The sequence below is a fragment of the Loktanella sp. S4079 genome, from assembly GCF_000967725.1.
In the GTDB taxonomy this organism is placed as follows: Bacteria; Pseudomonadota; Alphaproteobacteria; order Rhodobacterales; family Rhodobacteraceae; genus Yoonia.
The window spans coordinates 170111-225141 of record NZ_JXYE01000002.1 but is presented as its reverse complement, the minus strand read 5'-3'; the positions used below and the strand labels follow the sequence as shown (position 1 = coordinate 225141).

Annotated in this window: 64 protein-coding genes and 1 other RNA gene (1 of these 65 cut by a window edge); 30 read left to right on the top strand and 35 right to left on the bottom strand. The window is 55.5% G+C overall.

Features of this window, described 5'->3' with window-relative positions; translation table 11 throughout:
* Window positions 1-32 precede the first annotated feature (32 nt).
* Together TW80_RS02185 and TW80_RS02180 are read left to right on the top strand one after the other, a co-directional pair.
* Complete coding sequence (locus TW80_RS02185) at window positions 33-1433, top strand: helix-turn-helix domain-containing protein (RefSeq protein WP_045995728.1); 1401 nt, start codon at window positions 33-35, stop codon at window positions 1431-1433.
* 26 nt (window positions 1434-1459) lie between these two features.
* On the top strand, window positions 1460-1921 hold the full coding sequence (locus TW80_RS02180) for a CoxG family protein (RefSeq protein ID WP_045995727.1): 462 nt from the start codon (window positions 1460-1462) through the stop codon (window positions 1919-1921).
* 4 nt (window positions 1922-1925) lie between these two features.
* Here the strand turns inward: TW80_RS02180 and TW80_RS02175 are convergent, their stop codons facing one another.
* From TW80_RS02175 to betI, 5 genes are read right to left on the bottom strand one after another with little or no spacing between them, the layout of a single operon-like run.
* Window positions 1926-2573 (bottom strand): thermonuclease family protein, encoded by a 648-nt coding sequence (locus tag TW80_RS02175; protein WP_045996949.1) that lies wholly within the window; start codon window positions 2571-2573, stop codon window positions 1926-1928.
* A gap of 55 nt (window positions 2574-2628) precedes the next feature.
* Window positions 2629-4287 (bottom strand): choline dehydrogenase, encoded by a 1659-nt coding sequence (betA, locus tag TW80_RS02170; RefSeq protein WP_045995726.1) that lies wholly within the window; start codon window positions 4285-4287, stop codon window positions 2629-2631.
* Window positions 4287-5738 (bottom strand): betaine-aldehyde dehydrogenase, encoded by a 1452-nt coding sequence (gene betB / locus TW80_RS02165; RefSeq protein ID WP_045995725.1) that lies wholly within the window; start codon window positions 5736-5738, stop codon window positions 4287-4289. Before betB ends, betA begins: the two co-directional genes overlap by 1 nt.
* A gap of 42 nt (window positions 5739-5780) precedes the next feature.
* Window positions 5781-7289 carry a choline-sulfatase gene (gene betC / locus TW80_RS02160; protein WP_045995724.1) on the bottom strand — a complete coding sequence of 503 codons (1509 nt, stop codon included), beginning with the start codon at window positions 7287-7289 and terminating at the stop codon, window positions 5781-5783.
* A complete protein-coding gene (gene betI, locus TW80_RS02155; protein WP_045995723.1) occupies window positions 7286-7867 on the bottom strand; it encodes a choline-binding transcriptional repressor BetI in 582 nt (193 codons plus the stop codon). Before betI ends, betC begins: the two co-directional genes overlap by 4 nt.
* Before the next feature lie 91 nt (window positions 7868-7958).
* On the opposite strand from betI, the gene choX reads away from it, so the two are divergent.
* Genes choX through choV form a run of 3 tightly spaced genes read left to right on the top strand, consistent with a single transcriptional unit; the run spans window position 7959 to window position 10787 of the window.
* On the top strand, window positions 7959-8882 hold the full coding sequence (gene choX, locus TW80_RS02150; protein WP_045995722.1) for a choline ABC transporter substrate-binding protein: 924 nt from the start codon (window positions 7959-7961) through the stop codon (window positions 8880-8882).
* A 58-nt stretch (window positions 8883-8940) separates the two neighbouring features.
* Entirely contained in the window at window positions 8941-9771 is an 831-nt protein-coding gene (choW, locus tag TW80_RS02145; RefSeq protein ID WP_045995721.1) for a choline ABC transporter permease subunit, read from the top strand.
* Window positions 9768-10787 (top strand): choline ABC transporter ATP-binding protein, encoded by a 1020-nt coding sequence (gene choV, locus TW80_RS02140; RefSeq protein WP_045995720.1) that lies wholly within the window; start codon window positions 9768-9770, stop codon window positions 10785-10787. The genes choW and choV overlap by 4 nt, the downstream gene beginning before the upstream one ends.
* 15 nt (window positions 10788-10802) lie before the next feature.
* On the opposite strand, the gene TW80_RS02135 is transcribed toward choV, so the two are convergent.
* A complete protein-coding gene (locus tag TW80_RS02135) occupies window positions 10803-11705 on the bottom strand; it encodes a DMT family transporter (RefSeq protein WP_045995719.1) in 903 nt (300 codons plus the stop codon).
* A gap of 106 nt (window positions 11706-11811) precedes the next feature.
* Here TW80_RS02135 and TW80_RS02130 point away from each other — a divergent pair, with 106 nt between their 5' ends.
* From TW80_RS02130 to TW80_RS02120, 3 genes are all read left to right on the top strand, one after another.
* Window positions 11812-12627: a TIGR00282 family metallophosphoesterase gene (locus TW80_RS02130; protein WP_045995718.1), complete on the top strand. Its 816-nt coding sequence runs from the start codon at window positions 11812-11814 to the stop codon at window positions 12625-12627.
* A 48-nt stretch (window positions 12628-12675) separates the two neighbouring features.
* Window positions 12676-14457: an SLC13 family permease gene (locus TW80_RS02125; RefSeq protein WP_045995717.1), complete on the top strand. Its 1782-nt coding sequence runs from the start codon at window positions 12676-12678 to the stop codon at window positions 14455-14457.
* A 71-nt stretch (window positions 14458-14528) separates the two neighbouring features.
* On the top strand, window positions 14529-15281 hold the full coding sequence (locus tag TW80_RS02120; RefSeq protein WP_045995716.1) for a YebC/PmpR family DNA-binding transcriptional regulator: 753 nt from the start codon (window positions 14529-14531) through the stop codon (window positions 15279-15281).
* Window positions 15282-15396: 115 nt separating this feature from the next.
* Here the strand turns inward: TW80_RS02120 and TW80_RS02115 are convergent, their stop codons facing one another.
* Together TW80_RS02115 and mgtE are read right to left on the bottom strand one after the other, a co-directional pair.
* Window positions 15397-15936, bottom strand: coding sequence for a 5-formyltetrahydrofolate cyclo-ligase (locus tag TW80_RS02115; RefSeq protein WP_045995715.1), 540 nt, complete (start codon window positions 15934-15936; stop codon window positions 15397-15399).
* Window positions 15936-17309: a magnesium transporter gene (gene mgtE, locus TW80_RS02110; protein WP_045995714.1), complete on the bottom strand. Its 1374-nt coding sequence runs from the start codon at window positions 17307-17309 to the stop codon at window positions 15936-15938. Before mgtE ends, TW80_RS02115 begins: the two co-directional genes overlap by 1 nt.
* Window positions 17310-17408: 99 nt before the next feature.
* Here mgtE and guaD point away from each other — a divergent pair, with 99 nt between their 5' ends.
* Window positions 17409-18701, top strand: coding sequence for a guanine deaminase (guaD, locus tag TW80_RS02105; protein ID WP_045996948.1), 1293 nt, complete (start codon window positions 17409-17411; stop codon window positions 18699-18701).
* On the opposite strand, the gene TW80_RS02100 is transcribed toward guaD, so the two are convergent.
* From TW80_RS02100 to TW80_RS02090, 3 genes are all read right to left on the bottom strand, one after another.
* Entirely contained in the window at window positions 18698-20032 is a 1335-nt protein-coding gene (locus TW80_RS02100) for an 8-oxoguanine deaminase (RefSeq protein WP_045995713.1), read from the bottom strand. The two genes, guaD and TW80_RS02100, sit on opposite strands and share 4 nt — an antisense overlap.
* On the bottom strand, window positions 20025-20834 hold the full coding sequence (locus tag TW80_RS02095; protein ID WP_045995712.1) for an inositol monophosphatase family protein: 810 nt from the start codon (window positions 20832-20834) through the stop codon (window positions 20025-20027). The genes TW80_RS02100 and TW80_RS02095 overlap by 8 nt, the downstream gene beginning before the upstream one ends.
* A gap of 68 nt (window positions 20835-20902) precedes the next feature.
* Complete coding sequence (locus TW80_RS02090; RefSeq protein ID WP_045995711.1) at window positions 20903-21274, bottom strand: helix-turn-helix domain-containing protein; 372 nt, start codon at window positions 21272-21274, stop codon at window positions 20903-20905.
* Between the two features lie 277 nt (window positions 21275-21551).
* Between TW80_RS02090 and TW80_RS02085 the strand changes: the two genes are divergently transcribed.
* The gene (locus tag TW80_RS02085; RefSeq protein ID WP_045995710.1) at window positions 21552-22511 is read left to right on the top strand and encodes an NADPH:quinone oxidoreductase family protein; all 960 of its coding nucleotides are present in this window, start codon (window positions 21552-21554) and stop codon (window positions 22509-22511) included.
* Here the strand turns inward: TW80_RS02085 and TW80_RS02080 are convergent.
* The gene (locus tag TW80_RS02080) at window positions 22501-23373 is read right to left on the bottom strand and encodes a LysR family transcriptional regulator (protein ID WP_045995709.1); all 873 of its coding nucleotides are present in this window, start codon (window positions 23371-23373) and stop codon (window positions 22501-22503) included. The two genes, TW80_RS02085 and TW80_RS02080, sit on opposite strands and share 11 nt — an antisense overlap.
* 114 nt (window positions 23374-23487) lie before the next feature.
* On the opposite strand from TW80_RS02080, the gene TW80_RS02075 reads away from it, so the two are divergent.
* From TW80_RS02075 to TW80_RS02065, 3 genes are all read left to right on the top strand, one after another.
* Window positions 23488-23703: a DUF1127 domain-containing protein gene (locus TW80_RS02075; RefSeq protein ID WP_045995708.1), complete on the top strand. Its 216-nt coding sequence runs from the start codon at window positions 23488-23490 to the stop codon at window positions 23701-23703.
* 123 nt (window positions 23704-23826) lie between these two features.
* On the top strand, window positions 23827-24603 hold the full coding sequence (locus TW80_RS02070) for a Bax inhibitor-1/YccA family protein (protein WP_045995707.1): 777 nt from the start codon (window positions 23827-23829) through the stop codon (window positions 24601-24603).
* Between the two features lie 73 nt (window positions 24604-24676).
* Complete coding sequence (locus tag TW80_RS02065; RefSeq protein WP_045995706.1) at window positions 24677-25138, top strand: cupin domain-containing protein; 462 nt, start codon at window positions 24677-24679, stop codon at window positions 25136-25138.
* Window positions 25139-25217: 79 nt separating this feature from the next.
* Here the strand turns inward: TW80_RS02065 and rpmG are convergent, their stop codons facing one another.
* The 6 genes from rpmG to gatC all read right to left on the bottom strand — a co-directional run bounded on the left by rpmG (window position 25218) and on the right by gatC (window position 29202).
* Window positions 25218-25385: a 50S ribosomal protein L33 gene (gene rpmG, locus TW80_RS02060; RefSeq protein WP_045995705.1), complete on the bottom strand. Its 168-nt coding sequence runs from the start codon at window positions 25383-25385 to the stop codon at window positions 25218-25220.
* Window positions 25386-25570: 185 nt separating this feature from the next.
* Window positions 25571-25964: RNase P RNA component class A (rnpB, locus tag TW80_RS17650), an RNA gene on the bottom strand.
* 11 nt (window positions 25965-25975) lie between these two features.
* Entirely contained in the window at window positions 25976-26653 is a 678-nt protein-coding gene (locus TW80_RS02055; RefSeq protein ID WP_342585895.1) for an N-acetylmuramoyl-L-alanine amidase, read from the bottom strand.
* 2 nt (window positions 26654-26655) lie between these two features.
* Window positions 26656-27393 (bottom strand): hypothetical protein, encoded by a 738-nt coding sequence (locus tag TW80_RS02050; protein WP_045995703.1) that lies wholly within the window; start codon window positions 27391-27393, stop codon window positions 26656-26658.
* A 40-nt stretch (window positions 27394-27433) separates the two neighbouring features.
* A complete protein-coding gene (gene gatA / locus TW80_RS02045) occupies window positions 27434-28915 on the bottom strand; it encodes an Asp-tRNA(Asn)/Glu-tRNA(Gln) amidotransferase subunit GatA (protein ID WP_045995702.1) in 1482 nt (493 codons plus the stop codon).
* Complete coding sequence (gatC, locus tag TW80_RS02040; protein ID WP_045995701.1) at window positions 28915-29202, bottom strand: Asp-tRNA(Asn)/Glu-tRNA(Gln) amidotransferase subunit GatC; 288 nt, start codon at window positions 29200-29202, stop codon at window positions 28915-28917. Before gatC ends, gatA begins: the two co-directional genes overlap by 1 nt.
* Window positions 29203-29346: 144 nt before the next feature.
* On the opposite strand from gatC, the gene TW80_RS02035 reads away from it, so the two are divergent.
* On the top strand, window positions 29347-30042 hold the full coding sequence (locus tag TW80_RS02035) for a metal-dependent hydrolase (RefSeq protein ID WP_045995700.1): 696 nt from the start codon (window positions 29347-29349) through the stop codon (window positions 30040-30042).
* On the opposite strand, the gene TW80_RS02030 is transcribed toward TW80_RS02035, so the two are convergent.
* On the bottom strand, window positions 30031-30678 hold the full coding sequence (locus tag TW80_RS02030) for a ceramidase domain-containing protein (RefSeq protein WP_045996947.1): 648 nt from the start codon (window positions 30676-30678) through the stop codon (window positions 30031-30033). The genes TW80_RS02035 and TW80_RS02030 overlap by 12 nt on opposite strands.
* Window positions 30671-31132, bottom strand: a complete 462-nt coding sequence (locus TW80_RS02025) for a nucleoside deaminase (RefSeq protein WP_045995699.1) — start codon at window positions 31130-31132, stop codon at window positions 30671-30673. The genes TW80_RS02030 and TW80_RS02025 overlap by 8 nt, the downstream gene beginning before the upstream one ends.
* A gap of 55 nt (window positions 31133-31187) precedes the next feature.
* Between TW80_RS02025 and TW80_RS02020 the strand changes: the two genes are divergently transcribed.
* Window positions 31188-31937 (top strand): class I SAM-dependent methyltransferase, encoded by a 750-nt coding sequence (locus tag TW80_RS02020; protein WP_045995698.1) that lies wholly within the window; start codon window positions 31188-31190, stop codon window positions 31935-31937.
* Window positions 31938-31946: 9 nt separating this feature from the next.
* Entirely contained in the window at window positions 31947-32726 is a 780-nt protein-coding gene (locus TW80_RS02015; RefSeq protein WP_045995697.1) for a pseudouridine synthase, read from the top strand.
* 3 nt (window positions 32727-32729) lie between these two features.
* On the opposite strand, the gene TW80_RS02010 is transcribed toward TW80_RS02015, so the two are convergent.
* Window positions 32730-33704 (bottom strand): helix-turn-helix transcriptional regulator, encoded by a 975-nt coding sequence (locus tag TW80_RS02010; protein WP_045995696.1) that lies wholly within the window; start codon window positions 33702-33704, stop codon window positions 32730-32732.
* Window positions 33705-34062: 358 nt separating this feature from the next.
* Here TW80_RS02010 and TW80_RS02005 point away from each other — a divergent pair, with 358 nt between their 5' ends.
* The 9 genes from TW80_RS02005 to dtd are packed head-to-tail and all read left to right on the top strand — an operon-like array spanning window position 34063 to window position 41813.
* Entirely contained in the window at window positions 34063-34881 is an 819-nt protein-coding gene (locus tag TW80_RS02005; RefSeq protein WP_045995695.1) for a TerC family protein, read from the top strand.
* A 13-nt stretch (window positions 34882-34894) separates the two neighbouring features.
* Window positions 34895-35098 carry a hypothetical protein gene (locus TW80_RS02000; RefSeq protein WP_045995694.1) on the top strand — a complete coding sequence of 68 codons (204 nt, stop codon included), beginning with the start codon at window positions 34895-34897 and terminating at the stop codon, window positions 35096-35098.
* Window positions 35098-35994 (top strand): 5-bromo-4-chloroindolyl phosphate hydrolysis family protein, encoded by an 897-nt coding sequence (locus TW80_RS01995; protein ID WP_045995693.1) that lies wholly within the window; start codon window positions 35098-35100, stop codon window positions 35992-35994. Before TW80_RS02000 ends, TW80_RS01995 begins: the two co-directional genes overlap by 1 nt.
* Window positions 35991-37181, top strand: coding sequence for a toxic anion resistance protein (locus TW80_RS01990; protein WP_045995692.1), 1191 nt, complete (start codon window positions 35991-35993; stop codon window positions 37179-37181). Before TW80_RS01995 ends, TW80_RS01990 begins: the two co-directional genes overlap by 4 nt.
* Window positions 37182-37184: 3 nt before the next feature.
* Complete coding sequence (locus tag TW80_RS01985; protein ID WP_084625701.1) at window positions 37185-38156, top strand: DUF2927 domain-containing protein; 972 nt, start codon at window positions 37185-37187, stop codon at window positions 38154-38156.
* 25 nt (window positions 38157-38181) lie between these two features.
* A complete protein-coding gene (locus TW80_RS01980; RefSeq protein ID WP_045995691.1) occupies window positions 38182-39291 on the top strand; it encodes an SPFH domain-containing protein in 1110 nt (369 codons plus the stop codon).
* 60 nt (window positions 39292-39351) lie between these two features.
* Window positions 39352-40455 carry a TFIIB-type zinc finger domain-containing protein gene (locus tag TW80_RS01975; RefSeq protein WP_045995690.1) on the top strand — a complete coding sequence of 368 codons (1104 nt, stop codon included), beginning with the start codon at window positions 39352-39354 and terminating at the stop codon, window positions 40453-40455.
* An 18-nt stretch (window positions 40456-40473) separates the two neighbouring features.
* Complete coding sequence (locus TW80_RS01970; protein ID WP_045995689.1) at window positions 40474-41379, top strand: carbohydrate kinase family protein; 906 nt, start codon at window positions 40474-40476, stop codon at window positions 41377-41379.
* On the top strand, window positions 41376-41813 hold the full coding sequence (gene dtd, locus TW80_RS01965; protein ID WP_045995688.1) for a D-aminoacyl-tRNA deacylase: 438 nt from the start codon (window positions 41376-41378) through the stop codon (window positions 41811-41813). The genes TW80_RS01970 and dtd overlap by 4 nt, the downstream gene beginning before the upstream one ends.
* On the opposite strand, the gene TW80_RS01960 is transcribed toward dtd, so the two are convergent.
* Genes TW80_RS01960 through TW80_RS01950 form a run of 3 tightly spaced genes read right to left on the bottom strand, consistent with a single transcriptional unit; the run spans window position 41810 to window position 43827 of the window.
* Window positions 41810-42598: a metal ABC transporter permease gene (locus TW80_RS01960; RefSeq protein ID WP_045995687.1), complete on the bottom strand. Its 789-nt coding sequence runs from the start codon at window positions 42596-42598 to the stop codon at window positions 41810-41812. The genes dtd and TW80_RS01960 overlap by 4 nt on opposite strands.
* Window positions 42599-43345, bottom strand: a complete 747-nt coding sequence (locus TW80_RS01955) for an ATP-binding cassette domain-containing protein (RefSeq protein WP_045995686.1) — start codon at window positions 43343-43345, stop codon at window positions 42599-42601. It abuts the gene before it with no gap.
* Complete coding sequence (locus tag TW80_RS01950; RefSeq protein ID WP_045995685.1) at window positions 43342-43827, bottom strand: transcriptional repressor; 486 nt, start codon at window positions 43825-43827, stop codon at window positions 43342-43344. The genes TW80_RS01955 and TW80_RS01950 overlap by 4 nt, the downstream gene beginning before the upstream one ends.
* 70 nt (window positions 43828-43897) lie before the next feature.
* Between TW80_RS01950 and TW80_RS01945 the strand changes: the two genes are divergently transcribed.
* Window positions 43898-44815 carry a zinc ABC transporter substrate-binding protein gene (locus tag TW80_RS01945; RefSeq protein WP_045995684.1) on the top strand — a complete coding sequence of 306 codons (918 nt, stop codon included), beginning with the start codon at window positions 43898-43900 and terminating at the stop codon, window positions 44813-44815.
* Here the strand turns inward: TW80_RS01945 and TW80_RS01940 are convergent.
* Both TW80_RS01940 and TW80_RS01935 read right to left on the bottom strand, forming a co-directional pair.
* A complete protein-coding gene (locus tag TW80_RS01940) occupies window positions 44812-45516 on the bottom strand; it encodes an HAD family hydrolase (RefSeq protein WP_045995683.1) in 705 nt (234 codons plus the stop codon). The two genes, TW80_RS01945 and TW80_RS01940, sit on opposite strands and share 4 nt — an antisense overlap.
* A 70-nt stretch (window positions 45517-45586) precedes the next feature.
* On the bottom strand, window positions 45587-45865 hold the full coding sequence (locus tag TW80_RS01935; protein ID WP_045995682.1) for a DUF3572 domain-containing protein: 279 nt from the start codon (window positions 45863-45865) through the stop codon (window positions 45587-45589).
* A gap of 92 nt (window positions 45866-45957) precedes the next feature.
* Here TW80_RS01935 and TW80_RS01930 point away from each other — a divergent pair, with 92 nt between their 5' ends.
* Complete coding sequence (locus tag TW80_RS01930; protein ID WP_045995681.1) at window positions 45958-47349, top strand: diguanylate cyclase; 1392 nt, start codon at window positions 45958-45960, stop codon at window positions 47347-47349.
* Here the strand turns inward: TW80_RS01930 and TW80_RS01925 are convergent.
* The 4 genes from TW80_RS01925 to TW80_RS01910 all read right to left on the bottom strand — a co-directional run bounded on the left by TW80_RS01925 (window position 47338) and on the right by TW80_RS01910 (window position 49317).
* A complete protein-coding gene (locus tag TW80_RS01925) occupies window positions 47338-47820 on the bottom strand; it encodes a periplasmic heavy metal sensor (protein ID WP_045995680.1) in 483 nt (160 codons plus the stop codon). The two genes, TW80_RS01930 and TW80_RS01925, sit on opposite strands and share 12 nt — an antisense overlap.
* Window positions 47813-48166, bottom strand: coding sequence for a hypothetical protein (locus TW80_RS01920; RefSeq protein ID WP_045996945.1), 354 nt, complete (start codon window positions 48164-48166; stop codon window positions 47813-47815). The genes TW80_RS01925 and TW80_RS01920 overlap by 8 nt, the downstream gene beginning before the upstream one ends.
* Window positions 48159-48746, bottom strand: a complete 588-nt coding sequence (locus TW80_RS01915) for an RNA polymerase sigma factor (RefSeq protein ID WP_045995679.1) — start codon at window positions 48744-48746, stop codon at window positions 48159-48161. Before TW80_RS01915 ends, TW80_RS01920 begins: the two co-directional genes overlap by 8 nt.
* A gap of 73 nt (window positions 48747-48819) precedes the next feature.
* Window positions 48820-49317 carry an EF-hand domain-containing protein gene (locus TW80_RS01910; protein ID WP_045995678.1) on the bottom strand — a complete coding sequence of 166 codons (498 nt, stop codon included), beginning with the start codon at window positions 49315-49317 and terminating at the stop codon, window positions 48820-48822.
* A 198-nt stretch (window positions 49318-49515) separates the two neighbouring features.
* Between TW80_RS01910 and TW80_RS01905 the strand changes: the two genes are divergently transcribed.
* Together TW80_RS01905 and TW80_RS01900 are read left to right on the top strand one after the other, a co-directional pair.
* Complete coding sequence (locus TW80_RS01905) at window positions 49516-49908, top strand: DUF983 domain-containing protein (RefSeq protein WP_045995677.1); 393 nt, start codon at window positions 49516-49518, stop codon at window positions 49906-49908.
* Between the two features lie 21 nt (window positions 49909-49929).
* Entirely contained in the window at window positions 49930-50607 is a 678-nt protein-coding gene (locus TW80_RS01900) for an NUDIX hydrolase (RefSeq protein WP_045995676.1), read from the top strand.
* Here the strand turns inward: TW80_RS01900 and TW80_RS01895 are convergent.
* From TW80_RS01895 to TW80_RS01875, 5 genes are read right to left on the bottom strand one after another with little or no spacing between them, the layout of a single operon-like run.
* Window positions 50604-51506, bottom strand: coding sequence for a DMT family transporter (locus tag TW80_RS01895; protein ID WP_045995675.1), 903 nt, complete (start codon window positions 51504-51506; stop codon window positions 50604-50606). The two genes, TW80_RS01900 and TW80_RS01895, sit on opposite strands and share 4 nt — an antisense overlap.
* A gap of 5 nt (window positions 51507-51511) precedes the next feature.
* Window positions 51512-52969: a carnitine 3-dehydrogenase gene (locus TW80_RS01890; RefSeq protein ID WP_045995674.1), complete on the bottom strand. Its 1458-nt coding sequence runs from the start codon at window positions 52967-52969 to the stop codon at window positions 51512-51514.
* 12 nt (window positions 52970-52981) lie between these two features.
* Window positions 52982-53221, bottom strand: a complete 240-nt coding sequence (locus tag TW80_RS01885) for a hypothetical protein (protein ID WP_157033188.1) — start codon at window positions 53219-53221, stop codon at window positions 52982-52984.
* A complete protein-coding gene (locus tag TW80_RS01880; RefSeq protein WP_045995672.1) occupies window positions 53218-53733 on the bottom strand; it encodes a lipocalin family protein in 516 nt (171 codons plus the stop codon). The genes TW80_RS01885 and TW80_RS01880 overlap by 4 nt, the downstream gene beginning before the upstream one ends.
* Window positions 53730-54644 carry a 3-keto-5-aminohexanoate cleavage protein gene (locus TW80_RS01875; protein ID WP_045995671.1) on the bottom strand — a complete coding sequence of 305 codons (915 nt, stop codon included), beginning with the start codon at window positions 54642-54644 and terminating at the stop codon, window positions 53730-53732. The genes TW80_RS01880 and TW80_RS01875 overlap by 4 nt, the downstream gene beginning before the upstream one ends.
* 240 nt (window positions 54645-54884) lie before the next feature.
* Here TW80_RS01875 and TW80_RS17550 point away from each other — a divergent pair, with 240 nt between their 5' ends.
* Window positions 54885-55031, top strand: the beginning of a protein-coding gene (locus TW80_RS17550) for a GNAT family N-acetyltransferase (protein ID WP_052700863.1). 303 nt of this gene lie beyond the right edge of the window; only the first 147 of its 450 coding nucleotides appear in the window; it begins with the start codon at window positions 54885-54887; its stop codon lies off the right edge, out of view.

Here is a 55031-nt window from a genome sequence, read left to right as displayed (position 1 = left end):
ATTTAGGTTAGCAAACTTGCAAAGGTAGCCAGATGGCCGTTCAAAAGCTCTATGCGGGCGCAAAGCTGCGCGAACTACGTGGTCGGCTATCGCTCACCCAAAAGGATTTCGCGCAGAAACTAGGCGTATCCCTGCCCTATCTAAACCAGATGGAGAATAACAATCGGCCGGTTTCGACAGCCGTGGTGTTGGGATTAGCGCAAGAGTTTGGGTTTGACGTGACCGAACTACAGGCGGGCGACGAAGCGCGCCTTGTAAGCGATATGCGCGAAGCAATGGCGGACCCTGTTCTGACAGGTGCTGCGCCCGCATTGGCAGATCTGCGCCTCGTCGCGGCCAATGCCCCGGCGATTGCACGTGCGTTTCTTGACCTGCACACTGCCTATCGGCAAACGCATGAAAGACTTGCCTCTCTGGACGAGGCATTGGGCCGCGAAGATGCCCGTCTTCAGCCCAGCTCATGGGAAGAGGTCCGAGATTTCTTTCATTATTGTGACAACTACATTGATGCCGTTGACCGCAGCGCGGAACGACTGGCAGGACAGCGCCGACCAGACGAAACAGTGCAACAAGCCTTGCATCGCGCGTTTCAGGCACAGGATGTGCGTGTGGTATTTGTCGATACCCCGACAATTCGCCACTATGACGCGGCCCAAAAGACCCTGACGATTTCGCGTGATGCGCATCCGGCAACGCAGAATTTCCAGATGCTTTTGCAACTTGCGCTACTGACCCAAGGAAAGTTGCTGGATGCGACGCTTGACCTCGCCCGGTTTCAATCGCCAGAGGCGCGGAACATCGCCCGGATTGGGTTGGCGAACTATTTCGCTGGAGCGGCATTGATGCCCTATGAACAATTTCTTGAAACCGCGCAACGAGAGCGCCACGATCTTGAGGTACTTGCAACCAAATTCGGCGCGTCGATTGAACAGGTGGCGCATCGGCTATCGACACTACAGCGCCCGGGCGCAAAGGGCATTCCGTTCTTTTTCGTGCGTGTTGATCAGGCGGGAACGATCACCAAGCGCCACTCCGCGACGACCCTACAGTTTGCACGTTTTGGCGGAGCCTGCCCGCTGTGGAACATGCATCAGGCGTTTGAAACACCCGGCCAATTTTTGCGCCAACTAGCCGAAACGCCGGACGGCGCCCGGTATTTCTGTCTCGCCCGCGATGTGAGTAAATCAGGCGGTTCATACCACGCACCCACACGACGCTATGCGATTGGATTGGGCTGTGAAGTCCGCCATGCGCCCGCATTAGTATATGCCGATCATATGGATATCGCTGCGGCTGATGCTTACGCGCCAATTGGTATCTCGTGTCGTATTTGCGAACGCCGCAACTGCCACCAAAGGTCGGTTCCGCCCCTAGAGCGCCAATTGCGTGTGGACCCTGACACGCGCGGCGTTTTACCTTATCAGCTTGATTAAGCATCACCCTCAGACATGGACACGACATGGAACTTACTGGCACGCGCATGATCACGGCCGACCCACAGACGGTTTGGAACCACCTTAACAATGCCGAGACTTTGCAGGCCTGCATTCCCGGCTGCCAAGAACTGAGCGGGACCGCTGAAGAAGGCTTCGCCGCTACAGTCAAACAAAAGGTCGGCCCTGTGTCGGCGACCTTTAAGGGGGAAGTTAAGCTCGAAAATCTGAATGCGCCGCACAGCTATTCGCTTGTCGGTGAAGGAAAAGGCGGCGTTGCAGGGTTTGCCAAGGGGCGCGCGGATGTGACCCTGACCGAAGTGCCCGAAGGAACAGAACTATCCTATTCCGTTGACGCCAAAGTTGGCGGTAAGCTCGCACAGCTTGGTAATCGTTTCATCGGCGGCTTCGCGAAAAAGATGACTGACCAGTTCTTTGAGAACTTTCAAAACATCGTCGAAGATAATTCGAGCGAAAGCCAGTCGTAACGGGCTAGCGCCGTGCGGCGCGCCAGCCTGCAGCTTCGGCCTCGGCACGTGTGCAGAACCATCGCTCGCCATTGCGGGTGTTAATGCTGGTGCGATCATAGTGTTCGTTTCCCGGCACGTGATAGATGCGCCCTGACGACGAAATGTTACCCTTGATCACGCATGTACCCGCTGGGGCATTACGTGCGGCAGTCTGTTCCGCGCGGTAGTCATCGGGGCGCTGCACCTCGACCGCCCACAACCCGCGCCGTGCGATGGCAGCAGATTTTTCCTGCAAATCATAGTCGGATGAATAGGTCCGAAACGCCCATGCTAAACCGGATTCGACAATCTGCCCGCCCATGTCAGTACCATCCACGGAGCAAACCGCGACAACCCGATCATAGCGATCGCGGTCGATCTGCCTGCAATCCGCGTGGCGACCTTCAAAGTACGTCGCGACGGCATCACGCGCCCAAGCACCACAATCCCAAGTCGTCTGACTGCGCGAGCACGGTTGACCCATTTCAGGCGCGTCGATTCCGAATAGACGCACCCGAACCCCGCCCACATCAATCGTGTCCGCGTCGATCACGCGGATCGCACCACTGGGTGCCGCAACTGCCGGCGCAGCGCAAAGAGCAAGAATAAGAAGAAACCAATACCGGAGCATGCCGGCTAAGTAATTGTTAACATCGCCCCCAATCAAGGGACGATGTTAATAAAGGTTAACGCTGTGACGTTTCCCAGTTTGGGTTGATCCACGGCTCATCATTCACGGGCGGCAACGGATTGCGTTGCAGAATGTGATCCGACACTTTTTCGCCGACCATGATCGACGGAGCGTTTAGATTGCCGTTGGTAATCCGCGGGAAGATCGAGCTATCAGCAAGCCGCAGACCTTCGACCCCGATCACGCGGGCCTCTGGATCAACGACAGCCATTGGATCATCGACCGCGCCCATTTTGCATGTCCCGCATGGGTGATAGGCGCTCTCGGCGTGTTCACGGATAAAGTTGTCCAGTTCTTCGTCAGACTGCGCGGCTTCACCCGGCTGGATTTCATGACCGCGATATTCGTCGAATGCGGCCTGACCGAAAATTTCGCGGGTCAGGCGGATGCACTTGCGGAAATCTTCCCAATCGGAAGGGTCGGACATATAGTTGAACTCAATCTTCGGATTATCGTTCGGATCGCTAGAGCGCAGCGTGACCTGCCCACGTGATTTTGATCGCATCGGGCCAACATGCGCCTGAAATCCGTGCCCTTCTGGTGCGACTTTACCATCGTAACTGACAGCAATCGGCAAGAAGTGGAACTGGATATCAGGGTAATCAACGCCCTTGTCAGAGCGAATAAACCCAGCGCTTTCAAACTGGTTGGATGATCCCAGACCGGTTTTCCAAAGCAACCATTCCAGCCCGATCTTGGCCTTGCCGCGTAAGTTCCAATAGGAAAACAGCGTGACAGGTTTGGTCGCGGCTTGTTGGATGTAAAGTTCAAGGTGGTCTTGCAAGTTTTGCCCCACACCGGGGCGATCTGCGACGACTTCGATACCATGTTCAGCCAGGTGATCAGCCGGGCCAATGCCCGACAGCATCAACAGCTTTGGCGAATTCAGAGAAGAGGCGGCCACGATGACTTCGACATTTGCCTTGATCACTTCGATCTTACTGCCGCGACTAATTTCAACACCGATCGCGCGTCCGTTTTCGATGACGATACGCCGGGCAAAGGCACGGGTGATATTGCAGTTGGGGCGCTTTAGCGCGGGGCGCAAATATGCGCTCGCGGCGGACCAACGGTGCCCTTTATAGATGGTCGCGTCAAAGGGGCCAAAGCCCTCTTGTTGCTGACCGTTATAGTCGCCAGTGACAGGGTAACCCGCCTGCTCGCCCGCTTTGACAAACGCGCGGGTCAGCGGGTTTTTGCGTGGCCCACGTGTAACGTGAAGCGGGCCATCGTTGCCGCGCCATGCAGGATCACCACCATGACCACCATCGTGCCAATGCTCCATTCGTTTGAAATAGGGCAGTACATCGGCATACGACCAACCCTGCGCGCCGCTCTCGGCCCAGTGGTCAAAGTCGCGCGCGTGACCGCGTACATAGATCATCCCGTTGATCGAAGACGATCCACCGATCACCTTGCCACGCGGCGTCACCAGAACACGACCACCCAAATGTGGTTCAGGTTCGGTTTTCAGCCCCCAATCGTACATTTTCATATTCATCGGATAGGAAAGCGCGGCAGGCATCTGAATAAACGGCCCGCGATCCGACCCGCCGTGTTCGATGACCAGCACCTGTTTGCCCGCCTCGGCCAGACGATAGGCCATTGCACATCCAGCCGAACCGGCCCCAACGATTACATAATCTGCTTGCATTAGAACGGTGCCTCGACTTCGCCCATGGCCACGTAAACGCCCTTGATTTGGCTATAATGTTCAATCGCAGCTTTTGAGTTTTCGCGCCCTACGCCCGACATTTTAGAGCCGCCAAACGGTGCTTCGACCGGGGCAAGGTTATAGGTGTTGATGTAGCATGTGCCTGCCTCGAACCCGGCAGCCATGCGGTGCGCACGTGTCAGATCGGCGGTGAACACACCAGCAGCCAGACCGAATTCGGTGTCGTTGGCGCGGGCCAGCACTTCTGCCTCGTCATCAAAATCAAGCACGGCCATGACCGGGCCGAAAATCTCTTCGCGAGCGATTGTCATATTGTCGGTCACATCAGCAAAGACGGTTGCCTCGATGAAATAGCCGTCACCCTCAACGCGTTTGCCACCGGTTACCAGTGTGGCACCTTCGTCGATACCTTTGGCGATGTAACCTTCGACGATATCACGCTGGCGCTCTGACACCATGGGGCCAAAGTTCACCTCTGGGTCTTGGGGGTCGCCGATTCTAATCCCCGCAAGCCGTTCGGTCAGGCGTTTCAAAAACGCATCCTTGATACCTTTTTGCACGAACACGCGCGTCCCGTTGGAACAGACCTGACCTGTGGAATAGAAATTTCCAAGGATCGCCCCTGACACCGCCTTTTCCAGATCGGCATCATCAAAGATAACCAACGGAGATTTGCCGCCCAATTCCATCGTCACGTGGCGCATGCCCTCGGCAGCGGCGGCGTAAACCTTGCGTCCTGTAGGAACTGAACCAGTCAGAGATACCTTATCAACGCGCGGATCGCTGATAAGCGAAGCGCCCACTGCGCCGTAACCTTGGATCACGTTGAAGACGCCAGCAGGCGCACCTGCCTCGACCAGAATTTCCGCGACTTTCAACGCGCAAAGCGGGGTCATCTCTGAGGGTTTGAATACCATCGCATTGCCGCATGCCAGCGCAGGTGCGGCCTTCCAACAGGCGATTTGTGTGGGGTAGTTCCACGCACCGATCCCAACGCAAACACCCAAAGGTTCACGACGGGTATAGACGAAATCCTCGCCCATCTGAATATGCTCGCCTGTGATGCTGGCCGCCAGACCACCGAAATACTCTAGCGCGTCGGCACCTGATGTGGCGTCGGCGACGGATGTTTCTTGATAGGGTTTACCTGTGTCATAGGTTTCGAGCACTGAAAGTTCATGGTTGCGCTCGCGCATGATGTCAGCAGCCTTGCGCAAAACGCGGCCACGTTCAGTCGCCGTCCAGCCCGCCCATTCTTTTTGGGCGCGTTTCGCAGATGCCAAGGCCTTTTCCACGATGGCGGGCGTTGCGGCATAGAGCGTTGCAATCTTCTTGCCCGTAGCGGGATAGATCACATCGATCTTTTCGCCTGTGGTGTCTTCGATATAGGCGCCATCGACAAAATGGCTGGCGGTGGGTTGTGTGGTCATGGCAGGTGCCTCCGGCGGGAGTATTTCAAACAAAGCGAGGGATTATTCACCACGCGGGAAGCGTTGGTTTTCCTCAAGAACATTTAGATCCATGTGGTTACGCATGTAGCGCTCGGATGCTTTTTGCAGCGGCTGGTAGTCCCATGGATAATAGCCGCCTTCGCGCAGGGCCTCGTAAACGACCCAGCGGCAGGCTTGGGAGTGGCGCACATCGGCGTCGAATTTAGCCAAATCCCAACGTGCTTCGGATTTGGCGCGCAGTTGAGTAAGTGTGCCTTGGTGTGCGGGGGTATCAGCAAGGTTGGTTAGCTCGTGCGGGTCGGCATCCATATCAAAGAGCTGATCAGGGTCGAGCGCACAGCGATTATATTTCCACTTGCCATAGCGCAGTGAAACGAGCGGCGCGTATGATCCTTCGGCGGCGTATTCGATAGCAACAGGTGTATCGCGTTCGCCCCCCTGCCCCAAATGCACGAGGCTTTCACCTGAGGTCCACGGCATGACTTCGGACATATCAACGCCCGCTAGCTCACAAAGTGTTGGGGTCACGTCAATGGTGCTGACAGGGGTTTCGACCAATCCCGGCTGCATATCTGGGCTGGCGATCATCAGTGGAACACGGGCAGAGCCGTCAAAGAACGACATCTTGAACCACATGCCGCGTTCACCCAGCATATCGCCGTGATCCGAGACAAACATGATCGTCGCTTCTTGGCGCGTATCCGTGAGCGTTTGCAGGATTTCCCCGATCTTATCGTCGAGATAGCTGATGTTCGCAAAGTAAGCCTGACGCGCACGCCGAATGTGTTCTGGCGTGATCTCAAAATTCTTAGCATCCATCGCATCATAGAGCCGTTGTGAATGCGGATCGAGGTCATCATACGGGATTTCGGGCACGACCGGATCAAGGTGTTCGCAGTCGTTATAGAGATCCCAGTATTTTTTACGCGCGACATAAGGATCATGTGGATGCGTAAAGCTAACCGTCAGACACCAAGGGCGCGCATCATGCCCGCGTGACAAGTCATAGAGCTTGCGGGTGGCGTTGTAGGCAACCTCGTCATCATATTCCATCTGGTTGCTGATTTCAGCAACACCCGCACCGGTGACTGACCCCATGTTGTGATACCACCAGTCAATGCGTTCACCGGGTTTGCGGTAATCAGGCGTCCAGCCGAAATCAGCCGGATAGATGTCGGTTGTCAGGCGCTCTTCGAAGCCGTGGAGCTGGTCGGGGCCAACAAAGTGCATCTTGCCCGAAAGACAGGTTTGATAGCCCGCCCGACGCAAGTGGTGCGCATAGGTTGGAATGCTTGACGTAAATTCTGCTGCGTTGTCATAGACACCATTTCGGCTGGGCAATTGCCCAGACATAAACGCAGCACGCGCCGGCGCACAAAGGGGCGACCCGGTGTAGCTATTCTTAAAGCGCGTTGAGCGCGCCGCCAAAGCCTTGAGATTGGGGGCGTGTAGCCAGTCTGCCGGACCATCCTGAAACAGTATGCCGTTCAACTGGTCGACCATAAGGATCAAAATATTGGGTTTGCTCATGTATGCCCCTCTAGTTCGGCGTCAAGCAGCGCGAAAACATGTTCGGTTGCAGAGGTGCCGTCACCCCCGCTTTGGTTCAGCCCACGATGCAGATAGAGCCCATCGATCAAACCGGCGATTCGTTGCGCCGCACCGTCAGCGGCATCGCCGACCAACGGACGCAAATCGTGAACGAGGTTACTATGTAGGCGCTTATGGTAAATTGTGAGCAAGCGCCGCGCCGCATCGCTGGATTGGGCCAATACGTAAAAGTTCAACCACGCCGCAATCACCTCACGTCGAAAGTTCGACGTGGTAAAGCCTGCGCGGATAATTGCCTGCAATCGCGACTTATGACCGTCCGCCATCGCAAGTGCACCACGCACCTCTGCGCCGTAAAGTGTTAAGATATGGCGCATTGCCGCCAAGAATATCTGATCCTTGCCACCAAAATAGTGATGCGCCAAAGCAGACGACATGCCCGCACGCTTAGCGATACGGCTAACTGTCACATCTAATGTGCCCGCAGCACCGATTTCATCAATCGTTGCTTTCACCAGCGCCGCGCGCCGGATAGGTTCCATCCCAAGCTTTGGCATCTAATTCTCACTGTGAGGTTGCCAAAGCAGACTAGATTGTTCTTTATTGACTCGTCAATCAAGAAAAAGATCCAAAACTGGGAGCTATGAAATGAAACTCAAATCCACTTTGTCCGTACTGGCGATTTGCGCCGCGGCCCCTGCACTGGCGGATTGCGACACTGTGCGTTTCTCCGACGTCGGTTGGACCGATATCACAGCAACGACTGCTGCGACCTCTATCGTTCTCGAAGCATTGGGCTATGAGACAACAACAGACATCCTGTCTGTTCCTGTCACTTACGCGTCAATGGCCGGAGGCGACATCGATGTGTTCTTGGGCAACTGGATGCCAACAATGGAAGGCGACATCGCGACATACCGCGAAGCTGGTACAGTCGACACAGTGCGCACAAACCTTGAAGGCGCGAAATACACGCTGGCGACAAACGCAGCTGGTGTTGCGGCTGGCATCACTGATTTCGCATCTATCGCCCAAGCCAAAGACGCGCTGGACGGCAACATCTACGGCATCGAAGCCGGTAACGACGGTAACCGTCTGATCATGGACATGATCGACGCGAACGCATTTGGCCTTGAAGGTTTCGAAGTTGTCGAAAGCTCTGAGCAAGGCATGTTGGCACAGGTTGAGCGCGCAAACGACCGCGACGAGCCTGTTGTATTCTTGGGCTGGGAACCACACCCAATGAACGCCAACTATGAAATGACTTACCTGCCTGGTGGCGATGATTACTTTGGCCCCGACCTTGGCGGTGCAATCGTAGCGACCAACACACGTGCTGGCTACGTCACAGAGTGTCCAAACACAGGTAAGCTGCTGGAAAACCTCGTTTTCACACTCGCTATGGAAAACGAAATCATGGGCGCGATCCTGAACGACAACGTTGACCCAGAAGATGCAGCCAAAGCGTGGCTGGCTGGTAACGCCGACACATGGACACCATGGTTGGACGGCGTAACCACCAAAGACGGTGGCGACGCAGTTGCCGCAGTAACAGCTGCACTGGCTGAATAAGAACAGATCAGGGGGTCGCGAACTGTGGCCCCCTTTTCATGACGGCAAAGGGACAATGATGGACTGGCTCACAGAACATAAAATACCAGTCGGAGACTGGGCTGAGACGATCGTGGATTGGCTCAAGACCTACGGGCGCGCATTCTTTGATACACTCAGCGACGGGTTAGACTGGATGATCGACGGGATTGTCTGGTGCCTACAAACACCGCCGATGTTCGTGATCATCGCCTTGTTTATCGCGCTGACATGGGTGCTTCAGCGTTCGTGGAAGATTTGCGTACTTGTGTTTTTGTGCCTGCTTTTCGTCGTCAACCAAGGCTATTGGGAAGAAACCACTGACAGCCTCGCGCTGGTGTTGTCGTCTTGCGTAGTGTGTATGGGCTTGGGCGTGCCATTGGGCATTTTCTTTGCGCATCGGCCAAAGCTATATCAAACATTTAGCCCGATCCTGGACCTGATGCAGACATTGCCCGCATTTGTATATCTGATCCCGGCCATCGTATTTTTCGGACTTGGGATGGTGCCGGGCCTATTTGCGACGGTGATCTTTGTGCTGCCGGCCCCTATTCGCCTGACTTACCTAGGCGTTTCGAATACGCCCACGCAGTTGCTTGAAGCCGCTGAATCTTTTGGTGCGACACCATCGCAGCGCTTGTGGAAGGTGGAACTGCCATATGCATTTCCGCAAATCATGGCAGGCCTCAATCAGGTCATCATGCTGTCGCTATCAATGGTCGTGATCTCGGCCTATGTCGGCGCAAACGGATTGGGTAAACCCGTCGTTCAAGCGCTTGGTCGCAACGACCCGAGCCTTGGATTTGAATCTGGTTTCGTCATTGTGGCCGTTGCGATCATGTTGGACCGCATGTTGAGAGTAAGCAAATGAGCGCTGTAGAATTTGATAACGTTTCAATCGTCTTTGGGAATAAACCTCTTTCGGCGTTGCCATTGATGGACAAGGGGCAAGAGCGCGAAGAAATCCGCGCCGCGACCGATCAAATCCTTGGCGTGCACAACTGTTCATTGACCGTAGAAGAAGGTGAAATCCTTGTGCTGATGGGCCTGTCTGGCTCTGGCAAATCGACGCTACTCAGGTCGGTTAATGGATTGAACCCGGTCGTGCGCGGGGATGTACGGATCAAGACGAAAAACGGAATGGCTTCGGTAACCAATGCCGACAAAAAGACATTGCGCGATTTGCGTTTGCACGACGTCGCGATGGTCTTTCAACAGTTCGGGTTACTGCCGTGGCGCAGTGTACGTGACAATGTTGGGCTCGGGTTAGAACTGGCAGGGATGGACAAAACCGCCCGCAACGCCCGCGTCATCGAAGAACTGGAACTTGTCGGTCTTGCCGACCGTGCGGATGCGCTGGTTGGCGAGCTATCCGGTGGGATGCAGCAGCGTGTTGGCTTGGCACGGGCCTTTGCCACTGATGCGCCGATTTTGCTAATGGATGAACCGTTTTCAGCGCTTGACCCGTTGATCAGAACCAAACTGCAAGACGAGCTTTTGGATCTGCAAGCGAAACGCAACCGCACCATTATTTTCGTCAGCCATGACTTGGACGAAGCGTTCAAGATCGGCAATCGTATCGCAATCATGGAAGGCGGCCGGATCGTGCAGTGCGGTACGCCGCGCGATATCTTTACCAACCCGGTAAACGACTATGTCGCAGAGTTTGTGGCTCATATGAACCCGCTAGGTGTGCTGACTGCTCGCGATGTAATGACTGACGGTGAGTGTGACGGCCCCGCCATCGACGTTGAAACTCCGGTCAGCGAAATCATTGCGCAGATCGAAACGTCCACATGGCAAGTCACCCAAGATGGGGCACCTGTTGGTCAGGTCACCCAAGCCTCGCTTTTGTCGCGCCTCGCACCAAACGCAACGCAAGCTTAATCAAGCTACCGCCAGTCACACTTTCGTCGCTGTGACTGGCGGAGTAATTTCGCGGCGCGCCACCGCCTCGCGCCAGGTGATAAAGCTGACAGACGCCATAATCACCATGCCGCCGAAAATCACCCAAGCATCGACGCCCTCACCAAAAACCACTGCCCCCAAGAGCACTGCCCAAACGAGCTGCAAAAAGGTCACCGGCTGCGTTACGGTCAGCGGCGCCGCGGCAAAGGCCAGCGTCATGGTGTAATGTCCAGCCGTTGCAAAACAAGCGACCAGAAACAGCCAACCCAATTGCGGTAGCGTTGGTGTGACCCATACGGCCAAAGCCGCTGGCGCAAGCCCGATTGTCACCGTCACCGACAACATCCCCACGACGACTGGTGCAGATACCTCACCCGACAGCTGTTTCGCAATCAGATACCCGATGGCAAAACAAATCGCGGTGCCCAGCATTGCAAGGTGCCCCAACTCAACGGCTTTGACACCGGGGCGCAAAATGATCAGCGCACCGATCAACGCAATTCCGACGGCAGCCAAACGGCGCGGTGGGAGTTTCTCGCCCAAAAACAACGCGGCCCCAATCGAAACGTAGATCGGGGACAGATAATTCATTGCGGTGACTTCGGCGATGGGGATACGCGCCATTGCGAAGAACCACAAAATCACTGCGACCGTGTGTACCACCCCGCGCACAGCAAAGAGCCCGACCTGCCGCTTGGTCAGATGCGCATCCCAGATCGGTTTGATCATTGGGATCAGAAAAACAACACCCAACAAATAGCGCAAGAACGCCGCCTGCGCCGCCGGAACCCCATTGCCTACATGTTTGACGACTGCGGTGACCCCAACAAACATCAAGCCTGTCACGACCATCCATCCAACGCCCACAATCGGGCGCGATTGATTTTGATTTGCCATGGGCAAGTGGTGGCAGCCCAATCACAGATTGGCAATACGGGGCAGCGATGATTTTTAGCTAAAAATCATCTGGTAGAACCCGCAAATGCAGCATAACAACAGTTCCATGAAAATAATGTTTCTTGGCGATGTCATGGGCCGTGCAGGCCGCACCGCAATCATCAATCAGCTTCCGCGCCTGCGCACGGAATGGAAGCTGGATTTTGTTGTCGTGAATGGCGAAAATTCCACATCAGGTATGGGGCTATCGGGCGATCACGCCAAGCTGTTGCTTGATGCTGGCGCTGATGTGGTGACCCTTGGTGATCACGCGTTTGATCAAAAGGATATGCTCACCTTTATCGAGAGCGAGCCACGCGTCATCCGCCCTATGAATTTCTCAAAATCCGCCCCGGGTGTTGGCGCACGGATTTTTAATGCGCCCGGTGGGCGTAAGGTGCTGGTCGCGCAGGTGCTGGGACAGGTCTTTATGAAGCGGCCATTTGACGATCCGTTTTCCGCCCTAGACGGGTTACTGCGGCAATACCCAATGGGCGGCCAAGTCCACGCGAGCCTGATTGATGTCCATTGCGAGGCAACTTCAGAGAAAATGGCAATGGGGCATTTTTGCGATGGCCGCGCGAGCATAGTGGTCGGAACGCACACCCATGTTCCCACAGGGGATGCCATGATCTTGCCCGGTGGCACGGCCTATCTAACAGACGCAGGCATGTGCGGTGATTACAATTCGGTCATTGGCATGGACAAGGTCGAACCCCTGCGTCGCTTCATCACCGGCATGCCCAAAGCACGCTTTACCCCAGCCAACGAAGAAGCAACATTATCAGGAATTTACGTCGAAACAGACGACCGCACGGGCAAAGCAACACGCATAGAAATGGTGCGCCAAGGTGGGCGACTGTCCCAGTCTGGCCCAGCCTAACTGTGCAAATGCTTGCCCTTTTGCGCGCGCTCCGCATAACTGTAGATCATGGATCAATTCTTTAATCTGACGCAGACTCAATCCGCCCTTCTGACAATGTGTGTTGTCGTCGGGATGTTCCTGATGTTCCTACGCGAAGCCTATCCAACCGAGGTTGTCGCGCTTATCGGGGTGTCTGTTTTATTGGTCTCTGGTGTGTTGCCATACGAAGACGCTGTGGCGGTCTTGGCGAACCCTGCCCCGTGGACCATTGCGGCCATGTTCATCATTGTTGGCGCACTGGTGCGGACAGGCGCGCTGAATGCGATGACACAAGTCGTGGAGAAACAGGCCAAGATTAGCCCTGCTCGCGCGATTGGGGGCAGTCTGCTCTTCGTGGCAATTGCCAGCGCGATTATGAATAACACGCCGCTTGTTGTCGTCATGATCCCTGTGTTTGTACAATTATCAAGGACCCTTGGGACCTCTGCGTCCAAGCTCTTGATCCCGCTGAGTTATGCCGCAATTGTCGGCGGTACGATGACCTTGCTCGGGACTTCGACCAACCTTTTGGTGGATGGTGTCGCGCGTTCTTCGGGAATGCAACCATTTGGAATTATAGAAATTCTGCCTGTCGGCGTGATTGTTGTCAGCTGGACATTTGCCTATCTCTATTTTGTTGGGCCGCGGCTTTTGCCCGACCGGACAAGCATGGCGAATATGTTGTCTGACCGCTCCAAGATGCGCTTTTTCTCAGAGGCCGTTATCCCCCCGGACAGCAACCTAATCGGGCGCGATGTGACTGGCGTGCAGCTATTCAAGCGCGAGGGAGTGCGCTTGATCGATGTGATCCGTGGTGATGAATCGTTGCGACGCAAGCTCAAGGACGTGCAGCTGCAAGTCGGTGACCGCGTGGTTCTACGGACAGCCATGACCGAGTTGCTGTCGCTACAGGCGACCAAGGATCTGCGTCGTGTTGATCAAGTTTCCGCCGTTGAAACCACCACGGTCGAGGTTCTCATCACGCCGAACTGTCGGATGGTTGGGCGCAGGCTGGGCTCAATGCGCCTGCGCCGCCGCTATGCGGTCTATACGCTGGCGGTTCACCGCCGGGACACGAACCTGAGCCAGCAGATGGAAGATATGGTCGTTCGGGTTGGTGATACCCTCTTGCTCGAGGGCGCGCCTGCCGACATTCAACGACTTGCCGAAGATATGAACCTTGGCGATGTGTCAAAGCCATCCCAACGCGCATATCGCCGGGCGCATGCCCCGCTGGCGATCGGCGTATTGCTTGCGGTGGTCATCCTTGCGGCGATGGGTGTCGCGCCTATTTTGCTCTTGGCCATGCTCGGGGTGACTGCAGTGCTCGCCACGGGGTGCATTGATGCGGAAGAGGCCTTTGCCTCGATTGATGGACGACTACTTGCGCTGATTTTCGCAATGCTTGGCGTCGGTTCTGCTCTCGAATCTTCGGGTGCCGTTTCATTGATCGCCGATACGCTGTCGCCGGTTATGCTGGTCTTGCCACCATTTTTTGTTGTGCTTGCCGTCTATGCGCTGTCGTCGACCCTGACCGAATTGGTGTCCAACAATGCTGTTGCAGTTGTTATGACGCCAATCGCGATTGGATTGGCAAGCGCGCTTGGCGTCGATCCACGTCCTTTGGTTGTGGCCGTCATGATTGCCGCCAGCGCCAGCTTTGCCACGCCTATTGGTTATCAGACGAATACGTTGGTCTATGGTCCGGGCGGTTATAAATTCGCCGACTTCCTTAAATTCGGCATCCCGCTGAATCTTACTCTGGCGCCGATCGTTTCGTTCGCCATTCCGTATTTCTGGCCCTTGTAAGCAAGGGTTGCGGGCTCCCCGAAGGATGCCGTATAGAGACGCAAATTACATCTTTACACACGAGGTTTCCGATGGCTGGCCACTCCAAATGGGCGAATATTCAGCACCGCAAAGGGCGTCAGGATAAACTGCGTTCAAAACTGTTTTCCAAGCTCGCCAAAGAAATCACCGTTGCCGCAAAAATGGGTGATCCAGACCCAGAGAAAAATCCCCGCTTGCGCCTTGCGGTAAAGGAAGCAAAGTCGAGCTCCGTCCCCAAAGACGTGATCGAGCGCGCGATCAAGAAATCACAAGGCGGCGATGCGGAAAACTATGACGAAATCCGCTATGAGGGTTACGGCCCCGGCGGCGTTGCAGTCATTGTTGAGACCATGACCGATAACCGGAACCGGACTGCGTCGACAGTGCGTTCAACATTCTCAAAGAATGGCGGCAACCTAGGTGAAACTGGGTCAGTTGGGTTTATGTTCGACCGTATGGGCGAGGTGATCTACCCTGCTGCTGTCGGCGATGCGGACACCGTGATGATGGCAGCCATCGAAGCAGGTGCAGATGATGTGCAAAGCGACGATGAGAACCACGTTATCTACTGCGCTGATACCGATCTGAACGAGGTTTCAACCGCGCTCGAGGCAGAATTGGGTGAATCAGAATCTACGAAATTGATCTGGAAACCCAATATGACGACAGATGTTGATCTAGACGGTTTGACCAAGCTGATGAAGCTACTGGACACGCTAGAAGAAGACGATGACGTGCAGCGCGTCACCGCTAACTTTGAGGCCTCTGACGAAGTGATGGCTGCATTTTCTGAAGCAGGCTAGCCGTCAGTCCCGTGAAGAATTTCGCATCCTCGCGATGGGGCGAACAAATTTAGCTAAATTTGTTCTGACCGTTGCGGGGATGCTTTCGTTTCACCAGTGGTCATCGTCCGGTGGTCTAGGGTTCGATGATCCCCTGTTCGGTGACAATCATATCTAAGGGCTGATCTGTTGCTTCCAGTGGCAAATCATCATCCTCTTGGACAGAATAGGCAAATCCAATCGCCAGCGTCGGTTTCATGGTACGCAGCTGCTCGAGAGTACGATCATAAAAGCCGCCACCATAGCCAAGCCTTCCGCCGCGCCGATCAAATGCAACAAGCGGCACGATCACGATCTCGGGGGTCATCCATGCACCGTTAGATGGGATCAAGGCTCCAAAGGCTCCCTCCTCCATTATACAGTCGGGTTCCCATTCCCGAAATTTCAGAGGCGTGGCATCTCCCATGATCACAGGCATTCCGACAGGGCCGTGGGCGGCGGCCTCTGACAATGCAGGCAGCGGGTTTATTTCGGTACGCATCGGGCTGTAACCAGCGATCGGCACGCCGCGGTATCCTGCGAGCACTTCGCTCAGGTACCCCGAAGCGGCAGTAATCGTGCCATGCACTGCCTTGCGCCGCGCAAACGCGGCTTTGCGCGCAGAGGACTTATCCATCACAGCAACCACATTGCAGCTAGCCCCAAGAAAGCAAAGAATCCAACGACATCGGTCACCGTCGTCACAAAGGCACCCGATGCAAGTGCCGGATCCACGCCGATCCTTTCGAGCGTGACCGGGATGACCGTACCCGCCAGCCCTGCGATCACCAAGTTGATCACCATCGCGACCGCAATAACGACCCCAAGCATCGGAGAGCCAAACCACGCCATACCAACGAGCCCCATCACTACGGCAAAGATTAGGCCATTGATCAAACCAACAAGGACTTCACGTTTGATAACCCGCCAGAGGTTCGCAGCCGTCAAATCGCGCGTCGCAATGGCGCGCACGGCGACCGTCAGCGACTGTGTTCCTGCGTTACCACCCATCGACGCCACAATGGGCATGAGCACCGCAAGTGCGACCAGACCAGCAATGGTTTCCTCAAAGAGAGAAATCACCAACGACGCCAAAATAGCCGTAACGAGATTCACCGCGAGCCACGGGAAACGCCGCTTGGTCGTGTCGATCACGCGATCCGACAACGCGCCCTCACCAACACCGGCGAGGCGCAGCATGTCTTCGTTTGCCTCTTCTTCAAGAAAGGCCATCGCGTCATCAATGGTGATCACCCCGACGACCCGACCGTCGTCATCGACAACCGGGGCGGTGATCATGTGATAGTGGTTGATCGCTTGGGCGACTTCTTCGACGTCTTGGGTGACGTGAAAGGTCCGAAATGTGTCTTCGGTCAGATCGGACAGCGGCGTGGTCCGCGGATTGCTAAGGATTCGCCCCAGCGTCACATAGCCCACCGCCTTGAGCCGTGGATCAACAAGGAGCACATGGTAAAACTGTTCGGGCAGGACGACATCGGAACGCAAGTAATCAATTGCATCCCCTACGGTCCAGTGTTCCGGTGCGCGGACCAGCTCTGACTGCATATGCCGCCCGGCGGATTCTTCGGGGTAGGATAACGCCTGTTCGACCACCACACGGTCGCCAGCGTCTAGGGCACCCAGAACAGCCTCTTGCTGATCATCATCGAGGTATTCGACCAGATCAACGACATCATCGCTTTCGAGGTCGCGCACCGCCACCGCCAGATCGGCGGGCTCAAGCTGTTCGATGACCTCTTCACGCAGGCTTTCGTTCAGCTCTGACAGGGTGTCCCCGTCCATACCCCCCTTCCAGATGGTTAAGAGGTCACGGCGCTGCTTGCCGTCAATCTGTTCAATAAGATGCGCGATGTCAGCAGGATGAAGCGGGTCAAGCAACGCATTTACGGTTTCGGTTTCACCCGAATCGACGGCTTCGAGGACCTCAGCGACCAACCGGTCGGTGATGCCAAATGCTTCTTCTTCGTTGATTTCTAGTGGCTCTGCCATGACCTGCCCTCGCTGCCCTCTGCAACATAGCCAATCACGACCCACTGGCAACGCCATTCGGTGATTTACCCTATCGTGACCGACACATATGATTGTCGCATGACAAAGCAACTTCTTCTTGGCCAAACGATTGGCTTTTCGGGAAATCCGCTGTTGCAGGATTGGTCCGACACCGTGAATTTTGATAGCGCTGGCGCGGTATTGATCGAGCGCGAACGCATCCAAGCTATTGGCCCTGCCGACCGCTTGCGGACAGCGCACCCAGACGCAAAGGTGACAGATTATGGCAATGCCGTAATTAGCGCCGGGTTTGTCGACGCGCATATGCATTACCCGCAAACCGGCATCATCGCGAGCTGGGGAAAGCAGCTCATTGATTGGCTGAACACCTATACCTTTCCCGAGGAATCGCGTTTTGAAAACGCTGACTATGCTGCCGATGTTGCCGAACGGACGCTCGATTTAGCCTTGGCAAATGGCACAACCACGCTCACCAGTTTCTGCACGATCCATCCGGCAAGCGTTGACGCCTTTTTCACCGCCGCATCCGCACGGGACATGGCCGTGGTCGCAGGCAAAACCTGCATGGACCGCAATGCGCCTGATAATCTGCGCGACACGGTACAATCGGCCTATGATGATAGCAAAGCCCTGCTTAACAAATGGCATAAAGCGGGCCGCGCTAACTATGCGATTACGCCGCGGTTTTCGCCAACCTCGACCCCAGAACAACTAGAGGCGCTTGGTGCGCTCTGGGCCGAGCACCCTGATTGTCTCATGCAAACCCATCTGAGCGAACAGCTCCCTGAAATTGCTTGGGTCCAAGAGTTATTCCCAGACGCCCGCGACTATCTGGATACTTACGAAGCCTTCGGACTATTGGGCGAAAAAGGGCTATACGGGCATGCAATTCACCTGACACCGCGCGAGATTGATCGGTTGAAAGAAACGGGCGCGGCCGTGGTGCACTGTCCCACATCAAACACGTTTATCGGGTCCGGTTTGTTTGACCTTATGGGGCTGGCCAAGGCGGGGCTATCCATTGGTCTTGCCACGGATACTGGTGGCGGATCGTCATTTTCAATGCTGCGCACAATGGCAGCGGCCTATGAAATTGGTCAACTCAAAGGCACAGCAATCCACCCTGCGCAGTTGCTCTGGTTGGCGACCGAAGGGTCCGCGCAGGCCCTACATATGTCGGGCGAAATCGGTCACCTTGGCGTTGGGGCAATGGCAGATCTAACGATCATTGATTTGGCCTCGACACCTGCTATTGCTCAAAGAACGGACCGCGCCAACGACATTTGGGAGGCCGTCTTTGCCACGATTATGATGGGGGACGATCGCGCGATCAAAGACGTCTGGGTCGCCGGAAAATCAAGGACCGCCTAATTCGTGAGCCGCTGTGCGAGCGTGTTTTGGCGCGCGATGACTGCGCTCAGGTCGATTGTGGTCATCCGCCCGTTTGCGACGACCTGACGCCCTTCGACGATCAGGTCACGCACGCGCTGCGGCCCCGCGAGAACAAGAGCTGCCGGGTCCCATGAGCCCGCATTTTCAACGGCATTTCCATCCCAAATGGCGATGTCAGCCCGTTTGCCTACAGCGATCTGACCGCAATCGTCACGGCCCAGCACTTGGGCCCCGCCACGGGTCGCAATTTCAAGCGCCTCGCGCGCAGACATTGCATCAGCGCCGTTGACAACCCGTTGCAACAGCATCGTTTGACGCGCTTCACCAATGAGATTGCCAATATCGTTGCTCGCAGAGCCATCAACACCGAGCCCAACAGGCACGCCCGCGTCCCGCATCGCCCGAACGGGCGCGATGCCCGATCCCAAACGACAGTTTGAACATGGGCAATGTGCGACACCGGTGCGCGAGCGCGCGAACAAGTCGATCTCTTGCCCATCAAGTTTGACACAGTGGGCATGCCAAACGTCACCGCCAGTCCAACCAAGATCTTCGGCGTATTGACCCGGTCGGCAGCCGAACTTTTCCAGCGAATAGGATATGTCTTCGTCATTTTCGGCCAGATGCGTGTGCATCATCACCCCTTTATCTCGGGCGAGGATCGCCGCATCGCGCATCAAATCACGCGAGACCGAGAAGGGGCTGCATGGCGCGACACCAACGCGCACCATTGCACCGGGGTTTGGGTCATGAAAGGCGTCGATCACTCGAATGCAGTCTTCAAGTATCGCTTTTTCATCTTCAACGAGTGAATCTGGTGGCAGCCCGCCGTCACTCTCGCCGATGCTCATCGCGCCACGGGTCGCGTGGAACCGTAGGCCAACATCTTGGGCAGCGGCGATGGTATCATCCAATCGGGCACCGTTGGGATAAAGGTACAAATGATCCGAGGTCATCGTGCAGCCGGATAGCGCCAGCTCTGCCAGCCCCACCTGCGTTGAGATAAACATCTCTTCCGGGCCAAAACGCGCCCAAATCGGATAGAGCCGCTGGAGCCAACCAAATAGCAAAGCGTCTTGTGCGCCCGGCACGGCGCGTGTCAAAGTTTGATAAAGATGATGATGCGTATTGACCAAGCCTGGCGTGACAATACACCCGGATGCATCGATCTTTGATCCATGGCTTTGCAACCCGTCACCGACCGCTGCAATGACGCCATCCCGCACGAGGATATCGGCACCAGCCAGTTCGGTACGGGCGTCATCCATTGTCAGCAGGACCGCCGCGTTTTGGATTAGCAGTTCAGGCATCAAGGCTCTCTTGTAGGATTGCCATCGCTTCTGCATGAATTTCACGGTTCGCCGCAGCGAGCGCCCGCCCACCGTGATGTGCCGGGCCACCATGCCAATCGGTCACGATCCCGCCTGCGGCCTCAATGACGGCAATCGGCGCTTGGATATCATAGGCGTTCAATCCGGCCTCAATCACCAAATCAACCTGACCCGCAGCCAAAAGCGCATAGCCATAGCAATCCATGCCATAGCGCGTAAGCTTAGCCCGCTGCGCCACTGCATGAAACGCGGTTTGCTCCTGCTCCGTGCCAACCTCTGGAAAGGTCGTCAAAACCGTCGCCTCGGCAAGGCTGCTTTTCTCAATTGTTTTTAGAGGGGCCGTACCTTGTGGGCCGACCACGTCCGAGCGACCAAGCCCGCCGGTAAATCGTTCGCCGATGTATGGTTGGTCAATGATTCCAAACAATGGTCCCGTTTCGTCGGCAACAGAAATCAAGACACCCCAAGTAGGTGTGCCGCTGATATATCCTCGGGTTCCGTCAATGGGGTCCAACACCCAAGTCAATCCAGAGGTGCCAGACTGTGCGCCATATTCTTCGCCTAAAATCGCGTCATTGGGACGTTCTTTGGAAAGGATCGTACGCATTGCTTTCTCGGCTGCACGATCCGCAATCGTCACCGGATCAAAGCCGTTTTCACCTTTGTCGTCTGCAACCAAGGCGAATGTACGGAAGTGTGCTAGCGTTTCTGGACGCGCCACATCCGCAAGTAGATTTGCCACACGGATTAAATCCGCCTGAAGGGTATTTTCCAATGGCATAAAGTATCCCCGACTACCGCTACGTTACCTCTGCGGTAACGTGCGGAAGTCGTGGTGGTCAAGGCTACTTAAGCAGCTTCGCTCAGGACGCGCGCCAGATCGAACAGGCGGCGGCGCTGGTTTTCTGGAATTGCGTAGTAAGAACGCAGAAGCTCAAGTGCTTCTTTATCTGTAAGGATGTCACCAGGCATGTGGCTATTCGCTGTGACTGCTTGCGACTGCTCGTCCAGACCTTCGAAAAAGAAGGAAACAGGGACATCGAGAACTTTGGCAATATCCCAAAGACGGGATGCGCTGACACGGTTCATTCCGGTTTCATATTTTTGGATTTGCTGGAACTTGATCCCAACATTTTCAGCCAGCTGTTGCTGGGTGGTGCCGTTCATCCAACGGCGGTGGCGAATGCGTTTGCCCACATGTACATCGACAGGGTGTTTCATTTAACGTTTCCTCAGTTCAATTTGTTTGCGGCCCAATCTGTCCCGCTTCCCGATAGGCAACGCACGTATAGCCAGAGTTAAGCCACATCCGCTGCCGTGGCAATGGAATGCACCCAACAGGAAGAACACGCAACGGTTGCAGTGCCCTACCTTACCTTAAGGACAGGTTACCACGCCCTGATTGTCGATCAAACGGTAAAAAAACGAGCAATTTGTAAAGATCTACAAGTTTTCGCATAACAATGAGCGATACTTTTCTCATACGATTCGGGGACACATGCGCGCTTATCAGGTCAGTTCACACACTCAACCTCCATCAATCACGACTATTGATTCCCCTTTACCCGGTTCAGGCGAGGTCCTTTTGGACATCGCAGCCTGCGGTTTGAACTTTGCTGACCTGCTCATGTCCAAGGGCACCTACCAAGATACACCACAAGTTCCCTTTACCCTTGGCATGGAGGTCTGCGGCACGGTAGTCGCCCATGGCGAGGGCGTGAATTGGCCGCCAGTCGGTGCGCGTGTCGCTGTTTTTGGCGGGCAAGGCGGGTTGGCGGATCAGGGCGTATTCCCGGCAGATCGCTGTACGATCGTCCCTGATCAAATGCCCTCAGAAGCTGCGGCTGGATTTATGGTGGCTTACGGCACGTCCCATCTGGCGCTGACACGGCGCGCGCAATTGCAACCTGGCGAAACGCTATTGGTATTGGGCGCCGCCGGAGGTGTTGGATTAACTGCTGTCGAAGTCGGCAAAGCCATGGGCGCCCGTGTAATTGCTGTCGCCCGTGGTGCAGATAAGCTCGCCGTCGCAAAGGAAGCAGGTGCAGACCACCTAATCAATTCCGAAACCGATGACCTCAAGCAAATCGTCAAATCACTGGGCGGCGCTGATGTTGTTTATGATGCCGTCGGCGGTGAACTGTTTACGGCGGCTTTGGGTGCATGCAATCGCGAAGCACGGATTCTCGCGATTGGCTTTGCCAGTGGTGACGTGCCCCCGGTGCCCGCCAACATCCTATTGGTCAAAAACGTCAGCGTGATCGGGTTTTATTGGGGTGGATATCTAAAATTTAACCCAAAAGCATTGACCGACAGCCTGTCGGAACTCATGGACTGGTATGTCAAAGGGCGGCTGCGCCCGCACGTTAGCCATGTTCTACCATTGGATAACGCGGACGAAGCACTGGAGCTTTTGCGTAGTAGCAAATCAACGGGCAAAGTTGTGGTTACGCCATGACTGGCGATTTCAGCGTATAAAACCCATCGCGCACAAATTTCGCCAAGTCTTTTACAACTGGTCCCTGATCGAGCTGCGCCTGATAGAGGTTGATGTTCATCTCGCGCAACCGAGGCAAATGCCCGCCATGGTCGATCCGTTCCAAGTGGCGTGGCTCTGTTCCCTCAAGCATGGTGTGCACCGCTAGATCGGCGCTCACTGTTGCCTCAATAGTGCGGCTGAAATTGCTTTCAACGGCCATTTCCCATGGGATACCGACCTCATCCAAGCGGCGCTGAACAAATTGTCGAAAGATGCAGCTTTCTTCGTAGGCAAGCCGCAGTGGGCGTTTTTTCCACGCCTGCCCGTTCGGTGCGCCGACCCAAATCAGAGGTACTTTCATCAGCGTTTCACCACCTTCACCAACAGAATCTTCGGTTGTGAGGATGATATCAATGGCACCGCGCCTGAAATCCTCGACCAAGCCGCGCGTGAATGACGACACCAATTGCACCCGGACACGTGGGTATGCTGCGGCAAAACGCTGCAAAACGATGGGAATCACCGGGTAAACAATATCATGTGGCACGCCTAGCGTAACTTCGCCCTCGTAATCCGGTGCAGTGAGTTTTCCATATGCTTCGTCATTTAATTCTAACATTCGGCGGGCATAGCTTAGCAGTAATTCTCCTTGCGAGGTCAGGCTAATGCTACGCGCAGAACGATCAAACAGCCCAACACCCAGTGATTCCTCAAGCCGTTTTAACTGCATGGAAACGGCCGACTGCGTGAGATTGAGCAATCCAGCGGCACGTGTCACGCCCCCGGTATCGGCCACGGCCACAAATGAACGCAACGCCGTCGTATCCAGATTTCGCGCCATATCAATTTCCTTGATGTATCAAAACTCAAACATTCATTTTCATTATGGTGCAACCACAGCTATTCATCAAGCATTGAAATGCAAACCACTCAACACATCACGAAAGGACATGTCATGACAAATGCTGTACACCATTTAGCCGCGTGCAAACCATCATATCGCCTGCGCCCCATGACGCGCTTGCGTGACTATCTCGCGCTCGCCCGTCAGCGCCGCCAACTTTTGCGCCTTGATGCGCAGCAGCTCGCTGATATCGGACTATCGCAAACCCAAGCAATCGCAGAGGCAGAGCGCGCACCGTGGGATGTTCCTGAACACTGGAAAGGCTAGGCCCACAGATATTGCGAATATTCGCGCGCCGGGTGCTCTATGACCTTGAAAATTTAGCAATTGCTGCCAATATTATCAGCAAGGGCCCTCCTCCGAGGGCCACGCTATTAACTGGAGGGCAACATGCCACAATATGATTGGGCAAATACCGGCGCTGTATCTAGCGCAAGCGCTATTGATGAGGGTCTGCGCGCCCACATGAACAAAGTCTACGGCACGATGTCCGTTGGCATGATCATTACTGCTGCTGCCGCTTGGGCAATCGCTGGGCTGGCAACAACCACTGATCCTTCTGCTGCTGTAGCTGCTATGCGTAACGGCACGATGATCACCGAGTTCGGCTCGCTGATCTACAGCTCACCGCTGCGCTATGTCATCATGTTCGCTCCTTTGGCTTTTGTTTTCGGCCTTGGCGCAATGATCAACCGGATGTCCTCTGCAACTGCGCAGCTTGTGTTTTACGCCTTCGCGGCCGTCATGGGTCTTTCGCTTAGCTCGATCTTCCTTGTGTACACAGGTGTTTCAATTGTTCAGATCTTCCTGATCACCGCCATCGCATTCGCGAGCCTTTCACTGTGGGGTTACACCACAAAGAAAGACATCTCTGGCTGGGGTTCATTCCTGATCATGGGCGTTGTTGGTCTGGTCGTGGCGATGATCGTCAACATCTTCCTGCAGTCCGAAGCAATCATGTTCGCGATTTCAGGGATTGGTGTTCTGATCTTTGCAGGTCTTACAGCCTATGACACACAAAAGATCAAAACTGACTATATCGCGCATGCTGCACATGGCGACAGCGAATGGTTGGCGAAATCGGCGATTATGGGTGCGTTGAACCTGTATCTCGACTTTATCAACATGTTCATCTTCTTGCTGCAGCTGTTCGGCAACCGCGAATAACAGGTTTGCAGACAAGCATGCTAAGGGTCGGCCATGTGCCGGCCCTTTTCTTTTTCGAGAATGGAATTCTGAAATGACCATAATTCGCGCCGCAAGCGTTAAATGCGAAAGCAATACTCCGGCTGCACTGGGACAGTATACTGCCAAGCTATTCAGCGACACCGGCGGGCTCACGCAGTTTGGGGCCTTTGTCGAAACGCTTGCGCCCGGGGCGCGCTCATCCTTTCGCCACTGGCACCAAAACGAAGATGAAATGATCTATATGCTAAACGGAACTGTAACCGCGCATGAGGGTGCGATTAGCACGGCGCTACGCCCCGGCGACGCGGCCACCTACCGCGCCGGAGACCCAATAGGTCATTACCTTGAGAATACCAGTACAGAGGACGCCAGCTATTTGGTGATCGGAACACGCGCCCGGTCTGATATCATCACCTATCCCGACCATGACCGCGTTCTTCACTTTGATCGTGAAACAACTGCGCGCAAGTATTTCACCACAGATGGCGAACCTGCTGATCCACCCAAAGACTAAGCGACTTAAACGCCGCGGCCAAAAAACGAAAAAGCCACGCTGATGCGTGGCTTTGTCCGTTTCCAAATCAGGCAATCAATTACTTGATTTTGCCTTCTTTGTAATCCACGTGCTTACGTGCAACGGGATCGTATTTTTTGATGACCATTTTTTCAGTCATTGTACGTGCGTTTTTCTTCGTCACGTAAAAGTGCCCGGTCCCCGCTGTGGAGTTCAGGCGGATCTTGATGGTGGTAGGCTTCGCCATATCTCATCTCTCCTGATTGCGGGCCGCAAGCGGCACTGCGCATGAATGTGATTGAAGCTGCCTTTTAAACGCGCCATGCCCCGAGTCAACCGCAATCGCGACGATAACCAGCAGATTCTTAATTAACCCAACACATTCTGAATTGTTGCATCATCTGCTTCGTTTGGATCAGCAAGAAAGTCGGTAAGCGCGGACGGCCTATAAGCCGGATTTTGTCCTTCGGGTTGCCCCGAATGGATGATCATTCATCTTGAGCACCTGTTACCAGATGCCCTCTAGCTGCCAACCCGGACCTCCTTGGGCTCAAGCCGCCCAGCCGCGAACGGCGCGGGGTCCCTATTTGGCATTGCTCCCGGTGGGGCTTGCCGTGCCGGTCCGGTTGCCCGTCCCGCGGTGGGCTCTTACTCCACCGTTTCACCTTTTCCTTGGCTTTGACGAATGCGCACCGTCGGTGCGACCAAGGTAGTCTGTTTTCTGTGGCGCTTTCCCTAGGGTTACCCCCGCCGGGCGTTACCCGGCACCGTGCTTTTTGGAGTCCGGACTTTCCTCGGGTTACCCCGCGACCATCCAGCCATCCGCGCGCAGCAGGCTTAGGCCCAAGCGGCGTTTACGTCAACAGGGTAAAGCTGGGCGAGATGCGCAGCAATCCCGGCATCGACCGCATCAACGGGGCCTGTTGCCCACGGACGAAAACGCAGACGAAATACGGAAAGCAGAAGATCGGGGTCATCCGTCGCCGTATACCCAAAAGTGCGCGCATGAACCGCAAACTCGCTCGGGTCACCCTGCCCCGCCGCTGCGGGCCACACAGACAGGCCCGTCATCGCCAACCGACGCCAATCGAATCGTCCACCTGGGTCAATCTTGCGCCCCGGCGCCATATCAGAGTGACCAATCACGCGTTCTGGCCGGATCGCCCAGCGTGCGCGAATACCATCCAATACCTCTTCGAGCGCATTCATCTGCGCCGCGGCAAATGGGCTATAGCCGTCATTCGCGATCTCGATCCCGATAGAGCGGCTATTTACATCGGTCTCTGTCCCCCAGCGCCCTGCGCCTGCGTGCCATGCTCTCATGGCCTCTGGGACGAGCGACAGGACCTCACCATCTTCGGCAATCAGATAATGTGCTGAAACTTCGTTTGCGGGATTACAAAGCGTCGCCAAAGCAGCGCTGGCAGATTTCATCGCCGTGTAGTGCAGCACCACCATATCTGGGCGCGCGCCGTCACGTCGCGGCCCAAAGTTGGGCGAACTATGTGTTGTCAGTCTCAGTTGCCAAACGCCGCACGGAAAGGCGCGGGATCCCAACCACAAGCAAACCCATCCCCGTCAGGGTCTATTCCGCGACGGTCGCGTTCAGGTCCACCACGAGCAAGGAAATCGCGCTGCGCATCATCCGCTGTCGCGTAATCCGCGCAGTTGCGCTGATAGCGCCCCTGTGTGGTCAACAGTGAACGACTATACCATTCTTGGCCTTTAACGTTGGGCGCATTGATTGCGTATTCAACGATATTTGGACCAGTATTCGACGGGCGAGTTGGCACAGCAGTTACTTGGACCTGCTCACGAGCAGCAGCCTGTGCAGCGCGGCGCGCGGCATCGCTTTCGATGGTTTCACGACCGGTGACGGCATCAAAGCTCTGCTCATCAGAGATGCCTGTATTGCTCGTCGGAATTGCTGGTGTAACCGGTGCTGGCACCTCGGCAACTGGGGCCGCAGCAGGTGGCTGCGACTGCCCAATCCCAGCCTGCGCAAGTTCGGAGGAAGAAATTGACGCATTCGGCGTTGCGACAGGCGCAACAGGATCGTTCCGTACAATCGTGTTCACCTGCGCAGGTGGCACAATTGATGACTGTCCCGTCGTGAGCGCAGCCTCACGGCGTGCGCGCTCAAGCTCATAGTTGGCGTAATCATCAAACCCGACACCGCGCGGACGCACGTTGTCAGCTGTCTGGCACGCGCTTAACGCAAATACGCTTAGCGCAATTCCTATGCCCAATTTCATCGATAATTACCTGCCATTGCCTGTCATCGTTACCTGACAATTACCACCACTTGCTTGGTTTGGCTACAAAACCAGCTGATTGCTCTAGGCTATAGGCCACATTCAGCAGATCGCCTTCTTCCCACGGACGGCCGATCAGCTGCAAACCAAGCGGGAGCCCAGCTTCGGTTGTACCAGTCGGCACCGAAATACCAGGAAGCCCAGCCAAGTTCACCGTCACGGTAAACACGTCGTTCAGATACATCTGAACTGGGTCCGCGTTCTTCATCTCGCCCAAACCAAAGGCTGGGGATGGCGTCGCAGGTGTCAAAATCGCGTCAACACCGTCAGCAAACACGTTATCAAAATCGCGCTTGATCAACGCACGCACGCGGCGGGCGCGGTTGTAGTAGGCGTCATAGAAACCAGCGGACAGCACATAGGTACCAACCATAACACGGCGCTGAACCTCTGAGCCGAAACCTTCGGCGCGGGTCTTTTCGTACATCTCGGTGATGCCGTCCCCGGCGGCCAGCGCGGCGCGGTGACCGAAACGCACCCCATCGTAACGCGCAAGGTTCGAAGACGCCTCTGCTGGTGCAATCACGTAATATGCTGGCAAAGCGTATTTTGTGTGCGGCAGGCTGATGTCCTTGATCACTGCACCTGCATCTTTCAGCATTGCTGTGCCGTCTTCCCATAGTTTGGAAATCTCGGCGGGCATGCCGTCCATGCGATATTCTTTGGGAATACCAATGACCTTGCCTTTGATGTCGCCTGTGAGGGCCGCTTCAAAATCTGGCACGGCCAAATCGGCGCTCGTGCTATCTTTGGGGTCATGGCCACACATCGCTTGCAACATGATCGCAGCGTCGCGCACGTCTTTGGTCATGGGACCTGCCTGATCCAAAGAGGAGGCAAAGGCCACGACACCCCAGCGTGATACACGGCCATATGTGGGCTTTAGCCCAGTTATACCAGTAAAGGCCGCAGGCTGACGGATAGAGCCACCCGTATCTGTACCTGTAGCCGCGAGGCATAGATCAGCCGCTACCGCGCTCGCAGAACCGCCAGACGAACCGCCCGGTGTCAGGTTGCGATCATCGACCTTCCAAGGGTTCACCGCATCGCCGTAAACGGATGTCTCATTTGACGATCCCATGGCGAATTCGTCCATGTTCAGCTTGCCCAGCATCACTGCGCCTGCGTCAAACAGCTGAGTGGTCACAGTGGATTCATATTCAGGCTTGAAACCTTCAAGGATCCGCGACGACGCCTGCGATGGGACGCCTTTGGTGCAAAACAGATCTTTGATACCCAATGGAATGCCGCACATGTCGGGTGCATCGCCCGCTTGAATGCGCAGGTCAGCTGCTTGGGCTTGGGCAGCTGCGATTTCCGGTGTCTTGTGAACGAATGCGTTCAGCGCGCCTGCGCCTTCAATCGCCTCGAGACACGCAGCAGTGATTTCAGCACTCGATGTATCGCCCTTGCGCATCGCATCGCGGGCTTGGGCAATGGTCAGTTTTGTCAGATCAGTCATTATTCAACCACCTTTGGCACGGCAAAGAACCCTTCGCGCGCGTCTGGCGCATTCTTCAGAACAGCTTCTTGCTGATCTCCATCCGTGACCACATCTTCGCGACGCTTGAGGCGCTGTGGCGTCACCGATGTCATCGGCTCAACGCCTTCGACGTCAACTTCGTTGAGCTGCTCAATAAAGCCCAGAATTCCGCTGAATTCAGCGGCCAAAGCGGGCAGTGCATCGTCTTCCACCTTAATACGGGCAAGCTTTGCCACGCGGCGGGCGGTTTCTGTGTCAATCGACATGGAACGCGTCTCCGGATTATCTGTTGCAACCGCATTTATCGCTAGTCCCTGCTGGTCGCAAGCATATGTAGGACCAAAACCGACTTCGCTGCTTGCCTTTCAGGGCTTCATGCCTAGGCTATCGGCAAATGACAGGAGAGCATAATGCAGATCACTTGGCTTGGGCACGCGAGTTTTCGGATTGAAATCGAGAACGAAATTCTGCTGATCGACCCGTGGCTGCGCGCAAACCCCAGTTTTCCTGACGCCCAGCGCAACGCCGCGATCAACGGAGCCACTTATATTCTAATCACACATGGTCACGGCGATCATGCGAGCGAAGCCGTCGAAATATCGCGCGAAACGGGTGCCCGAATTGTCTGCATTCATGAATTGTCAGACTACTGGAACGAGACAGAGGGGATGAATTCCATCGGATTTGGCAAAGGTGGAACCGTCGCTTTGGGTGCGGTCAACGTTACCATGGTCAATGCCGTTCATTCATCAAGCGTGGATTACACGGGCATTCCCTTTGGTGCGGCCGGCGGTGAGGCAGGGTTTATGATCGCAGGCGAAGGGCATGTGATCTATGTCTCGGGCGATACCGATATCATGGCCGACATGGATTGGATGGGCGATTATCACAATCCCGACATCGGCATTCTATCCTGCGGTGGGCATTACACGATGGACATGCAGCGCGCAGCCTACGCCGCCAAACGCTACTTTAACTTCGAGACCATTATCCCCTGCCACTACAAAACCTTCCCCATTCTTGCGCAATCCGCGCAACCATTGATCGAGGCGCTTGCTGATGTTGATGTACGCGAACCCACGGTGATGGAACCGCTAGAGTTTTGAACGCGCCCTCGCCATGGCCCGCACATAAACGTGGATCATCCAAGCCAGCATAACGGCGTTCAAGCAATGCCATGCAAAATGCGTACCGATTGGAAATGCGGGGCACACGATCAAATCAAGCGACCTCAGACATATTGATAAGGCCAAAATCGCCCCACCGATGGCAAAGCCTTTGGCGACTTCTGGCAATTGCCGTTGCAACACTGCGGCATAAACAAACAATAAGATCGGCACAGTCCAATAAAAGGCTGATATCCTTAAGAGCGGAATCTGGTTCAGCGCTGACGTAGACACCAGCGCGAATGGGACAAAAAGCAACATCGCGATAACCGCAACTGGCAACGACCAGCCCAAAATATCCCGATGGACCAAGAATAGATAAAACAAGATGAATACGCCAATCGGCACAACGTCCGCCAACGCGGCCCATCCAGTGGCATGGGTGTGGAAAAGGTAACTGCCGCAACCGATGGCGAACAAGATAGCACATAATATACGCGCCATGCGCTGCCCTTGAGCACCGCGCCACATAAAGATCGCAGCAATGATAAATGCGATATTCGTGAGTGCATTGATCGGCTCTGACCAATAGCTTGGGTCGAGCCGTTCGCAATAGGCATCAATCGGTTCAAACACTGTTCGGCCCACGCCGCGCGGCAAAGAATTCAAGCAATAAGTCTTGGGCGGCAGGTGCGTTGATGCCGTCGTATATCTCGGGGCGATGATGGCACTGCGGATGCGAGAAAACCCGCGGCCCCTGCCCGACGCCACCCGATTTCGGATCAGCCGCCCCGTAATACAATCGCGCAATCCGTGCGTTACTGATTGCTGCGGCACACATCGGGCATGGCTCTAGCGTGACATAGAGATCGCACCCGGTCAGCCGCTCCTGCCCCAAGGCAGCGCAAGCGGCGCGAATAGCAAGGATCTCTGCATGTGCCGTTGGATCATTCAATTCGCGCGTTCGATTACCTGCCTGCGCGACAACACCAGATTCGCCAATAATCACAGCGCCCACGGGCACTTCTCCGCGGGCGGCGGCTGCGCGCGCCTCTTCAAGCGCGATATCCATATAACTCCGGAACGGCATAGTCCTTTCTTGCCAAGTCGCCCTATGGCAAACAAGGATAAAGTTGAGGATTTTAATGACCAAAGACATTTACTACCCCGCCTATGTCGCCGCGCTATTCGATCGATGTTCGACCAACTACCGCAACTGGAGCGCGGTTAGCTCGTTTGGATTTGTACGTAGGTGGCGCCGTGAATGTGTGGCGTTGCTACCGAAAAACCACGCCGCCGACACCGTGGCGGTCGATCTGATGGCAGGAACTGGTGAGGTATGGCCACATCTATTGAAAAGGTTTCCGACGTTGGGACGGATTACAGCCATTGATATTTCCCACCAGATGCACATTGACGCTGTCAATCGTCTGCACAAACACAATGCGAAACGCATCACCCATATCGAGGCGAACGCGCTCAATACGGATACCGAACTTCCTGCCGATTATGCGGATATGGGTCTGTCGACCTTTGGGTTAAAGACATTTGATGCGGATCAGCAAACGATACTAACCCAACAGATCGCACATATCCTTAAACCCGGCGGCCATTTTTCTCTGATAGAGGCATCAGACCCAACGGGGTGGTCACTACGCCCAGTTTATCGCCTGTATCTCGACAAGATTTTACCGCTGATCGAGCGCGTTTTTCTGAGGGGTGCGAATGATTTCAGTATGATCGGCACCTACACACGTAATTTCAGCGACTGCTCTCATATGCGGGATGCGCTTGAAAATGCTGGGCTCGAAGTAACCTTCAAACGGCATTTTTTTGGCTGTGCAACCAGTGCATCTGGCAAGAAGCCAATTGCGTATAGCGCAGACGCGGCCTAAAGCCTTATTATGACCAATGACACACCTCAGGGCGACCGTATCGCCAAAATTCTTTCCCGCGCAGGCGTTGCCAGCCGCCGTGAAGCAGAGCGCATGATTGCTGATGGCCGCGTGACTGTGAACGGCAAGACCATTGATAGCCCTGCCTTGAATGTCACCGCCCGCGATAAGATTACTGTGGACGGCACCCTTGTTGGTGAGCCAGAGCCACCGCGCCTATGGCTCTATCACAAACCCACTGGCCTTGTGACAACTGAGCGCGACGAAAAAGACCGCCCGACAGTGTTCGCCTCTTTGCCCGAGGACATGCCGCGCGTGATGTCGGTGGGTCGCTTGGATCTTAACTCTGAAGGGTTGATGCTGCTCACCAATGACGGCGGAGTAAAGCGCAAGCTTGAGCTGCCTTCAACAGGTTGGCTACGGCGGTATCGGGTACGTATCAACGGCAGCGTCAGCGAAGCCAAGCTGGACCAATTGCGTGCCGGTATTGAGGTCGATGGCGTGAAATATCAGCCGATGATCGTCACCTTTGATCGCCAGCAAGGCGCGAACGCCTGGCTGACCGTTTCTATTCGCGAAGGCAAAAACCGCGAGATTCGCCGCACGATGGAGGCCATTGGCGTCACCGTGAACAGATTGATCCGGGTCAGCTATGGACCGTTTCAATTGGGCGAACTCAAAGCGGGCGAAGTCGAAGAGGTCAAGCAACGCGTGGTTCGTGACCAATTGGGACTATCCAATAAACCCGCCCCAACCCGTCGCCGCCAACCGCAGCAACGGCGCAAATAGCTGCTATCCGACGCTAAGCAGGGCACGCACCAGCGCTGCCTGCGAATTGACACCTGTTTTGTCATAGATACGCGTCAGCTGTGTGCGCAACGTATTTACACTAACGCCTAGCGCATGGGCGGCGTCAGGCAAGCTATCTCCGCCAACAATCCGCTGGGCGAGCGCGGTCTGACCATCCGAAAGACCATAGATCGCTCGCGCGATGTGTAGGCGATCCGCCAAGTCCTGTTCTGACGGTAAACTGACGAAAGTAAGCTCGTCGCGCACAGACAGGGTACAAAAAGCAACGCTGCCGCTATCAGTTTCGCCCAAGACAACAGGCAGTCGAAAACTACGGCCATGCTGCGCAGCATAGCGGTATTGTTGGAAATACTTATGTTGTTCAGCCGCGCATTGAATGGCTGTTTGCAGTATCCTGTCCCAATCTCGGTGACGCGCGCGCAATCTACCCGCCGAAATCTGTAACCATTCGTGTTCATTTAGGATTTCACGCATGCGTTCCGAGGCAAAAACGACTTTACCCGACGCATTCAGCGCGATGCGGCTATCATCGTCACGCTGGTGACCACGCAACACAAAGGACGAATACAGTATCCGCCATTCACCGTCGTGCTGTTCAAGAAACCGGGTCTCAAATGTATGCTCGACCCGCCCGTCCAATTGCACCGATTTGCCGTCAAAATTCACAAACGCTATATTCTCAGAAATCGTCATACCGACGTTTTCACGCACAAAATCAGATAATTCGCACATTGCCCCCTTAGCAAAGACGCCTTGCATATAGGGCGCGATTTGATCCCACCCCTCGAGGATGGTCACACCCAGCGACGACGAAAAACAGACTTCGCGCGTGCGGTGGTCTTGTACCCAGCACTCTGCCCAAGCGGTAAAATCGCCCGCAGCAAATGTCTGTGTTTCACGACAGATCACCTGCATGATCTGTTCCTCGTCAGACAAAATCGGCGATTGTTTGTTCATATTTCTACCAATTCTCGGGGCATTTGTGCGGCCACGCGCGGCTTGCGCGCGAACCAGCGTTTGACTGACTGCATCCAATCACAACTATAGCATTCGTAGAACGCGTCGTCTGCCTTTGGCGTGGTATCATTTAGGTTCTGGCACATCGCCCATACGTGTAAATGGTCCATCGCTTCGCCTCCTTTGACGTATGTCACAAGGGAAAGCTGCCACAACGGACGCCATCCGCATGTCATCCAACCGGACCACATCCGTCAAATTACCGGCACTGCGGGGAAAAGACTGCGCAGTTGAACCCTTGTTCTGTTATCTGCGTTATGCATGTTAGTGATAACAAAACATTCTGGGGGACTCCGCTTTGGCTGATCTGCTGACGCTTGAAAACGCAACCAATTTGCTCATGCTTTGCTTTTTGCAGGCAGTTTTGGGCTTTGATAACCTGCTTTATATCTCGATCGAGAGCCAACGTGCTCCGGTCGCGCAGCAAAAATCCGTACGCACATGGGGAATCATGATCGCGGTAGGACTGCGCGTCGTGCTTCTCTTTACGATGATTAAACTGATTGATGCCCTCGCAGAGCCATTCTTTATCATGAATTGGGAAGGCGTGCTGGAAGGCGGGGTCAACTTTGCCACGATCGTCTTTGTGCTTGGTGGTATCTTTATCATGTACACAGCCGTCAAAGAGATCGCTCATATGTTGTCGATGGATAACCTTGGCCACGATGTGGACGGTAAATCTGGAAAATCAGCGGTGCAGGTTGTTGTGCTCATCGTGATCATGAACCTGATTTTCTCTTTCGACTCAGTATTGTCAGCACTTGCGATTACCGATGTCTTCCCAATTTTGGCCACTGCGATCATCTTGTCGGGTCTGGCGATGTTGCTCTTGGCGGACGGTGTGACGCGGTTCCTTGAGAAAAACCGCATGTACGAAGTTCTGGGGCTGTTCATCCTGTTGATCGTTGGTGTTGTTCTTTTGGGCGAGGCTGGCCCTGCAGCGGCACACGCCGTTCATGACGACACGCTCAACATCAAGATTTTCGGTCGCGATCTGATCCCGATGTCGAAAACAACCTTCTATTTCTCGGTTGTGGTGCTGGTTGCCGTAGAGGTGATCCAATCCGGATACAGCCGGAAACTGAATGCGCAGCGCCAAGCTGAGCAAAAGCACTAAGCGGTGATATCCGTTGGCCCGCGCGTTCTTGTTTGTTGCCCTTCTTGTCGCGATTGCCGTGACGGGGCTGATAATTGCAAGCGCGCTGCGGGCTACGACTGAATGGGTGCAAGGAAAGGAAGAAAACCAGATGCCGCAAACATTTAAGCGGATAAGCTATATCGTGCTTGTTATTTTGATGATCGGCGTCACTTCCGGCATGCTGGGGGCATCGTAATGACGCAAAGGTACGGCGGACAATTTAGCCCAGGCGGTGCCTCAGAGGCGCCAAGCACGCCGAAGCTAGACGCACGCGCGACCCGCGTTGCCAGATCACCTGCACGCATCTTGTACGTGCCACCCGTTTTGCTCGTCATCACATCTTTGACTGATGGGCCCGTGACATTGGTTATGGGTTTGATCGGCGGCGGCATTCTGGCGCTCGCAGCGTGGCTTCTTCAAGAGGGGCTCGTTGCTCAGGCTGCCTATGACGCACGCAAAGTAGCGCGCCGCCCTGCCCTACCGCGCAAGATGATGGCAACCGTTCTGACTGGTATTGGGATCACTTTGGCCGCCTATACTGGCGACAGCGGGCTGATTGGCTCTATTCTCTACGGAATTGCGGCGGCAGGCCTGCATCTTGCAGCCTTTGGCATTGATCCACTCAGCGACAAGCGCATGGAGGGGATCGACGACTTTCAGCAAGATCGCGTTGCACGGGTCGTGGACAAGGCCGAGGCCCATCTAGAAGTCATGCAGGGTCAGATCGAGATCCTCAAGGATCGCAAACTGGCCACACGTGTCACCGCCTTTCAAACAGTCGCCCGGAAAATGATCCGTACCGTCGAAGAAGACCCACGTGATCTAACCGGCGCACGCAAATTTTTGGGTGTTTACCTACAAGGCGCACGTGATGCGACGACCAAGTTTGTTGACCTCTACAAGCGCCAAAAGGATCAAGACGCGCGTGCAAGTTACGAAGCATTGCTTGATGATCTGGAACAGAACTTTGCCGCCCGCACAGAAAAAATGCTGCTTGATGACCGCAGCGATATGGATATCGAAATTAACGTATTGCGTGATCGCCTCCAACGCGAGGGCGTCAGCTTGAAACCGAAAGGAAACGACGAATGACCGAGAACACACGCCAAAAAGCCGAAGCGGCACTTGCTGACGTTGCAAAAATTACGGCTGTTGTCCTACCCGAACCAAAGGGTGAACTGGTCACGCTTGAGGCCGCAGATGCCCCAACGAGCGCAGAAATCACAAAACGGATTGCAGAAATCGACCTGAGCGACACAAACTCTATCGTGTCGTTTGGTTCCTCGGCGCAGGCTGAACTGCAGGAAATCAGCCAACAGATGCTTGCTGGCGTCCGCAACAAAGATGTCGGCCCTGCGGGTGATAGCCTACGCAATATTGTGACAACTATTCGCGGTTTCTCAATTTCTGAACTGGATGTGCGCCGCGAACGGACATGGTGGGAAAAACTGCTGGGCCGCGCCGCGCCGATGGCAAAATTCGTTGCACGCTTTGAAGATGTTCAAGGCCAGATCGACCACATCACCGAAGACCTGCTGTCGCACGAACATGTGCTGCTCAAAGACATCGAAAGCCTTGATGTTCTTTATGATAAGACCCTGCAATTCTACGACGAACTCGCGCTCTATATTTCCGCAGGCGAAGAAAAGCTGGCCGAGCTGGATGGCACAACAATTCCTGCCAAAGAGGCCGAGGTGCAGGCCGCACCCGAAGAGCAGGCCGTGATGAAAGCGCAAGAACTGCGTGATCTGCGCGCCGCGCGTGATGATCTAGAACGCCGTGTGCACGACCTGAAACTGACCCGTCAGGTGACAATGCAATCATTGCCATCAATCCGTCTGGTTCAGGAAAACGACAAATCGCTGGTCACCAAGATCAACTCGACTCTCGTGAACACTGTGCCGCTTTGGGAAACCCAATTGGCGCAGGCGGTCACCATCCAACGTTCAGCCGAGGCGGCAGAGGCCGTCCGCGATGCAAACGATCTGACCAACGAACTTTTGACGGCTAATGCAGAAAACTTACGTCAGGCCAACCGCACCATCCGCGAAGAAATGGAGCGCGGTGTCTTTGACATCGAAGCTGTCAAAGAAGCAAACGCTAACCTGATCGCGACAATCAACGAAAGCCTCGAAATCGCTGACGAAGGCAAACGCAAACGCGCCGAAGCTGAAGTTGAAATGCAAAAGATGGAAACAGAGCTGAAGAACACGCTCGCTGCTGCCAAAGCCAAGGCGACTGGTACGGGCGACGTGGTTGGCACCTCTGTAAACAGCTAAAATATGGGGATTGGGGGCAAATTGCGGTGTCTTGGCCTGTTCGCTGTCATGGCGAGCACGGCGGGCTGCCACGCGTTTGCCCCGCCCTCAGATGTTGTCGAAACGCCGAACCCGCCTTCGGTTGAGCCCAACAAACCGTCCCCCCCGCCCGAACCTCTTGCTCCGAGCGAAGCAAGCAAACAGTTGGCCGTCTATTATCAGCGTCTGCAAAATGACCTGTTGACCCAAGGCCTATTGCGCGGTGATGGCGGTGGACCAGACACACAGTTCACTGACACGCAGCTTGCCCGCAACTTTGTGCGCATCGCTTTGTTCAACGAATATCGCGACGATAGCGACTTTCGGAATGCCAATAGCACGGTCTCAAAATTGCGGCGATGGGATGATCCGATCCGCATGGCGGTCAGCTTTGGTCAGACGGTTCCATATGCGCAGCGCGATCAGGACATCGCGAGCGTCCGATCATATGCGGCGCGATTGTCGCGTATTACCGGGGTCCCGATTAAATTCGAAGACGAGAACGCAAACTTTCATGTTTTCTTTCTCGGCGAAGACGACCGCCGCGCCTTTGAACCGCAACTGCGGCAGCTTATTCCAACGATTTCTGATGCGACAGTGCGTGCATTAATTGACCTTCCGCGTGATCAATTATGCGTGGTCATTGGGACCTTTGCACCTGGCCGGTCGCACTATACCAAAGCAATCGCGGTCATCCGTGCCGAACACCCCAATTTGATGCGAAGCGCCTGTATTCACGAAGAGTTAGCCCAAGGAATGGGGCTAGCTAACGACAGCCCCAGCGCAAGACCTTCGATTTTTAACGATGACGAAGAATTTGCGCTGCTCACCACGCATGACGAATTGCTTCTTCAGATGCTTTATGATCCACGTCTGGAAACAGGAATGGACCCCGCAACTGCCGCCCCAATTGCCCGGATCATCGCACGTGATCTGATGGCGCAAGGCGCGAGCTAACAGACTTAACCACGGAGGCCACGCAATGGGCATTTTCGATTTCCTCACTGGCGAATTTATCGACGTCATTCACTGGACAGACAACACACGCGATACGATGGTCTGGCGTTTTGAACGCGAAGGGCACGAGATCAAATATGGTGCAAAGCTGACAGTGCGCGAAGGGCAAGCCGCAGTTTTCGTTCACGAAGGTCAGCTGGCCGATGTGTTTACGCCCGGTCTCTATATGCTCGAGACCAACAACATGCCGATCATGACCACGCTTCAGCATTGGGATCACGGGTTTGATAGCCCCTTCAAATCGGAAATCTACTACGTCAACACGACCCGCTTTTCTGATCTGAAATGGGGCACCAAGAACCCCATCATGCTGCGCGACCCAGAATTCGGTCCGACCCGTCTGCGCGCATATGGGACGTATACTGTCAAAGTTACAGATCCCGCAGTGTTCCTGCGCGAAATCGTCGGTACCGATGGCGAATTCACGATGGATGAAATCAGCTATCAGATTCGCAATATCATCGTTCAGGAATTCAGCCGCGTTATTGCGTCTTCGGGCATTCCAGCACTTGACATGGCCGCAAACACAGCCGATTTGGGCAAGCTCATCGCGAGCGCAATTGACCCAACGATGAAGCAATATGGTCTGTCGATCCCTGAACTTTACATCGAAAATATCAGCCTGCCCCCCGCGGTCGAGGCCGCGCTGGACAAACGCACGTCTATGGGCTTGGCCGGTGATCTGGGCAAATTCACACAGTATTCCGCCGCAGAGGCAATGACTGCCGCAGCAAACAATCCCGCAGGTGGCGGCATGGCCGCTGGGCTGGGTGCCGGAATGGGAATGGCCATGGCAAGTCAAATGGCCCAAGGGCCATGGGGCGCAGCCCCTGCCCCAGCCGCAGCAACGCCACCGCCCCCGCCGCCTGTTGAACATGTCTGGCACATCGCCAAAGACGGCAATGTCACTGGCCCATTCTCAAAGGCCGCGATGGGCCGCATGGTTACTGACGGCAGTCTTTCACGCGAGAGCATGGTTTGGACCCAAGGGCAGGATGGCTGGAAGAAAGCCGCTGATGTTACAGAGCTTGCCCACCTCTTTACCATCATGCCACCACCCCCACCGGGTGCCTAGCATCGCGGCGGCGTGCCGGTTGGTGCGCCGCAATCTTTTTGTTTGACACAAGTTGCCACCATGACTGCTGAAACCGTCTCTGACGTCGAACACCGTTTTCCATGCAATACCTGTGGGTCGGATCTACGTTTCGATCCGCGCGAGCACCAATTGATCTGTGATCATTGTGGCAACCAAGAACCGATCGAAGGTGCTGGACCCGTTGCAGGCGGGATCAAAGAGTTAGATTTTCGTGCGGCGATCGACCAGACGCTGTCCCAAGAAGAGATCGAAGAAACGCGGGTCACGAGCTGCCCCAATTGCGGTGCACAGACCGAGTTCGATAGCGATATTCACGCCGCCGAATGCCCGTTTTGTGCCACACCAGTTGTCACAGATACCGGCACACACCGTCATATTAAGCCGCGCGGATTGCTACCCTTTGCCTTGGACGAAGGTAACGCAAGATCGGCGCTGACCGATTGGCTCGGAAGCCTTTGGTTCGCGCCGAATGGGCTGACAGAATACGCCCGCAAGGGCCGCAAGATGAACGGCATCTACGTGCCTTATTGGACCTTTGATGCTGACACCAAAAGCAGCTATCACGGGCAGCGCGGTACGCATTACTATGAAACCCGGACCGTCATCCGCGATGGTGAACGCAAAACAGTACGGGTACGTAAAACCCGCTGGCGGCCCGTATCCGGGCGCGTTGCGCGGTTCTTTGATGATGTCTTGGTTCTTGCCTCGCGCTCTTTGCCAAAGAAGTACACTGACGGGCTTGAACCTTGGGATCTGTCCGCACTCGAACCTTATAAGCCTGAGTATCTCGCCGGGTTTCGCGCCGAAGGATACCAAGTCGAGCTTGCCGATGGTTTCACCGAAGCGCGCGGCTATATGGACCGTATGATCCGACGCGATGTGAAATACGACATTGGCGGTGATGAGCAGCGGATTTCGACAGTCAGCACCACCGTCAGCGATGTCACGTTCAAGCATATTCTGCTACCTGTCTGGTTGGCTGCGTATAAATACCGCGGCAAGACTTATCGTTTCGTCGTGAACGGACGTACGGGCCGGGTCCAAGGCGAACGTCCCTACTCGGCGTGGAAAATCGCATTTGCGGTTTTGCTTGGTCTCATCCTTGCGCTCATCGCTGGATTTGTTATCGCTAACAATCAGTAAATCTTTCGGAGACCTGACATGATCATCTGCTGCGGCGAAGCCCTTATTGATATGCTGCCACGCCAAACAGAAAGCGGTGAAAGCGCCTTTGCCCCGCATGCTGGTGGTGCGGTCTTTAATACCGCTGTGGCGCTTGGGCGTTTGGGGACGTCGGTACAGTTCTTCTCGGGGCTGTCTTCCGATCTATTTGGTGACATCTTGCGTGATCAATTGGCCCATTCAAATGTTGACAGCAGCCCTGCGGCAGTCTCGGATCGGCCCACGACTTTGGCATTTGTAACGCTTACTGACGGTCACGCGTCATATGCGTTCTATGACGAAAACACAGCGGGCCGGATGCTTTCGCTGGACGATCTGCCAGAGACAAACGCGAATGCGCTGTTCTTTGGCGGGATTAGTCTGGTCGTTGAACCCTGCGGTGCGACCTACGAGGCGTTCATGCTGCGCGAGGCGCAAACCCGCGTCACCATGATCGACCCGAATATTCGCCCCGGTTTCATCACGGATGAGACCAACTATCGCGCCCGCCTTGCCCGCATGTTAGGTGCGGCTGACATTATCAAAACCTCGGACGAAGATCTGGAATGGATCACGGGCAATACCGACGCACAGGCCCTGCTTCAGCAAACGGGTGCCAAAGTCGTCTTGCTGACACGTGGCAGCGAAGGTGTCACGGTCGTTACAGCAACCGATTCATTTGATGTGCCCGCGCAAAAAGCAACGGTCGTAGATACCGTTGGCGCTGGCGATACCTTCAGCGCAGGATTTCTGGCCGAGATGGACAAACGTGGGCTGCTGACCAAGCAAAGCCTGTCCAGCGCCACTGTCGAAGACCTCACCGCCGCCACCGCCTTTGGCGCAAGGGTCGCTGCAGTGACGGTCAGCCGTGCGGGTGCAAACCCACCTTGGGCCAATGAATTATGAGAGCGCTGATCCAACGTGTGACCCAAGCCTCTGTCTCTGTTGACGGGCAAACCATTGGGGCGATTGATCAAGGTGTTCTGATCTTGATCTGTGCTATGCAGGGCGATGATGCCGCGAAATCCGCGCAACTGGCGGCCAAAATCAGCAAGCTTCGCATCTTTGCTGATGACAGCGGCAAGATGAACAAATCTCTTCTGGATATTGGTGGGTCCGCCCTGATCGTCAGCCAGTTCACCTTGGCGGCGGATACTTCGCGGGGGAATCGCCCCGGATTTTCCGCGGCGGCACCACCCGCAGAGGGTAAGAAGCTGTATGAACAGTTCCAAGCCGATGTTGCCGCCCTTGGCATCCCAATCGCGACCGGAGAGTTCGGCGCTGACATGGCCGTAAGCCTTATCAACGACGGTCCGGTCACGATCTGGATGGACGTCTAGCGCCGCAACTTTCCACCGATAGTGCCAATGCCAAATAGCGCTGCGGCCATGCAAATCATGGATGGCCCAACTGGCGTATCAAAGACTAAGGCAAAGCGCAGACCGCCAAGTGCTGCAAATACGCCAACGCCGACTGACAGCAGCGCCATCCGCTCTGGCGTTTGGGCAAATCCGCGCGCGGTTGCCGCTGGAATGATCAGCAGCGCCGTAATCAGCAGTGCACCTACGACCTTGATCGCCACCGCCACAACGCCCGCCAGCAATAGCGTCAAGATCAACTGCGCGTGGCGCGGGTTGATCCCAGCCGCATAGGCCAAATCAGGGCTAAGCGTCGTCGTCAACATCGCGGACCATTGCCACCACAACACGGCGGCCACGACCGCGCTGCCCCCCCAAATGATCAAGAGATCACCGCGGGACACGCTAAGCACATCCCCAAACAGATATGCGTCCAGATCGACACGCTGACCGGGTATCATTGTCACAGCCACCAGTCCCAGCGCCAGCGCCCCATGTGACAAAACGCCAAGCATTGTGTCGATCGCTGCACCCTGTCCGGTCAATCCGTGGATCAGCACGGCCATAGCAAGCGCAACAATCACCACACCCAAGGTGATGGAGGTTCCAAACCCAAGGGCCAAGGCCACGCCAAGTACGGCAGCATGTGCCGTCGCATCGCCAAAATATGCCATACGTCGCCACACGACAAAGCAACCCAGCAAACCGGCACCCACCGCCGTACCAACCCCTGCAAGGGCCGCGCGTACTAGAAAATCGTCCAACATTTATTCAGCCGCCTCGTGGTGATGGTGATGATGATCGTGGTCATGGCCGTGATCATGTTCATGCCGATAAAGCGCCAACGCCCCGCCCGTCCCGGTCCCGAACAGCTCTCGGTAGGCGGGCGCGACGGATACGACCTCTGGCGTGCCTTCACAACACACATGCCCATTCAGGCAGACCACCCGGTCAGAGGCGCTCATGACGACGTGCAATTCATGGCTGACCATCAGAACTGCGCATCCAAGATCCCGGCGAACAGATTCGATCTGCCGATAAAAAGAGGCCGATCCCGGCTGATCCAAACCCTGCGTGGCTTCGTCGAGCATCAAGACGTCGGGTTTGCCCAAAATCGCACGCGCCAACAAAACCCGTTGAAATTGTCCCCCCGAGAGCTGCGACATCTGCCGGTCCGACACACCCGGTACGCCCGCAGTCTCAAGCGCCTCTTGGGCGTCTTGTCGGGACACCCGGTGCGGTAAGTTCAAAAACCGAGCGACGGTAATTGGAAGGGTTGGATCAATATGAAGCTTTTGCGGGACATATCCGATCCGCAGACCAGGCTTGCGCGTGACCCGCCCCTTTTGCGGCTTGAGCGCACCAATCAACAAGCGCAATAGCGTTGATTTCCCAGAGCCATTCGGCCCAACGATGGTGACAATCTCAGCCGGGTCAAGTGTGAGATCAACACCATGCAAGACCCGCTGCCCGCCATGCGCGAAGTCAATCTTTTCCGCGTTAATCAGGTTCATGAAGCGGCGCCTTGTTCCTGACAGCCGGGGCATAGGCCTTCAGCCTCGATCACGGTCTGTTCAAGCAAAAACCCGCTTTGCTGTGCCGCTTGTTGCAAGGCAACATTGGCTGATTGCGCCTCAGCGACCAGACCACAGGCACGGCAGATCATAAATGCCGGATCATGCGAAGCCCCCGGATGCGTGCAGGCGATAAAGGCGTTCAACCGCTCAATCCGGTGCACAAACCCTTGCTCGACCAAGAACCCTAGCGCGCGATAGGCAACTGGCGGCTTAGACCCCAACCCCTCGGCGTCCAGCCGTGCAAGCACATCATAGGCCCCCATCGCAGCGTGGCTTTCTAACAAAATTTCCAGCACCCGCCGACGGACTGGCGTGAACTGCGCCTTGTTTTCCGCACAATGGCGCTCTGCGCTTTCCAACGCCGAAGAGACACAGCTGGTGTGGTCATGGTTTGTAAAACCAAGCGTATCAGAGGGCATAAATTTTACCTTGTGATGTTATAACATACACAATATAGCCTTGCCGGCATCAAAGGACAAGGACCCAATTATGATTCGCACCTGCACAGCACTCTGCCTGCTGCCCCTTTCCGCGCTGGCGCAAACACCGCAAGTCATGACCGATATTGCGCCCATTCACAGCCTGACTGCGCAAGTGATGGGTGAGCTTGGCACGCCTGACCTTTTGTTGCCGCCCGGTGCCCACCCGCATGATTTTTCACTCCGCCCCAGCGACGCAAACCGTCTCTCTAAGGCCGACATTGTGATCTGGGTTGGTGAAGGGCTGACACCTTGGCTGCATGACCCACTGGAAACGCTCGCACCGAATGCGACATCTGTTGAATTATTGGAAACCGATGGTTGGGAAAAATTGGCACCGCGCCTCGAAGACGAAGACCATGATGACCATGATGACCATGATGACCATGATGACCATGATCATCACAACCACGGTGATGTCGACCCCCACGCATGGCTAGATCCAACAATTGCGGCCCAATGGACGCTACATATTGCCGAAGTGCTGAGTGTGGCCGACCCAGACAACGCATCAACCTACGCCTCGAATGCGGAACAAACGGTTGCGGCGCTTAGCACTCTTGATGCAGAAATCGCGAGCAAACTTAGCAATATCGGGTCGGCCGCATACATCCTGCCGCATGATGGCTATCAGTATTTTGAGCACCGCTATGGGTTACAAGCCGCTGCAATGATTGCCGGGATTGATGCACGCGCACCGGGGCCTGCGCATATCGCAGAGCTGCGCGACCTGACAGTTTCTGGCGCGGTTCAATGCGTCTTTATCGACAATGAGATCACGGCCAGCACCGTGTCAGTCGTGACCGAGGGCAGTACAGCCAAGAGTAGCGGACTTGATGGATTAGGCATGACGCTAGAGCCCGGTTCTTTGCAATATTCTCAACTGTTGTTGGGGCTCACGGATGCGTTTACAGACTGCCTGAACTAAGCGGCAAGCAATCCTTCGGCGCGTAACCACCCTGGGATAGCGCCGATATTGTCCAACACAACATCGGCAAATGGGGTCAGTTCCTCTCTGGGGGCTGGCCCGGTGAGAACTCCGATTGTTGTCATACCCGCCGCGCGCCCAGCATCAAGATCATGGGTGCTGTCGCCCACCATCGCACAGGCGTTGGGCGCGATGCCCGTTTGTGCGCTAAATGCCAAGAGCTGACCGGGCGCAGGCTTGGCCCCGTGACCGCTGTCATAGCCGGCAATAAATGAAAACTGGTCTCTGACCCCGGCCCGATCCAGATGCCGCAGCGCCGGAGCCTCGGCATCATTCGTCGCGATCCCAAGCACTAACCCCAAATCGGACAGCTCTCTAAAATATTCGCCCAGAGGCACAGCCTCTTGCTGGGTCACTTGCGCTGCCGCTGAATTCATGCGCGCCATCAGTTCCGGTTTCGCCACACCATCCAAGACCGTCAAAATATGATCCGCGACCGTATCAACGGTCGACGCGATCACCACACTGCCTGGGCGAAAACGGTTAGCATCGGGATCATAGCCCAGCACCTGTGTCAGCGCGTCAAACTTGTCTGAATCGCCCGCGGTCTCGGCCTCGATCATCTGCCGCGCCCATGTGCCCCAAGTCGCATTGAAATCAAACAATGTTCCGTCTTTGTCGAAGATAATACCTTTGATCACGCCGCTGCCCTCTTGTTGATGTCCGCCAAAAGAGCCTTGCGTTAACGTGGTGTCAATTCGGTATTAACATTCAGGTCCAATGAACGGCTTCTGCCCCCGGCAAGGCATAGCGTGCACGCAGTGGGCTATCATAGGGCAAATCGATCGTGTCGCAGAATGCCATGACCCAAGCGTCATCCATCGTGATAAATTCGAGAACCGAGGCCAAAAAGGCGGGATCGCCTGCTTTTTCACGCAGATCATCAGCAGAACCACCCGTTGCACCCAAAAATACGGGACACAATTCATCATTACCAACAAGCCATCCCAAAGCTTGAAGAGCAATTACTTGCGCACGTTCATGATCCATTAGCGTTCCTTAAGTTCTCGGAAACTGTTTTTTAACCAAATTCAGTCAACTTGTCTCCAGCAAATAGGGGTAACCCTGTGGAGGATTGCAGAATGCCCGGACGCATACTTATCGTTGACACTGTGGCGACCAACCGGATCGTGATGAAGGTCAAGATGTTGGCGGCGCAATTTCGCGTGGACGTCTGTGCAACACGGGCCGAGGCCGAAAAATGCATCCAAAACAATCCGCCGGATTTGATATTGGTCAGCCTTGGCGAACCGGTCAGCGAATTGCACGAATTTTGCCAGTCTCTCCGCACATCCCCGCATACCCAGAATATCGCGATCATCGCCATGGGCGTTGCTGAGGCCCCGCAGGCGCGCTTTGCCGCGCTTGATGCTGGGGCCGATGATGTAATGCCACGCCCTACCAATGACGCGCTGTTGCTGGCGCGCATTCGCAGCTTGCTACGCGTCCACAGTACACATCAGGAATTGCAATTGCGCGATGGTACGCGCAGCGCTTTGGGGTTTGAAGAAACCGCCGCAACATTTGAGACACCGGCGCATGTATCGTTGTTATCGGCGGCAGGATGCCCCGACAGTAACCTGCTTGCGACGTTGACCCAAGGGTTAGGACAAATCGTGCGTTCCCTTGATCCCGACACAGCGTTGCGCGGTGGTCGGCTACGTCCAACACCCGACTTGCTGGTTGTAGATGCCAGCGACCCTGATCAGATACCGTCACGGTTCTTTGGGCTGGTTTCGGACCTACGCGCACGCCCGGAAACCCGGCAGGCGACGCAATTGGTGATCGTGCCGGAACAGGCCGATGAAATGGCAGCGATGTTCCTTGACCTCGGTGCTGACGACGTCGTCTCAAACGATGCTTCTCCCGCCGAAATCGCATTGCGGGCCCAAGCGCTCATCCGTCGCAAACGGCTACACGACAGACTGCGCGATACGGTGCGTGACGGTTTGCAGGCCGCAGTGACTGATCCGCTCACCGGGTTGTTTAATCGGCGGTATGTTGATCCTCATCTCAGCCGAATGACAAAACAAGCCGTGGCATCGGGTGATGCTATGGCAGTGATGATGCTGGATATCGACCACTTCAAATCCATTAATGACACCTATGGGCATGCTGCGGGCGATTGCGTGCTCAAACAACTGTCCAAGCGACTGAAGAATAACCTAAGAGCGATCGATTTGGTTGCCCGCGTCGGCGGTGAAGAGTTCTTGATCGCTCTTCCCGGAACGACCGCCGCTGAGGCGCAAGTCACTGCAGATCGGCTACTTAAGGTGGTGAACGGCCAGCCTTTTGATATTGGTGATCTGCATCAACCATTGATCGTCACAATTTCGGTTGGCGTCGCAATGAGCCCCAATAAACCTAGCCAAATCTGTGAACCCAATGCGATCTGCGAACAAGCGGACGCAGCACTTTATGCTGCCAAATCCGCCGGAAGAGATCAGGTCGCGATGGCCGCCTCAATCGCGTGATTTGTGATGCCCGCGTTCGCGCAGGCGCGACAATTCATCGACCAACCGATCAGCAAATTCGTTGCGTTCCTGTACGGTCATAGATGCGAGGTGATCGATCAGAACCTCTTGGGCATTAAAGCGTAGCTGCTCACTCATTTGCGATTGCTCAGCCATGAGCGACCGCAGGGTGTCCACCGAAAATGGATCAGCCCGTACAGCCCCAATCAAACGCGAAAACTGAACGCGAATATCAAAATCGTTGGCGGGGCGCGCACGGCGGAGCGCGCGCGCGACTTCACGGCGATCCTCTGGGGATAATGCCCGCGCGACGGGGCCCAATCCCAAATCAAAGCTACGTGGTGGGCCGTCGCGGAGCTTGCCCGACGTCACTGCACCAATCGCTAGCCCCGCAACCGCAAGGTTGAGCGCGAGTGAAGCCACCAGCACAATGCGCATTGTGCGCCCGGCTTTGGATTGCTGATCAGCCATCAATAAAGTCTCCTGCGACATAGAGCGTGTCTTCGCTAAAAATACTCATGCTTACTTCATCCCCGAAATAGGCTGCGGCGTAATCTTGGACCGCAGCAGGCGGGGCCACACCAAACCAGATGCCTGCACATGTGGCAGTTACCAACCCGCTCACGGCGGGCCAACCACCCAACAAATCCATAACGCGTTCGGTCAAACTGCGAGGGGCGACCCGCGCCGTCACTGGGGCTTGCGGGATAACCGCCTCGGCCAGTACTCGCGCCATCAGATCATCCGAGGGACGCGGGGCAATCGAACGCGCCTGCGCAAAAATGTCTTCCAGCATGTCATCATTATGATCAGTCATCATCATACCCCAGTTCTGCCTTCCGCCCCGACATGATATCGGCCAGCGCCCGTTTTCCACGCGCGGTCAGACTTTCGACCGAGCGCACACTAATGTCCATAATCTGCGCAATTTCAGGGTTGGACAGCCCTTCGAGATGCCGCAATGCAACGGCTTGCGCCTGACGTTCCGGCAAAGCAGCCAAGGCATCCGAAAGTGCCTGCATTCGCGCCTTGGTCTGCAACTGCTCGGTAACGCTGGGTGTTCCGTCGGCCGGTTCATCGACCTGATCCAACGAAACGCCACCACGCCGTTTCCGCAATATGTCGGTGCAAAGGTTTGCCGTGACCCGATAGAGCCAAGTCGTTACCAAAGCTTCGCCTTGCCGCCATTCGGGGGCTTGCCGCCACAGCCGGATCATAGCCTCTTGGGCGACATCCTCGGCCTCGGCGGCATTGGCGAGCATCCGCGTTGCCTGAGCCACGACCCGCGGCAACAACCGCACCGTCAAGGCATGCGCTGCCTGTGCATCACCATTGGCGAATGCAATGAGCAGCGCCTCGTCCGGGGCGCCCGCAAAGGGGTCTGGCGTTACGTTCATTAACAACTTTGCTACCGATATTCTGTAGTCTTAGCAAACGGCAGGGGCGCATTGCCCCCTGCCGCCAGCGATTTTAGTGCTTACCGCGTGGGCCGTGACCCCAACCGCGCCCATGTTCGCCACGATCACCGCGACGGTCCATCATACGCTCTTGGACGGCAGCGAATTCTTCTTCGCTCAACACGCCATCTTGGTCGGCGTCCATACGTTCGAACATACGTTCAAACCGTGCGCCACCACGTGGCTGGAGCTCTTCCATTTGCAAGATGCCATCTTCGTTCGCATCCAACCGGGTGATCATCCGCGCAACCCGTGCCTCAGCATCTGCAACGCGTTTCGCAACCAGTTCTTCCGCGCTCAATGCGCCATCACCATCTGTATCCATATCGGCAAAGCGTTGGTCAGCGCGCGCCTGCAACTCTTCCATTGTCAGGTTGCCATCTGCGTCCACATCCAATGTGGCAAAGTCTGGGCGCTCTGGCATTTCGCCGGGCGCTGGCTGCGCCGAAAGCGCACCTGCTGCCATCACAACACCGGAAAGGACTACTGCCGTCAAAATCTTCGTTTTCATTGTCATTCCTCTAAGAAGGTTATGTGCGGCCTTGTGTGCCGCAGACCCTCCTTCAACGCAGGTGGTGAAAATTTCCGTCGCCAAACCCGCAAAAAAGTTTAGGCTCTTGCGCGACACGGCGCCGCAAGTGGGGGCTTACCCTCTTTTAAGTCAGCGAAAATTAGGTCAACAATAATGCCAGTAGATCAGAGAAATCAGATGACAGACGCCACCGCATTTACACCAGATGACCGCCCAACAAAGCCCGCAATTATGCGTGGTTTACGTCGCCGCTGTCCGCAATGCGGCGAAGGTCATATGTTCACCGGCTATCTAAAAGTTGCTGATCAATGCCCCACCTGTCACGAAGAGCTCAGCCATCACCGCGCAGATGATGGCCCCGCCTATCTGACAATTCTGCTCGTCGCGCATATCATCGGATTTGCTATTCACCTGATGTGGGTGATCTGGGAACCCGCACCTTGGATCATGGCAACGACGCTATCGGTTGGTTCAGTTGCGCTGTGTCTCTATCTTTTGCCGCGCCTTAAGGGCATGATCGTCGCAATCCAATGGGCAAGGCGCATGCATGGGTTCGGCCACAAGGGCTAGGCCATCTGCGTCACGAAAGACATGACGCAGATACCAATCAAAGACGCTGCAACCATTATCATCCTGCGCGACCCGCACGACGAACCGGCTGTACTGATGGGTCAACGCGGCCGCGAGGCCAGCTTTATGCCCGGAAAATTTGTATTCCCCGGTGGTGCTGTTGACGCGAATGACGCAATGGTTGCTGTCTCTGATCTGGTGCCAGAAACGTCGCGCCAGCTTGATCAAGAAAGCAGCATTCCCCCTAGTGCTTTGGCGGCCGCCGCAATTCGCGAGCTTTGGGAAGAAACTGGTCAAATCCTTGGCCGTCCCGATCAATGGCCCGATGCGCCGCGTGGCTGGCGTGGCTTTGCCAAGACGGGTCATCGCCCTAACGGATCTGCACTGCGATTTTTCTTTCGCGCGATTACACCGCCGGGCCGCCCACGCCGCTTTGACGCGCGTTTTTTCTTGGCCGATGCAACATCATTGGTGAGCGACCCAGATGATTTTGGCCGGGCCGAGGATGAGCTATCTCATTTGCAATGGGTGCCTCTTGGGCAAGCACGCGGTTTCGATCTGCCGTTCATCACGCAGGTCGTCTTGGCTGAACTTAACGCGCAAATACGCACAGGCACTTCACCACAAACCGTGCCGTTTTTCCGCAATGACGATGAAAAGCGCCTCGTTACGCGGCTCGGTGGCCGAAGCCCGCTTTAGCCAAGCATCACCAGCACAACGATGCTTCCACCCAAAAATGCAATGCCCTGCCATTCTCGTGCGCTAATCTTTTCGCCAAAGGCGAGCGCCCCAATCGCGAGCGAAAACAACAGCTCTACTTGGCCCAGCGCATTCACATAAGACGCCGTTTGCAAAGTGTAGGCGTTAAACCAACATATTGAGCCTACCATGCTCGTCAGCCCAACAAGCCCCGCAATGCGCCACGCGCGGAACACCTTTTGCATTTCGCCCTGTTCGCGCCACAACAGCCAGATGGCCATTGCGGCGGTTTGCATGGCCGTCACAATCGCAAGAGTAACAATCGCGCGGTAAAAGACATCCCCCTCCCCCAGTGACAGCGACGCACCGCGATATCCGTTACCCGAAATTCCGAACAAGATGCCCGCACCGATGCCCAATGCTGTTGCGCGGTTAAGGACACGGCGCACCCATCGCCCAGTTGCATTTGGGGGATCCGATAGCAATAGCACCCCGATCAACCCTACGATCATCGCCGTAATAGCCCATCCCGTGATAATATCGCCCAGCAGCAAAAATCCGAACAATGCGCTTAGCAAAACTTCAGTTTTTTTAAACGTGATCCCAACAGCAAAATTGCGATGGCTGAACAATGCGACCACACACATGGTTGCCAATATCTGCGAAGTTCCACCAGCGATAGCATAGAGCCAGAATTGTCCGGGTATCTGCGGCACGCCCTGCGCTGTCATCATCGCATACGCGATGGCGATCACAGCAACCAAGGGCGTCGAATAGATGAAGCGCGCAAAGGTCGCGCCCGCCGTTGACAGCGCCATCACCTTTAGCCGCTTTTGCAACATAAATCGGACGGACTGCGCCGTCGCAGCCGCCAAGGTGATCGGAATCCAAAGCTCCATGCGCGTTATCCTTTGACGCCAACCGCCTTGCCAACACCCACTGGCAGGGGCAACGCCGCATGTGCCAACGCGATCTCGTGCAGTCTGGCAGCGACTGTAGCGTCCGGTTCGCATGCGCGACGGGTCTCTAGGCTTACATGGATGAGCATATGTTCTCCGGTGGCGATTTCACGAGCGCCAGAAAACATCCGATGAAACAAATGCATCTTTTTCCCAGAGCCCGAGATCACTTGGGTTTCGATCCGGATCATTTCGCCCGCATGCACCTCGTCCAAGTGGCGCAGATGCGTTTCGGCGGTGAAGTAGCTCGCCCCGCCGGCAATATATGCGTCGTCCACACCTGCGAATTGCATCATGCGGTCGGTGGCATCGCCAAAGGCCTGTAAATATCGTGCCTCGTTCATATGACCGTTGTAATCCGTCCAATCGAGCGGAACCGCACGCGCAACTGTCTCAATTGGTCCGTTGATAGCGATTTCAGAGCTATGATGCGATGAAAGGCGACGATCATGTGCGTTCAATAGCTGGCCCGCGCCCCAGTCTTGGGCCTTTAATCCGCGCAGGATGCTCACAAGATTATCATCGCGCTTGCGCTCGAGCGCCCGAATAGAGAGCGCCCCAGATTGAGCATCCGACTGATCCGCGATCGTGTCAATCAGCGTATCGGTCAGCTCTGGGACATCCATCAGCTTGGTCCATGGCCACTCGAGACAGGGACCAAATTGCTCGATGAAATGCCGCATCCCCGCTTCGCCGCCAGCGATCCGGTAGGTTTCAAACAAACCCATCTGCGCCCAACGCAGCCCAAAGCCATAACGGATGGCATCATCAATCTCGGCCGTGGTCGCAATCCCGTCGTTGATCAGCCACAGCGCCTCGCGCCAGACTGCCTCGAGCAGGCGATCCGCAATATGCGCGTCGATTTCAGCCCGGATCACCAGCGGGTACATTCCGACCCCTGTCAGGATGTCTTGTGCTGATTGAACTATCTCGGATGAGGTCGCTGCGCCGGGGACCACCTCAACCAGAGGCAACAGATAAACCGGGTTAAACGGGTGGGCTACGATGATCTGATCCGGGCGCAAGGCGCAATCATGCAGCTGGCTTGGGGTGAAACCACTGGTTGACGAGCCAATCACCGCATCCGGCGCACAATGCGCCTGAAGCGTTTGGTAGACCTTGCGCTTAAGTTCGATCCGCTCGGGTACGCTTTCTTGGATCCAGCGTGCACCCTGAACCGCCTCTGACATCGTGTCATGAAAGCTCAGCTGACCTTCGGCAGGTAGGGCAACGTCTGAAAGGCCGGGTAATGACCTGCGTGCGTTGTCGATAACCTCGCCGATTTTTCGGGCGGCTTCGGGGTCTGGATCAAACACCCGAACATCCCAGCCCATCAGCAAAAACCGTGCGGCCCAACCACCGCCAATGACCCCACCGCCGATGATTGCTGCCGTATTTTTCACGAACCGAAAACCTTATTCTGTAGGGTGATTAAATTCATCCGCTGGAACTGGCTCACCACGGACAGAAGGGTCACAGGCCACCATTGGGCTACCGTGATCGCGAATGATCAACCCACCGCGCGCGCGACACTGTTCAAATGTCATGCGATTTCCGATCACCAGATATTCTTGCATGCCGGGGCTTCCGCCCATTGTTGCGCCGCCTTCACATGCGGCCAAGAAAACGACACATCCCATAATCAATTTTCTCACGGGGATACCTCCTGCAACTGGCTCAAATCATAGCCATTAAATTCAAGAACTTCACGCGCTGCGCGCAACCTATCCGGGGGTATTTCAGGATCGCGGTTCAAAATCCAGCCCGTCTTGCCATTTGGTGAGCCAACAACCGCCGTTCGATACCCTTCATCCACCCAGAGCACCCAGTAGTCAGCCGCCACAAACGGCACGCTGTCAAAACGCACAACCAGACGCCCCGGTCCTGTGATTTCTGCGTTCCCATTAATGCGCGAGATCTCGGTTCCATCTGCGCTGCGACAGATGTTCAGCACAGAAAGCAGCCCGTCGGCACGCAAACCATATTCCGCGGTCGCTGTCACGCAGTCGCGTTCAAACGCATTGGGAAACCGCGCAACTTCGTGCCACAGCCCCGCATAGCGTGCTGGATCAAACAATGCCTGCGAGGAAATCGTGACAGTTGGATCGCGATAAACCGGCGCAGGTGTACAAGCAGCCAACATCAAAAGGGCGAAAACGTATCTCATGCGCGAACCGGAGCCCGTTTTGTCAGGCCAAGTTTTTTGCGTACCTCTTCTGGGCCGATGACCCGCGCACCAAGGTTTTCAACAAGACCGACGGCGCGTTCGACCAACTGGGCATTGGTCGCCAAAACGCCGCGATCCAGCATCAAGTTGTCCTCGAGCCCGACACGCACATTCCCCCCGGCTAATACGCTCGCTGCGACATAGGGCATTTGGTGGCGGCCAAGCCCAAATGCACTAAAGGTCCAATCATCTGGCACGTTATTCACCATTGCCATGAAGGTATTCAAATCGTCAGGCGCACCCCAAGGCACCCCCATACACAGTTGCACAAGTGCGGGACTATCAAGCACCCCATCTTTGACCAGTTGTTTTGCGTACCACAAATGCCCGGTATCAAAAGCCTCGATCTCGGGTTTTACGCCCAGCGCAGTCATCTTTTGCCCCATCGCGACCAACATGCCGGGGGTATTGGTCATGACGTAATCTGCCTCGGCGAAATTCATGGTTCCGCAGTCAAGCGTGCAGATTTCCGGCAGACACTGCGCAATATGGGCCACACGTTCAGAGGCGCCGACCATGTCCGTGCCGTCCGTGGTTGGAAATGGTGTCTCAACGCCGCCAAACACGATATCGCCGCCCATCCCTGCCGTCAGGTTTAAGATGACATCAACCTCAGCATCCCGGATGCGATCTGTCACCTCGCGATACAAATCCAACCGACGCGAAGGCGCGCCCGTATCTGGGTCGCGTACGTGGCAATGGACGATCGCTGCGCCTGCTTTAGCCGCGTCAATCGCGCTTGCAGCGATCTGTTCAGGCGAACGCGGCACATGTGGGCTACGATCTTGGGTCGCGCCAGACCCGGTCACGGCGCAAGTGATAAAGACCTCTCGGTTCATAGTCAGCGGCATTGCGGCTCCTTTCTCAGGCACAGTTTCGCAGATCGTCCCGTTCAGCAAGCCAAATTGTTGACACTGCACAACTAATCACGGCAAGGTCGCCGTATGAAAACACCAATGAACCTTGCCGCAGCCTATTTTACTGTCCAAACCTTTGGGCGGCAGGTGAATTTGTGATTTCAAATTAACCTCAGCAGCGCCCCAGATGGGCGCTGAATATCATCGTCCATACTGCGGGCAGTAAGGACGAAAATGATTACCATCCAAGACGTTACCCCCAAAGACATCCCGGCCCTGCTCGGCATGATCCGCGAGCTCTGCACCTTTCACAAAGACACCTGCCATCGCGGACTGGCCGACACCCAAGCACAATTTATAAATGGCCCGATGCACGGGTTG

What these genes read in the sequence shown, in the direction of transcription:
- TW80_RS02185 (WP_045995728.1), top strand. Translation starts at nt 33, where the DNA reads ATGGCCGTTCAAAAGCTCTATGCGGGCGCAAAGCTGCGCGAACTACGT.
- TW80_RS02180 (WP_045995727.1), top strand. Translation starts at nt 1,460, where the DNA reads ATGGAACTTACTGGCACGCGCATGATCACGGCCGACCCACAGACGGTT.
- TW80_RS02175 (WP_045996949.1), bottom strand. Translation starts at nt 2,573, where the DNA reads ATGCTCCGGTATTGGTTTCTTCTTATTCTTGCTCTTTGCGCTGCGCCG.
- betA (WP_045995726.1), bottom strand. Translation starts at nt 4,287, where the DNA reads ATGCAAGCAGATTATGTAATCGTTGGGGCCGGTTCGGCTGGATGTGCA.
- betB (WP_045995725.1), bottom strand. Translation starts at nt 5,738, where the DNA reads ATGACCACACAACCCACCGCCAGCCATTTTGTCGATGGCGCCTATATC.
- betC (WP_045995724.1), bottom strand. Translation starts at nt 7,289, where the DNA reads ATGAGCAAACCCAATATTTTGATCCTTATGGTCGACCAGTTGAACGGC.
- betI (WP_045995723.1), bottom strand. Translation starts at nt 7,867, where the DNA reads ATGCCAAAGCTTGGGATGGAACCTATCCGGCGCGCGGCGCTGGTGAAA.
- choX (WP_045995722.1), top strand. Translation starts at nt 7,959, where the DNA reads ATGAAACTCAAATCCACTTTGTCCGTACTGGCGATTTGCGCCGCGGCC.
- choW (WP_045995721.1), top strand. Translation starts at nt 8,941, where the DNA reads ATGGACTGGCTCACAGAACATAAAATACCAGTCGGAGACTGGGCTGAG.
- choV (WP_045995720.1), top strand. Translation starts at nt 9,768, where the DNA reads ATGAGCGCTGTAGAATTTGATAACGTTTCAATCGTCTTTGGGAATAAA.
- TW80_RS02135 (WP_045995719.1), bottom strand. Translation starts at nt 11,705, where the DNA reads ATGGCAAATCAAAATCAATCGCGCCCGATTGTGGGCGTTGGATGGATG.
- TW80_RS02130 (WP_045995718.1), top strand. Translation starts at nt 11,812, where the DNA reads ATGAAAATAATGTTTCTTGGCGATGTCATGGGCCGTGCAGGCCGCACC.
- TW80_RS02125 (WP_045995717.1), top strand. Translation starts at nt 12,676, where the DNA reads ATGGATCAATTCTTTAATCTGACGCAGACTCAATCCGCCCTTCTGACA.
- TW80_RS02120 (WP_045995716.1), top strand. Translation starts at nt 14,529, where the DNA reads ATGGCTGGCCACTCCAAATGGGCGAATATTCAGCACCGCAAAGGGCGT.
- TW80_RS02115 (WP_045995715.1), bottom strand. Translation starts at nt 15,936, where the DNA reads ATGGATAAGTCCTCTGCGCGCAAAGCCGCGTTTGCGCGGCGCAAGGCA.
- mgtE (WP_045995714.1), bottom strand. Translation starts at nt 17,309, where the DNA reads ATGGCAGAGCCACTAGAAATCAACGAAGAAGAAGCATTTGGCATCACC.
- guaD (WP_045996948.1), top strand. Translation starts at nt 17,409, where the DNA reads ATGACAAAGCAACTTCTTCTTGGCCAAACGATTGGCTTTTCGGGAAAT.
- TW80_RS02100 (WP_045995713.1), bottom strand. Translation starts at nt 20,032, where the DNA reads ATGCCTGAACTGCTAATCCAAAACGCGGCGGTCCTGCTGACAATGGAT.
- TW80_RS02095 (WP_045995712.1), bottom strand. Translation starts at nt 20,834, where the DNA reads ATGCCATTGGAAAATACCCTTCAGGCGGATTTAATCCGTGTGGCAAAT.
- TW80_RS02090 (WP_045995711.1), bottom strand. Translation starts at nt 21,274, where the DNA reads ATGAAACACCCTGTCGATGTACATGTGGGCAAACGCATTCGCCACCGC.
- TW80_RS02085 (WP_045995710.1), top strand. Translation starts at nt 21,552, where the DNA reads ATGCGCGCTTATCAGGTCAGTTCACACACTCAACCTCCATCAATCACG.
- TW80_RS02080 (WP_045995709.1), bottom strand. Translation starts at nt 23,373, where the DNA reads ATGGCGCGAAATCTGGATACGACGGCGTTGCGTTCATTTGTGGCCGTG.
- TW80_RS02075 (WP_045995708.1), top strand. Translation starts at nt 23,488, where the DNA reads ATGACAAATGCTGTACACCATTTAGCCGCGTGCAAACCATCATATCGC.
- TW80_RS02070 (WP_045995707.1), top strand. Translation starts at nt 23,827, where the DNA reads ATGCCACAATATGATTGGGCAAATACCGGCGCTGTATCTAGCGCAAGC.
- TW80_RS02065 (WP_045995706.1), top strand. Translation starts at nt 24,677, where the DNA reads ATGACCATAATTCGCGCCGCAAGCGTTAAATGCGAAAGCAATACTCCG.
- rpmG (WP_045995705.1), bottom strand. Translation starts at nt 25,385, where the DNA reads ATGGCGAAGCCTACCACCATCAAGATCCGCCTGAACTCCACAGCGGGG.
- TW80_RS02050 (WP_045995703.1), bottom strand. Translation starts at nt 27,393, where the DNA reads ATGAAATTGGGCATAGGAATTGCGCTAAGCGTATTTGCGTTAAGCGCG.
- gatA (WP_045995702.1), bottom strand. Translation starts at nt 28,915, where the DNA reads ATGACTGATCTGACAAAACTGACCATTGCCCAAGCCCGCGATGCGATG.
- gatC (WP_045995701.1), bottom strand. Translation starts at nt 29,202, where the DNA reads ATGTCGATTGACACAGAAACCGCCCGCCGCGTGGCAAAGCTTGCCCGT.
- TW80_RS02035 (WP_045995700.1), top strand. Translation starts at nt 29,347, where the DNA reads ATGCAGATCACTTGGCTTGGGCACGCGAGTTTTCGGATTGAAATCGAG.
- TW80_RS02025 (WP_045995699.1), bottom strand. Translation starts at nt 31,132, where the DNA reads ATGCCGTTCCGGAGTTATATGGATATCGCGCTTGAAGAGGCGCGCGCA.
- TW80_RS02020 (WP_045995698.1), top strand. Translation starts at nt 31,188, where the DNA reads ATGACCAAAGACATTTACTACCCCGCCTATGTCGCCGCGCTATTCGAT.
- TW80_RS02015 (WP_045995697.1), top strand. Translation starts at nt 31,947, where the DNA reads ATGACCAATGACACACCTCAGGGCGACCGTATCGCCAAAATTCTTTCC.
- TW80_RS02010 (WP_045995696.1), bottom strand. Translation starts at nt 33,704, where the DNA reads ATGAACAAACAATCGCCGATTTTGTCTGACGAGGAACAGATCATGCAG.
- TW80_RS01995 (WP_045995693.1), top strand. Translation starts at nt 35,098, where the DNA reads ATGACGCAAAGGTACGGCGGACAATTTAGCCCAGGCGGTGCCTCAGAG.
- TW80_RS01990 (WP_045995692.1), top strand. Translation starts at nt 35,991, where the DNA reads ATGACCGAGAACACACGCCAAAAAGCCGAAGCGGCACTTGCTGACGTT.
- TW80_RS01985 (WP_084625701.1), top strand. Translation starts at nt 37,185, where the DNA reads ATGGGGATTGGGGGCAAATTGCGGTGTCTTGGCCTGTTCGCTGTCATG.
- TW80_RS01980 (WP_045995691.1), top strand. Translation starts at nt 38,182, where the DNA reads ATGGGCATTTTCGATTTCCTCACTGGCGAATTTATCGACGTCATTCAC.
- TW80_RS01975 (WP_045995690.1), top strand. Translation starts at nt 39,352, where the DNA reads ATGACTGCTGAAACCGTCTCTGACGTCGAACACCGTTTTCCATGCAAT.
- TW80_RS01970 (WP_045995689.1), top strand. Translation starts at nt 40,474, where the DNA reads ATGATCATCTGCTGCGGCGAAGCCCTTATTGATATGCTGCCACGCCAA.
- dtd (WP_045995688.1), top strand. Translation starts at nt 41,376, where the DNA reads ATGAGAGCGCTGATCCAACGTGTGACCCAAGCCTCTGTCTCTGTTGAC.
- TW80_RS01960 (WP_045995687.1), bottom strand. Translation starts at nt 42,598, where the DNA reads ATGTTGGACGATTTTCTAGTACGCGCGGCCCTTGCAGGGGTTGGTACG.
- TW80_RS01955 (WP_045995686.1), bottom strand. Translation starts at nt 43,345, where the DNA reads ATGAACCTGATTAACGCGGAAAAGATTGACTTCGCGCATGGCGGGCAG.
- TW80_RS01950 (WP_045995685.1), bottom strand. Translation starts at nt 43,827, where the DNA reads ATGCCCTCTGATACGCTTGGTTTTACAAACCATGACCACACCAGCTGT.
- TW80_RS01945 (WP_045995684.1), top strand. Translation starts at nt 43,898, where the DNA reads ATGATTCGCACCTGCACAGCACTCTGCCTGCTGCCCCTTTCCGCGCTG.
- TW80_RS01935 (WP_045995682.1), bottom strand. Translation starts at nt 45,865, where the DNA reads ATGGATCATGAACGTGCGCAAGTAATTGCTCTTCAAGCTTTGGGATGG.
- TW80_RS01930 (WP_045995681.1), top strand. Translation starts at nt 45,958, where the DNA reads ATGCCCGGACGCATACTTATCGTTGACACTGTGGCGACCAACCGGATC.
- TW80_RS01925 (WP_045995680.1), bottom strand. Translation starts at nt 47,820, where the DNA reads ATGGCTGATCAGCAATCCAAAGCCGGGCGCACAATGCGCATTGTGCTG.
- TW80_RS01920 (WP_045996945.1), bottom strand. Translation starts at nt 48,166, where the DNA reads ATGACTGATCATAATGATGACATGCTGGAAGACATTTTTGCGCAGGCG.
- TW80_RS01915 (WP_045995679.1), bottom strand. Translation starts at nt 48,746, where the DNA reads ATGAACGTAACGCCAGACCCCTTTGCGGGCGCCCCGGACGAGGCGCTG.
- TW80_RS01910 (WP_045995678.1), bottom strand. Translation starts at nt 49,317, where the DNA reads ATGAAAACGAAGATTTTGACGGCAGTAGTCCTTTCCGGTGTTGTGATG.
- TW80_RS01905 (WP_045995677.1), top strand. Translation starts at nt 49,516, where the DNA reads ATGACAGACGCCACCGCATTTACACCAGATGACCGCCCAACAAAGCCC.
- TW80_RS01900 (WP_045995676.1), top strand. Translation starts at nt 49,930, where the DNA reads ATGACGCAGATACCAATCAAAGACGCTGCAACCATTATCATCCTGCGC.
- TW80_RS01895 (WP_045995675.1), bottom strand. Translation starts at nt 51,506, where the DNA reads ATGGAGCTTTGGATTCCGATCACCTTGGCGGCTGCGACGGCGCAGTCC.
- TW80_RS01880 (WP_045995672.1), bottom strand. Translation starts at nt 53,733, where the DNA reads ATGAGATACGTTTTCGCCCTTTTGATGTTGGCTGCTTGTACACCTGCG.
- TW80_RS01875 (WP_045995671.1), bottom strand. Translation starts at nt 54,644, where the DNA reads ATGCCGCTGACTATGAACCGAGAGGTCTTTATCACTTGCGCCGTGACC.